The organism is Kitasatospora sp. NPDC038210 (assembly GCF_055600605.1).
In genome coordinates this window covers 142,095-186,250 of sequence record NZ_JBVJYK010000016.1, presented here as the reverse complement: position 1 = coordinate 186,250, position 44,156 = coordinate 142,095, and the positions used below count along the sequence as shown (strand labels likewise).

Annotated in this window: 38 protein-coding genes and 2 pseudogenes; 20 read left to right on the top strand and 20 right to left on the bottom strand. The window is 73.3% G+C overall.

The window, feature by feature from the left end:
• Nucleotides 1-101: 101 nt before the first annotated feature.
• Nucleotides 102-422, bottom strand: coding sequence for a MazG-like family protein (locus tag ACZ7KX_RS29685; RefSeq protein WP_470329148.1), 321 nt, complete (start codon nucleotides 420-422; stop codon nucleotides 102-104).
• A gap of 224 nt (nucleotides 423-646) precedes the next feature.
• Here ACZ7KX_RS29685 and ACZ7KX_RS29680 point away from each other — a divergent pair, with 224 nt between their 5' ends.
• Both ACZ7KX_RS29680 and ACZ7KX_RS29675 read left to right on the top strand, forming a co-directional pair.
• A complete protein-coding gene (locus ACZ7KX_RS29680) occupies nucleotides 647-1,378 on the top strand; it encodes a DUF7873 family protein (protein ID WP_350520460.1) in 732 nt (243 codons plus the stop codon).
• 471 nt (nucleotides 1,379-1,849) lie between these two features.
• On the top strand, nucleotides 1,850-2,038 hold the full coding sequence (locus tag ACZ7KX_RS29675) for a hypothetical protein (protein WP_470329147.1): 189 nt from the start codon (nucleotides 1,850-1,852) through the stop codon (nucleotides 2,036-2,038).
• A gap of 77 nt (nucleotides 2,039-2,115) precedes the next feature.
• Here the strand turns inward: ACZ7KX_RS29675 and ACZ7KX_RS29670 are convergent, their stop codons facing one another.
• The 3 genes from ACZ7KX_RS29670 to ACZ7KX_RS29660 all read right to left on the bottom strand — a co-directional run bounded on the left by ACZ7KX_RS29670 (nucleotide 2,116) and on the right by ACZ7KX_RS29660 (nucleotide 4,382).
• Nucleotides 2,116-2,736, bottom strand: a complete 621-nt coding sequence (locus tag ACZ7KX_RS29670) for an L-threonylcarbamoyladenylate synthase (RefSeq protein WP_470329146.1) — start codon at nucleotides 2,734-2,736, stop codon at nucleotides 2,116-2,118.
• Between the two features lie 135 nt (nucleotides 2,737-2,871).
• Nucleotides 2,872-3,543: a class I SAM-dependent methyltransferase gene (locus tag ACZ7KX_RS29665; RefSeq protein ID WP_470329145.1), complete on the bottom strand. Its 672-nt coding sequence runs from the start codon at nucleotides 3,541-3,543 to the stop codon at nucleotides 2,872-2,874.
• 110 nt (nucleotides 3,544-3,653) lie between these two features.
• Nucleotides 3,654-4,382: a Gfo/Idh/MocA family protein gene (locus tag ACZ7KX_RS29660; RefSeq protein ID WP_470329144.1), complete on the bottom strand. Its 729-nt coding sequence runs from the start codon at nucleotides 4,380-4,382 to the stop codon at nucleotides 3,654-3,656.
• A gap of 93 nt (nucleotides 4,383-4,475) precedes the next feature.
• On the opposite strand from ACZ7KX_RS29660, the gene ACZ7KX_RS29655 reads away from it, so the two are divergent.
• Nucleotides 4,476-5,747 carry an ATP-binding protein gene (locus ACZ7KX_RS29655; protein ID WP_470329143.1) on the top strand — a complete coding sequence of 424 codons (1,272 nt, stop codon included), beginning with the start codon at nucleotides 4,476-4,478 and terminating at the stop codon, nucleotides 5,745-5,747.
• Nucleotides 5,748-5,774: 27 nt separating this feature from the next.
• On the opposite strand, the gene ACZ7KX_RS29650 is transcribed toward ACZ7KX_RS29655, so the two are convergent.
• Nucleotides 5,775-7,733, bottom strand: a complete 1,959-nt coding sequence (locus tag ACZ7KX_RS29650) for a zinc metalloprotease (RefSeq protein ID WP_470329142.1) — start codon at nucleotides 7,731-7,733, stop codon at nucleotides 5,775-5,777.
• A 304-nt stretch (nucleotides 7,734-8,037) separates the two neighbouring features.
• Nucleotides 8,038-8,430 (bottom strand): nuclear transport factor 2 family protein, encoded by a 393-nt coding sequence (locus ACZ7KX_RS29645; protein WP_470328584.1) that lies wholly within the window; start codon nucleotides 8,428-8,430, stop codon nucleotides 8,038-8,040.
• A 118-nt stretch (nucleotides 8,431-8,548) separates the two neighbouring features.
• Between ACZ7KX_RS29645 and ACZ7KX_RS29640 the strand changes: the two genes are divergently transcribed.
• Complete coding sequence (locus ACZ7KX_RS29640) at nucleotides 8,549-9,016, top strand: MarR family winged helix-turn-helix transcriptional regulator (protein WP_470329141.1); 468 nt, start codon at nucleotides 8,549-8,551, stop codon at nucleotides 9,014-9,016.
• Nucleotides 9,017-9,187: 171 nt separating this feature from the next.
• On the opposite strand, the gene ACZ7KX_RS29635 is transcribed toward ACZ7KX_RS29640, so the two are convergent.
• The 6 genes from ACZ7KX_RS29635 to ACZ7KX_RS29610 form a co-directional block, all read right to left on the bottom strand.
• Nucleotides 9,188-9,457, bottom strand: coding sequence for a dsRBD fold-containing protein (locus ACZ7KX_RS29635; protein ID WP_470329140.1), 270 nt, complete (start codon nucleotides 9,455-9,457; stop codon nucleotides 9,188-9,190).
• A 440-nt stretch (nucleotides 9,458-9,897) separates the two neighbouring features.
• On the bottom strand, nucleotides 9,898-10,599 hold the full coding sequence (locus tag ACZ7KX_RS29630; protein ID WP_470329139.1) for a helix-turn-helix domain-containing protein: 702 nt from the start codon (nucleotides 10,597-10,599) through the stop codon (nucleotides 9,898-9,900).
• Between the two features lie 14 nt (nucleotides 10,600-10,613).
• Nucleotides 10,614-11,519, bottom strand: coding sequence for a universal stress protein (locus tag ACZ7KX_RS29625; RefSeq protein ID WP_470329138.1), 906 nt, complete (start codon nucleotides 11,517-11,519; stop codon nucleotides 10,614-10,616).
• Between the two features lie 352 nt (nucleotides 11,520-11,871).
• Nucleotides 11,872-12,447 carry a hypothetical protein gene (locus tag ACZ7KX_RS29620; protein WP_470329137.1) on the bottom strand — a complete coding sequence of 192 codons (576 nt, stop codon included), beginning with the start codon at nucleotides 12,445-12,447 and terminating at the stop codon, nucleotides 11,872-11,874.
• A 360-nt stretch (nucleotides 12,448-12,807) separates the two neighbouring features.
• On the bottom strand, nucleotides 12,808-13,509 hold the full coding sequence (locus ACZ7KX_RS29615; protein WP_470329136.1) for a CBS domain-containing protein: 702 nt from the start codon (nucleotides 13,507-13,509) through the stop codon (nucleotides 12,808-12,810).
• A 72-nt stretch (nucleotides 13,510-13,581) separates the two neighbouring features.
• Nucleotides 13,582-14,073 carry a universal stress protein gene (locus ACZ7KX_RS29610; protein ID WP_470329135.1) on the bottom strand — a complete coding sequence of 164 codons (492 nt, stop codon included), beginning with the start codon at nucleotides 14,071-14,073 and terminating at the stop codon, nucleotides 13,582-13,584.
• Between the two features lie 247 nt (nucleotides 14,074-14,320).
• Between ACZ7KX_RS29610 and ACZ7KX_RS29605 the strand changes: the two genes are divergently transcribed.
• Nucleotides 14,321-15,304 (top strand): CapA family protein, encoded by a 984-nt coding sequence (locus tag ACZ7KX_RS29605; RefSeq protein ID WP_470329134.1) that lies wholly within the window; start codon nucleotides 14,321-14,323, stop codon nucleotides 15,302-15,304.
• Nucleotides 15,305-15,349: 45 nt separating this feature from the next.
• Here ACZ7KX_RS29605 and ACZ7KX_RS29600 read toward each other — a convergent pair whose 3' ends face one another.
• Nucleotides 15,350-18,289: a cation-translocating P-type ATPase gene (locus tag ACZ7KX_RS29600; RefSeq protein ID WP_470329133.1), complete on the bottom strand. Its 2,940-nt coding sequence runs from the start codon at nucleotides 18,287-18,289 to the stop codon at nucleotides 15,350-15,352.
• 408 nt (nucleotides 18,290-18,697) lie between these two features.
• On the opposite strand from ACZ7KX_RS29600, the gene ACZ7KX_RS29595 reads away from it, so the two are divergent.
• On the top strand, nucleotides 18,698-19,414 hold the full coding sequence (locus tag ACZ7KX_RS29595) for an ABC transporter ATP-binding protein (RefSeq protein WP_470329132.1): 717 nt from the start codon (nucleotides 18,698-18,700) through the stop codon (nucleotides 19,412-19,414).
• Nucleotides 19,415-19,417: 3 nt separating this feature from the next.
• The gene (locus tag ACZ7KX_RS29590) at nucleotides 19,418-22,354 is read left to right on the top strand and encodes an FtsX-like permease family protein (protein WP_470329131.1); all 2,937 of its coding nucleotides are present in this window, start codon (nucleotides 19,418-19,420) and stop codon (nucleotides 22,352-22,354) included.
• A gap of 219 nt (nucleotides 22,355-22,573) precedes the next feature.
• Here the strand turns inward: ACZ7KX_RS29590 and ACZ7KX_RS29585 are convergent, their stop codons facing one another.
• Entirely contained in the window at nucleotides 22,574-24,013 is a 1,440-nt protein-coding gene (locus ACZ7KX_RS29585) for an MBL fold metallo-hydrolase RNA specificity domain-containing protein (protein ID WP_470329130.1), read from the bottom strand.
• Between the two features lie 160 nt (nucleotides 24,014-24,173).
• On the opposite strand from ACZ7KX_RS29585, the gene ACZ7KX_RS29580 reads away from it, so the two are divergent.
• The 6 genes and pseudogenes from ACZ7KX_RS29580 (at nucleotide 24,174) to ACZ7KX_RS29555 (ending at nucleotide 28,109) form a co-directional block, all read left to right on the top strand.
• Nucleotides 24,174-24,869: a CBS domain-containing protein gene (locus ACZ7KX_RS29580; RefSeq protein ID WP_470329129.1), complete on the top strand. Its 696-nt coding sequence runs from the start codon at nucleotides 24,174-24,176 to the stop codon at nucleotides 24,867-24,869.
• Between the two features lie 9 nt (nucleotides 24,870-24,878).
• Nucleotides 24,879-25,481 carry a CBS domain-containing protein gene (locus ACZ7KX_RS29575; RefSeq protein ID WP_470329128.1) on the top strand — a complete coding sequence of 201 codons (603 nt, stop codon included), beginning with the start codon at nucleotides 24,879-24,881 and terminating at the stop codon, nucleotides 25,479-25,481.
• A gap of 2 nt (nucleotides 25,482-25,483) precedes the next feature.
• Nucleotides 25,484-26,278 (top strand): universal stress protein, encoded by a 795-nt coding sequence (locus ACZ7KX_RS29570; RefSeq protein WP_470329127.1) that lies wholly within the window; start codon nucleotides 25,484-25,486, stop codon nucleotides 26,276-26,278.
• An 87-nt stretch (nucleotides 26,279-26,365) separates the two neighbouring features.
• Nucleotides 26,366-26,668: pseudogene (locus tag ACZ7KX_RS29565) on the top strand (response regulator); the annotation flags it as partial.
• A 135-nt stretch (nucleotides 26,669-26,803) separates the two neighbouring features.
• Nucleotides 26,804-27,097, top strand: coding sequence for an SHOCT domain-containing protein (locus tag ACZ7KX_RS29560; protein WP_470329126.1), 294 nt, complete (start codon nucleotides 26,804-26,806; stop codon nucleotides 27,095-27,097).
• 31 nt (nucleotides 27,098-27,128) lie between these two features.
• The gene (locus ACZ7KX_RS29555) at nucleotides 27,129-28,109 is read left to right on the top strand and encodes an Acg family FMN-binding oxidoreductase (protein ID WP_470329125.1); all 981 of its coding nucleotides are present in this window, start codon (nucleotides 27,129-27,131) and stop codon (nucleotides 28,107-28,109) included.
• 73 nt (nucleotides 28,110-28,182) lie between these two features.
• Here the strand turns inward: ACZ7KX_RS29555 and ACZ7KX_RS29550 are convergent, their stop codons facing one another.
• Nucleotides 28,183-29,868 carry a sensor histidine kinase gene (locus ACZ7KX_RS29550; RefSeq protein WP_470329124.1) on the bottom strand — a complete coding sequence of 562 codons (1,686 nt, stop codon included), beginning with the start codon at nucleotides 29,866-29,868 and terminating at the stop codon, nucleotides 28,183-28,185.
• Nucleotides 29,869-30,276: 408 nt separating this feature from the next.
• Here ACZ7KX_RS29550 and ACZ7KX_RS29545 point away from each other — a divergent pair, with 408 nt between their 5' ends.
• On the top strand, nucleotides 30,277-30,654 hold the full coding sequence (locus tag ACZ7KX_RS29545; RefSeq protein WP_470329123.1) for an STAS domain-containing protein: 378 nt from the start codon (nucleotides 30,277-30,279) through the stop codon (nucleotides 30,652-30,654).
• A 68-nt stretch (nucleotides 30,655-30,722) separates the two neighbouring features.
• Here ACZ7KX_RS29545 and ACZ7KX_RS29540 read toward each other — a convergent pair whose 3' ends face one another.
• The 3 genes from ACZ7KX_RS29540 to ACZ7KX_RS29530 form a co-directional block, all read right to left on the bottom strand.
• A complete protein-coding gene (locus ACZ7KX_RS29540) occupies nucleotides 30,723-31,259 on the bottom strand; it encodes an ester cyclase (protein WP_470329122.1) in 537 nt (178 codons plus the stop codon).
• A 301-nt stretch (nucleotides 31,260-31,560) separates the two neighbouring features.
• Nucleotides 31,561-31,962, bottom strand: a complete 402-nt coding sequence (locus ACZ7KX_RS29535; protein ID WP_470329121.1) for a CBS domain-containing protein — start codon at nucleotides 31,960-31,962, stop codon at nucleotides 31,561-31,563.
• A 14-nt stretch (nucleotides 31,963-31,976) separates the two neighbouring features.
• Nucleotides 31,977-32,639 carry an OsmC family protein gene (locus ACZ7KX_RS29530; RefSeq protein WP_470329120.1) on the bottom strand — a complete coding sequence of 221 codons (663 nt, stop codon included), beginning with the start codon at nucleotides 32,637-32,639 and terminating at the stop codon, nucleotides 31,977-31,979.
• 357 nt (nucleotides 32,640-32,996) lie between these two features.
• Here ACZ7KX_RS29530 and ACZ7KX_RS29525 point away from each other — a divergent pair, with 357 nt between their 5' ends.
• The 5 genes from ACZ7KX_RS29525 to ACZ7KX_RS29505 are packed head-to-tail and all read left to right on the top strand — an operon-like array spanning nucleotide 32,997 to nucleotide 37,528.
• Entirely contained in the window at nucleotides 32,997-34,142 is a 1,146-nt protein-coding gene (locus tag ACZ7KX_RS29525) for a 4Fe-4S dicluster domain-containing protein (RefSeq protein ID WP_470329119.1), read from the top strand.
• The gene (locus ACZ7KX_RS29520) at nucleotides 34,139-34,948 is read left to right on the top strand and encodes an FAD/NAD(P)-binding protein (protein WP_470329118.1); all 810 of its coding nucleotides are present in this window, start codon (nucleotides 34,139-34,141) and stop codon (nucleotides 34,946-34,948) included. The genes ACZ7KX_RS29525 and ACZ7KX_RS29520 overlap by 4 nt, the downstream gene beginning before the upstream one ends.
• A gap of 5 nt (nucleotides 34,949-34,953) precedes the next feature.
• Entirely contained in the window at nucleotides 34,954-35,733 is a 780-nt protein-coding gene (locus ACZ7KX_RS29515; RefSeq protein ID WP_470329117.1) for an NADH-quinone oxidoreductase subunit B family protein, read from the top strand.
• Complete coding sequence (locus tag ACZ7KX_RS29510) at nucleotides 35,730-37,025, top strand: Ni/Fe hydrogenase subunit alpha (protein ID WP_470329116.1); 1,296 nt, start codon at nucleotides 35,730-35,732, stop codon at nucleotides 37,023-37,025. The genes ACZ7KX_RS29515 and ACZ7KX_RS29510 overlap by 4 nt, the downstream gene beginning before the upstream one ends.
• Complete coding sequence (locus ACZ7KX_RS29505) at nucleotides 37,022-37,528, top strand: hydrogenase maturation protease (RefSeq protein ID WP_470329115.1); 507 nt, start codon at nucleotides 37,022-37,024, stop codon at nucleotides 37,526-37,528. The genes ACZ7KX_RS29510 and ACZ7KX_RS29505 overlap by 4 nt, the downstream gene beginning before the upstream one ends.
• A 146-nt stretch (nucleotides 37,529-37,674) precedes the next feature.
• On the opposite strand, the gene ppsA is transcribed toward ACZ7KX_RS29505, so the two are convergent.
• Nucleotides 37,675-40,038, bottom strand: a complete 2,364-nt coding sequence (ppsA, locus tag ACZ7KX_RS29500) for a phosphoenolpyruvate synthase (RefSeq protein ID WP_470329114.1) — start codon at nucleotides 40,036-40,038, stop codon at nucleotides 37,675-37,677.
• A 213-nt stretch (nucleotides 40,039-40,251) separates the two neighbouring features.
• Nucleotides 40,252-43,812 carry a hydantoinase B/oxoprolinase family protein gene (locus ACZ7KX_RS29495; RefSeq protein ID WP_470329113.1) on the bottom strand — a complete coding sequence of 1,187 codons (3,561 nt, stop codon included), beginning with the start codon at nucleotides 43,810-43,812 and terminating at the stop codon, nucleotides 40,252-40,254.
• 128 nt (nucleotides 43,813-43,940) lie between these two features.
• Between ACZ7KX_RS29495 and ACZ7KX_RS29490 the strand changes: the two are divergent.
• Nucleotides 43,941-44,156, top strand: a pseudogene (locus ACZ7KX_RS29490) (hypothetical protein); the annotation flags it as partial.

Here is a 44,156-nt window from a genome sequence, read left to right as displayed (position 1 = left end):
CACCCCCCAGGTCATGCGATCGACAGGGGGCAACAGTCATGCCGGACCCGGAGGCCAGGAGCCCCGTTTCAGGGCCACGAAGAAGGTAACGGGGGGTTCGGTCAGCCGCCGTCGGTGAGTTGCCGCCCGGAGAGGTACCGGAGGTGCCGGGTGAAGACGGCCTCGGGGTCGGCGCCGGTGCGGGCGATGAGGATCAGGGCGGTCACAGCCGCGTCGCAGGCCTCGGCGTGGACCTGCTCCAGGGTGTGGGAATGGCCCTTGCGGGGGTTCATCCCGAGCACGCCGATGACGGCCTCGGCGACTTCGCCGCTCTCCTCCGCGAGCTTCAGCGCCTGTCCGAGCATCACCTGTTCGGGCGGGCAGTCCGAGAGTGAACTCAGGCTTTCGGCAAGGGACTTGATGATCATCCAGGTGTCCGTCACGGCGTTGGATCCTGCCCCTGTTCGATCGGCTCGTTCAACCCCGGAGGTTCCGGGCGAGCCCGGGGCGAACAGCCCGTTTTCGATTCCGGGGGGAGCGGTGAGGGGCCACTGTCCGCGCCCGGGCAGGAACCGTCCGGGCGGTTGGCGTCCCATCCACAAGAGGTCGGACAGCGATCGAAAAATTAAGTGTCACCGATCAGTTCGAGACTGGTAGCGTCCCCGACGTGGCAAAGCTGAACCAGATCATCGCCGTTGAAAAGGGCGTCAAGTCCAAGTCCTTCCAGGAGCTGACGCAGGCCCACCAGGACCTGCAGAAGCCCGCGCTGCTGGCCGGCATCTCCCGGACCTACCAGCCCAAGGACGAGGAGGGCGAGCAGCTGCCGCCGGAGTCGACCCGGGTGCAGCTGAAGGCCGAGGACATCCTGCGATCCACCGCGCAGACCCTCACCCGGCTGTTCGACGTGACGGCCACCAAGGACTGGGCCAACATCGGGGCCAGTGCGGACGTCGTGGTGGACGGCCAGGTGCTCCTCGCCCGGGTGCCGGTGCCGTACCTTCTCTTCCTGGAGAAGCAGCTCACCGACCTGTTCACCTTCGTGAAGAAGCTCCCGGTGCTGGACGCCTCCGAGTCCTGGAACCTGGACCCGTCCACCGACTCCTGGAAGACGGAACCGGTGCGCACCATCCGGACCAAGAAGGTGCCGCGCAACCACGTCAAGGCCGAGGCCACCGAGAAGCACCCGGCCCAGGTCGAGGTCTACTACGAGGACATCGCGGTCGGCTACTGGACCACGGTCAAGTTCTCCGGTGCGCTGCCGGCCCGCCGGGTGAACGAGCTCGCCGAGCGGGTCGAGAAGCTCCAGCAGGCGGTCAAGTTCGCCCGCGAGGAGGCCAACGCCGTCGAGGTCACCGACCAGCGGGTGGGTGACGCCGTCTTCGGCTACCTGTTCCGGTAGCCCCATGATCGCCCGCCCGGGGAGCCGGGCGGGTGCGCCGGGCACGTCACCTCGTCCGCGGAGTCGGACGGGTGCGTTGCACGACGCGAAAAGCTGACACTGATGTTGAAGCTGACCCAGGGGTCACAGTGGAGGTTCGAATCCTTCCCCCGGCGCCACAAGCCGGGGTAGCCCAAGCGGCAGAGGCAGGCCCCCTGAATCTCAGACTCTCGCTCCAGTCTCAGCATTCGCTGCCGAACACCGGATCGACCGGGTGCGGACGAATATCGACGAATGCGGGTTCAAGTCCCGTCTGTGCCGCTCCGTGGCACGGTAGTTCAAAGGCAGAACGCGTCGGTTTCAATCTGATCCGCGACCCTTAAACGTGCCGGTGTGAACAATTGGGCGGCACACAGGGGCCCGGGAGCAGGCTACGCTCCCGGGTCCTCTAGCTTTCCGTGATCACGACGGCCCGTCACCTATGGTGACGGGGTGAGCGGCCGGGCCCCCGAGGTCGTCGCCGACGCGCCCTCGGCCACCACGACGGCCGAGCCCGGCGAAGGAGTCCTCTTCGACTGCCGCAACTTCCACCGGGTGCAGGACTTCGAAGGCGGCCGCCGGATCACCCTCTCCTTCTTCCTGGGATTCACCATGTCCGGCGAGCTGGTCGCCTGGTCCTGACGCCCACCGCCCCGGGCCCGACGGCCGCCGTCCCCGGCGGTCGGCGGGGACGGCGGAGGGCAGGGTGCCCGTGTCGGTCACTCGAAGCGCGTCGGGTCGCCGGCGCCGATGCGGACGATCTCGGCCGTACCGCCGGAGAAGTCGACGACCGTCGTCGGCTCCGTCCCGCAGTCGCCGGAGTCGACCACGGCGTCCAGCACGTGGTCCAGCCGCTCCTTGATCTCCCAGCCCTGGGTCATCGGCTCGTCCTCGCCGGGGAGGGTCAGGGTGCTGGAGAGGAGCGGCTCGCCGAGTTCGGCGAGCAGGGCCCGGGTGACGACGTGGTCGGGGATCCGGACGCCGACCGTCTTCTTCTTCGGGTGCAGCAGACGGCGCGGCACCTCCTTGGTGGCGGGGAGGATGAAGGTGTAGTTGCCCGGGGTCGCCGCCTTGACGGCGCGGAAGACGTTGTTGTCGATCTGGACGAACTGCCCCAGCTGCGCGAAGTTCTCGCACATCAGGGTGAAGTGGTGACGGTCGTCGAGCCGCCGGATCGTCCGGATCCGTTCGACGCCCTCGTGGTTGCCCATCTGGCAGCCCAGGGCGAAACAGGAGTCGGTCGGGTACGCGATGAGGGCCCCGGAGCGGAGGCTGTCGGCCACGGTGCTGATGGTGCGGGCCTGGGGGGTCTGCGGGTGCACGTCGAAGTACTTCGCCATCCGCCGACCCTACGGGATCCACCCGGCCGCGGTACCGCATCGCGCCACCGGTGCGGTGTCGGGCGGCCGGGCGCACCGACCGTTCGGGGTCGGCCCGGTGGCGGGCGCACCGCACCCGGGGCCCTCCGACCGGGCTCAGATCCGGGCGACCACGGCGTAGCGTTCGTCGTCCACCGGGCCGCCCCACAGGTCCGCGTTCCCGCTGAGCGGCTCGATCCGCAGATCGGCGACCAGCGGACGCAGCACGGACGCCAGGTGCTCCGCGGTCACCCCGCCGTTCCACGGCAGGAGTTCCGTCCCGGCCGCGTACGGGACGCCGGCTTGCCCGGATTCGCGCCACCGGCCCTCGACCAGCACCAGCCGGCCGCCGGGCCGCAGCCGGTGCACCCACTCCCGCAGAGCGGCCTCGGGGTCGGGCAGCGTCCACACCAGATGACGCGACAGCACGACGTCGAAGGCCTCACCGCCGGTCGGCGGCGCAGCCGCCTCACCCACCAGGAAGCGGCCGGACACGCCGGCACCGGACAGCTTCCTCCCGGCCTGCTCGACCATCCGCGGCGCCAGGTCCACGCCGGTCACCCGGTGCCCGGCCTCTGCCAGGAGGAGGGACAGCGAACCGGTTCCACACCCCACGTCGAGGACGTCGAGCGGGCCCGACGGCACCCACGTCCGCAGCAGCCGCGCCCACGCGGAACGCGTGTGCCCGGCCCTCAGCCCGTGATCGGGCTCCTCGTCGAATCCCGCCGCGGCGGCGTCCCAGTACTCGGCGATGGCGGCGCGCGGGTGCCGACCGGCGTGGTCACTCATGACGGGCATCCTCGCACCCGGCACTGACACACCGTCGGGCCCCGGGCCCGGTGCCTCCGCCCACTGCGGCACCGGCCGCCGGCGAACGGCGCCGCCGGTGGTCGGTGTCGTCAGTGGACCTGTTCCGTGGCGCCGCTCGCGGCGGCGCGTTCGATGGCTGCGAGCAGCCGGTGGTGGGCGGCGGCCGTGTGGAAGTCGGGGCGGGGCGGGCGTCCTTCGGCGATCGACCGGGCGATCTCCTCGTAGACGGCCGCGACGTTGGCGACCGGACCGGCGGCGGGGTCGAAGGGGACGGTCCGGTAGCCGGCGGGCACCTCGACCTGCTCGCCCTCGATCCGGATGTCCCAGTCGGTCCAGTGCATGTACGTGCCGGGCCGGGTGGGAGTCGCCGTCAACGTGCCCTCGGAGCCGACGAGTTTGACGAGGAAGCCGTCCGGGCTCCCGCTGCCTCCGTGCACCGCGACGGACGCCGTGGCGCCGTTCTCCCGGACGCCGTGGACCAGCACCTGCGCGGGCACCCCGTTGGGCACCGTCCGCCCCGTTCCCTCGACTTCGACGCGGTCGTGCGGGCGGGGCAGCCTCGCGGAGACCTCGACCAGCCGGCCCGCCATGCGGTCCAGTGCGGCCAGGAAGTGGCCGGCCATGACGGTCAGGAGCGAGGTGCCCGCGGCCGGGTCGGTGGTCCACGCCAGGTCCGGTGCGATGCGCGCGCCGCCCAACGGGGCGCCCGAGGCGATCGGTACGGCCGATTCGAGCCGGCCGATCCTGCCTGCGGCGACCAGGTCGGCCACGTGGCGGGCGTCGGGGGCACAAGTCGCTGTCGCGTACGGTTCGTCCACGCCCCGTTGTCCTGAACGGCGCGTGCCGGGCCCGCCCCGGCGCGCCTAGGTTCACCGCCATCCGCACGACCGGCGACCTCAGGAGCGATCCACGTGAACTGGCTGATCCACGACTACCGCGAGGACGACCTGGCCGCCGTCGTCCATCTGATCGACAGCACCGCCGGGCTCGGGCAGGAGTCCGTGTTCTCGCTCGCCGAGTGCATCGCCGCGCTCACCGCGCGCCAGCCCGCGGTCGTCGCGGTGCACGACGGCGCGCCGATCGGGGCGGCGCTCGCGCAGGTCGCGGCGGCGGGCGAGCGGGCCTGGGTGATGCGCGTGGCGATCGCCCCGGCCTGGCGCGGGCGCGGCCTGGCCAGCGCGCTGCTGCGGGAGCTGGAGCGCAGGCTGGTCGAGGCCCGCGTGCGGCGGATCGCCTACGTGCTGCCGGAGGAGGAACTGATCGGCGAGGGGCTGCGCAACGCCGGGTACGAACGGCGGCCCGCCGCCGCGTACTTCGAGAAGACCGAGCCCGCCGCGGGGCCCGCCGCCGGCACCCTGGACGAACTCGGGGGGCGCGTGCTGAGCGGGGACCTGTGGGACCGGGTGGCCGGGATGACCGCCGAGAAGGAACTGATCGAGCGGCGGGTCGTCCTGCCGCTCGCGCAGCCCGAGCGCGCGGCCCGGCACGGCGTCCGGCCGCCGCGCGCGATCACCCTCTTCGGGCCGCCCGGCACCGGCAAGACGACCTTCGCCCGCGCCATCGCCTCCCGCCTCGGCTGGCCGTTCGTCGAGCTGCTTCCCTCCCGCCTCGCCGACGAGGGCAACCTCGCCGCCGCGCTGCGCAGCGCGTTCGCCCGGATCGGCGAGCTGGAGCGGGTGCTGGTCTTCATCGACGAGGTGGAGGAGATCGCCCCCGTGCGCGGCGGGGCCGGTTCGGCCGGCGCGATGCACGGGGTGACCAACGAACTGCTCAAGCTGATCCCCGGCTTCCGCGAGCGGGACGGTCGGCTGCTGGTCTGCGCGACCAACTCCGTGCGCTCGCTCGACCCGGCGTTCCTGCGCACCGGCCGGTTCGACTACGTCATCCCGATCGGCACCCCGGACCCGGACGCCCGCGCCGCGATCTGGTCGCGTCACGCCCTCGACACCGACCGCCTCGACGTGGACGTCCCCGCCCTGGTGGCCGCGAGCGAGCGCTTCTCTCCCGCCGACATCGAACACGCCGCACGCCTGGCGGCCCAGACCGCCTTCGAGCGCGACGACGCCGTCCCGGGGGCGACCACCGCCGACCACCTCGCCGCGATCGGTGCCAGCCGCCCGACGGTCACGGCCGCCATGATCGAGGACTTCCACACCGACATCGGCACGCACGCCCGCCTGTGACCCCGGCCGGGGCCGGAAGGAGCCGGGTCAGTCCTGCGGCTCGGGGCCGTCGGGGTCGCCGGGGCCGCCCGGTTCGGACGGCGGCCGGCCGGCCGGAGCGGGCATGGGCGCGGGCATGGACGTCGATGTGAACGGCCCGGCGGACCGGGGCGGCGCCTGGCCGGGCGGGGCGATCGGCCCGTCCGGGATCCTCACCTCGGCCACCTCGTCCAGCGGGGCGACGGTCAGGGCGACGCCCTCGTCGTGGACGAGCGCGCCGAGCTCGTCCGCCGCCAGCCGGTAGGCCACCTCGTCGCCGACGGTGTGCTGGTAGCCGAGGACGTCAGTCAACTGCCGTGCCCGCTCGGCACGTTCGTCCCCGAGGTGCTGCCACAGGTCCGGCGGCAGCAGGACCTTGGACTTGGCGAACCGCTGCCCGATGTCCACGAAGTTCCGGATGCAGGCGTCGCGCTTGTCGTAGAGGTCCTGGGGGTAGCGGTACTCGCGGCCGCTGAACTCGATCCACGTCCGGTCGTCCGCCGCGCCGAACGACGTCGACACCGTCGCCGCCACGTCCAACTGGTACGTCTCGTCGTCCGGCCGGTTGGTCAGGCGCAGGCGCGACCCGGCGGCGATGGGTTCGATCGCGTAGGACACCACGACCTTGCGCGCGGCCGTCCGCAGGTCGAGCCGGGGGTTCGCCACCTCCACCACCTCGGTGAAGGTGTGCTGCCCGGACGCTCCCGTGAGCGGCACACCGTCCACGGTCCAGGTCACCGTCACGGGAACGCCGCCGGGCGGGTAGGTCGCTTCGAGGACGGCCTGCTGCCGCCGCGCCAGCTCGCGGTACTCCCAGGTGCCCTCGACGCACAGCTTCTGGCCCGGCCCCCAGGTGGTCGCGCCCGTGCTGCGCAACTCCTCGCCCACGGTGTCCGTGCGGTCGGTGAACCCGATCGACACCGGGCCGACCCTCCCCGGGCGCAGCCGGACCGTCACCGTGTGGTCCTCGGGGGACCGGCCGACCACCTCCATCCCGAAACCCGGTCCGTTGTAGACGCTGCCCCAGGCGCCGAAGGCGACCGGCAGTCGGAGCAGCCCCAGGTAGGTCGTAGCGAAGGTGCCCGGGTGGCGCGTGTCGCCACTGCTGCCGCGGCCCTGGGCGACGATCAGGGCGGGCGACCCCTGGCCCCGGTCCCAGTCGGCGTCCTCCCGGTACTCGATGACGTAGTTCGTCCCGTCGGCCGCCAGCACCTCCACCGCCTGTGGCGCCGTCCGGGGGACCCTGCCGAGCCAGTGCCTGCTGCGCAGGGTGAACTCGGCGGGGCCGGAGGCCGCGGGCAGGTTGTAGGTGTCCGCCTGGATCCAGCCGCGGCCCAGCGCCGTGGTCGCGTTCAGGCTCGGGCCGAGCGCCGAGTACTCGGGTCGGCCGTCGCGCGGGGCGGCCGGGAAGTAGGGGCCGCCGATGTTGCCGTAGGCCATCGCACTCATGATGCAGTACGGGTGCGCGTAGCCCCCGTAGTCCTCCCCGGGGTCCTTGAACGCCGGGTCGCCGAACGAGTGGGACAGGCCCAGGGCGTGGCCCAACTCGTGTGCCAGGAAGTCGAACCGGTCGCCCGCACTGATCACGATCCCGTGGTGCTTGCGGTGCCGCGAGGTGGCCCCGGTCGACCCGCCGTCGGCGGGATGGCCTTTCGGCAGGCCCAGCACCACGACGACCACGTCGAAGGACGAGAAGTCGATGTTCCGGTCGTCCTCCATGGCCCGGATCACCGTGTCGACCGTCCTCGTCCGGTTGGACAGGTCGGGCGCCGGGTCCTCGAAGACGGCCCAGTCGAAGACCTGTCCGTCGAGCAGCATGTCGTTGTCGGTCTGCTTGAGCCAGTACGCCGCCTGCCCGTGCGTCGGGCTGAAGAGGTAGGAGACGTACCAAGGGGCGTCACCCGGCACGTTGATCGGCTGTCCGGCCGGGAACGCGGCGAGCAGGACGGCGGTTCGGACGACGGGCACGATCGCTCTCCCTCATGCGCGGGACGGCCGCGGCCGACGCCGGCGCTCTCGGTCCTCGCGGCTGCAGGGCTTCGCGGTTGCACGGCTTCGTGGCTTCGTGGCCTCGCGGCCCTCACGAACGAGCGCAACTGTCGCACGGGCGGGGGCCACGGCTTCGCACCGGACCGTCCGGCGTGTTGCAGGGTGGAGGGCCCGGCCGGGGGAGTCCGTCCGGGCCGTCCGGGTGTCGGCCGTCCTGCAGGGCTCTCCCCGCCGTCGACCGGGCCGGGCACCGGGCGTGGTGCCCGGCCGTTGTCGGGGTGGTTCAGCGGGCGCTGCCGAGGTTTCGGTCGCCGTCGGTGCCCTGGAGCATGAGGGTGGTCTCCTCTATGCGGCGGAAGCGGCCGTCGGGGGCGAACTCGCCGAAGAGGTAGACCTCCATGCGGACGGTGGTTCCGTCGGTCTTGACGACGGTCATGGTGTGGCGGTCGGCGTAGCGGTTTCCGGCGGTGAGTTCGTCGTGGACCTCGACGGAGCCGTCGGCGACGACGGTGCGCAGGTGGGCGATGTGGTCGAGGAACTCGGCGCGGTCGGCCCACTCGCCGTCGGTGCGCTGGCGGTAGTCGGGGGCGAAGTGCCGGTCGGCGGCTTCGTCGAGGTCGAGGCCGGGGGTGAGGAGCAGGTCGGTGAGGGCGGCGCGGACGTCGGTGTGGGTCACGGGGATTCCTTGGGTTGGGTGCGGGGGTGTCCCGCTGTGGGTCGAGCAAAGATGCGTGCCTGAAGCACGCTTATGACCGTAGCGGAAAAGCGTGCTCGGTGCACGCTAATCTGGTGGGGTGAAGCACTCGCCCTCGCACTCGACCGGACACGACATCGCCGACGCCCTCGGGCTGCTCCTGCGGCGCAGCACCCGCGCCCGCCTCCACACCCAGCTGACCGAGGGGCTGGGGGAGGCGATCGACGACCTCACCTACCCCGTCCTCAGCGGTCTGGCCCGCACCGGCCCGTGCAGCGCCGCCGACCTCGGCCGCGAGATCGGGCTCGACCGCACCACCGTCACCCGCCGCGCCGACCGCCTGGAACAGGCCGGCCTGCTCCGGCGCCGGCCCGACCCGGCCGACGGCCGCGTCACCCTGCTCGACCTCACCGACGACGGCCGCGCCGTCATCGAGGCGACGAGGCAGCGGCTCGCCGCCGGCATCGAGGACGCCCTCGCCGGCTGGCCGCAGGACGACGCCCGGACCTTCGCCCGCCTGCTGCGCCGCTTCGTCGACGAGGGGCCCTTCGCCGGGGACCACGACTGACCGGCCGTTCCGGTTCCCCCGGTCTTCCGCCCACCGTGGAACGGCTTTCTTCGCCACGCCGAATCGCCGGGCCCGTCGCAATGCGCAGACCTGAGGTTTCGCTCTCGGGGGACAGCCGGAGGCGACCTCCTGGGCCGCGGGAACGATCACTCTGCTGATTGGATGTCGCCGCTACTCCTGCTCGTTGGCAGCTGCGTCCGTCATGCCGGCGCGGAGCAGTTGGCGCGCGAGTTCGGCAAGGGCGCGACCAGCGGCGTACTCGTCGCCGATCTCCGGGACGGGTGGGTCTTGGGGGTTGCGCCGGGCGGTGGTGCGGGCTTCCAGGGTGTTGTCCCCGGTGTCGAGGACGGCGTGGACCTTGGTGGTGTCGTCCTCCTCGAAGAGGTCGAGGCGGAGGGTCCACTGCTTGGTGCGCATTCGTGCCGGGGTCTTGGTGGTCATGTCCGGGCCTCCGGATCGGGTGGGCCCGGGGCAGCGGGCCCCGGGCTTGCGGGTGACGGAGATCAGCTTCGGGTGATGTCGATCGTGCGGGCGGGCTTCTTGGCCTCGCCGACGGGTGCGCGTACGGTCAGGACCCATGGTCGGGGGGAACTCCTGAGCAGTTCGCCGGCCATGACGGCCACCAAGGGGCGGCGTTGTGGTGGTTCCAGCGTCGCGCGGTGGCCGCGGTGGGCGGGAGGACGGCCGGACCCCACTGGCTGGGCCGACCGGCCCTGCGTGGCGCGGTCGCCGTGGTTCCCCGCGGGGTGCCGTGCCAGGTCGGCTCGGCAGGTCGTCCACGGGACGGCGGCCGGGCAGCGGGGCCGGTCGGATCGCAGTGGCCGGGCGGTGTCTCCAACCGGGCGAAGCCTCCGTCGGCCACGGCACGTGCGGTTCCGCGGTCATCGGGTGCGCCCCTCCCCGATGACCGGCGGCCCGTTCGGGCGGATGATCCGGCCGGAGATGCCGGTGGGCCGGATGCGCATCCAGGTGTCCCGGGTGCCGCCTGCCCAGGGGCGGGGGTCGGCGTGCCGCCGGAGCCGGCGCACGGCGTCCTCGTCGGAGACCGTCGAGGCGGTGCCGTTGACCAGGACGCTCCATCCGGTGGCGAACAGCTCGTCCAACTGGTCCACCTCGAAGGCGACTTCGCTGTCGGCGGTCCCGGCGAGGGTGCCCTCCGATCCGGTGCGGTAGAGGATGGTGGAGTCCAGTACCCGGTAGTTGACGGGCAACGCCACCAGGCCGTGCGGTGCGGTGAGGATCACCCGGCCGATGCCGCAGGCGGTGAGTTTGGCCCAGCACCCTGCCGGGTCCAACGTCTCCAGCACAACGTGGGCGTTGGCGCGGGCCCGGCCGGACAGGACGCCGCGCCCGCCACCGAGCAGGTCGGTGACCGTGGTGTCGAGAGCGTCCGCAAGCCGGGTGAGCGTGCCCACGCCGACCACGACGGGATGTGTTTCCAGGTGCTCCAGGAACCCCGGATCCAGGCTGGCACGCTCCGCCACCAGTTCGCGGGTGAGGCCGAGTTGGGTACGGCGTCGGGCGGCTCGTCGGCCGAGGTCGCCGGGGTCCGCCGTGTCGGTGCGTTCGTTCGTGGTCTTCATGACGACCTCCGGGGTCAGGCCGTGGCGCGGTCCGGCACGATCACCAGCGGCACGGTGCAGCGGTGCACCAGGGCGCGGCCGGTGGAGCCGAACAGCAGGCCGCGGAAGCCGCCGAGGCCCCGGCTGCCGATCACCAAGCAGTGGGAGCGGGTCGCGACGGCGGCCAGCATGGGGGCGGGGGATCCGGTGAGCACCTCGTGCCGCACCCGGATGTCCGGGTACTTCTCGTGCCACCCGGCCAGCGCCTCGGACAGGTTCACCAGGGATTCCTCGATCAGATCGGGCAGGCCCGCCCCGGCCGGGCGCCGGACCTCCACCGCCAGTACGTCGGTCCTGGCCATCGAGGCTTCCTCGAAGGCCAGGCCGACCGCCTCGTGGGAGGCCCGGGAGCCGTCCACCCCGACCACGACCGGCCCGGGGCCGGAGACGCCTCCGGCGGGACCGGAGATGCCTTCGGCGGGACCGGAGATGCCCTCGGCGGGTTCGGGGACGAGCGTGAGAGGGCAGTTCAGGTGGCCGGCCAGCGAGGCGCCCCGGGAGCCGATCGGCAGCGCGGAGCGTACCTCGCTCAACCGGCGGACACCGAGCACGAGTTGCGAGGCCTCGTCGGCCGCCTCACGCAGGACCCGCACGGGCCGGCCCTCGGCCAGCTCGGACGTGATATCCAGCCCGGGGTGCCGCTGGTCGGCCAGCAGCCGTGCGGCGCCCAGCACCGCCTCCCCGGCGGCCCGCAGGCCGGTCTCCCAGGGGTGGCCCGCTTCACCGGCGGTTCGTCCGGTCGGCCACTCCTGCGCGTGCAGCAGCCGCAACGGCAGGTGGCGCCCCGCCGCCTCGTCCGACGCCCAGCGCACGGCCCACCGGCTCGCCTCGGAGCGATCGACTCCCACGATCACGGGGCGGCGCGTCTCGAAGCCGTCCATCACAGACTCCTTCGTGGCCCCGGCCGGTCCCGTCACCGGCCCTGTGCGGAGCCTCGGTCACCCTCATCGTCGGCCGCCGCCGACCGACCGGGGCAGGGCCGGTCGGGCCAGAGCCGCGAGCCGTTGGGCCCCGACGGCCCGAGCGGTTCCCGGCCGTCTTCCGCGGCGGGGTGATCATGGTCAGCGACTGCGGCCGGGTCCCTGCTGCCCGGGCGCCGTCCCAGGGAGGCGGACGCAGGCCCGCCCGGCCTGCGCGGGGTGAGTGGACGCGAGGACCCTCGAAGCCAGGTCGTCCGGCGTACCGGGCGACCTGACGGTTCTCCTGCGGTGCGGTGAGCTCGGCCGTCACTGCTCAGGAAGGTGCGAAGGGGTCCAGGTAGGCGTGGAGGTTGGAGCGGAAGCGCAGCCACCTCGATCCGTCCGTGGAAACCGGCGGACGCAGCGGGACGTCCACCTCCACGTCCACGGTTCGGACCTGTAGCTGCTGCTCCAGCTCGTACTCCAGCCGAGCGGGCCGGGGGTGCAGCATCTGGCGCTTGGACCTGACCGCCTGGAATTCCTCGACGAGCGCCTGGAGGTGGTCGTCGGAGGGGCTTCGTCCTGTCTCCACCGCATGGCGCGCGTCCATCAGACGTCCGTACAGCCGCCCGTAGTCGGCATTGAGTCGGGCCGCGTCCACCGCACCGCGGGAGTAGTTCCGGGCCCGTGGGTAGGCTGCGGCCAATGCCGTCAGCAGGGACACGACCGCGACGAGCACCACGGCCCAGGTCGCCCTGTTCGACGAGATCAGTGTCCAGGCGGCGCCGCTCGTCACGGCGCTCAGGGCGACCGCCGAGACCTGGAAGAAATCGGCCTTGGCCTGGAGCTTCGCGCTGTAGTTCCCGAGGTGCTCCGCCCAGTACTCCGCGTCGTGGAGGCAGATGTCCAATCGCTCCTCACACACGGGAATCCCGATCTGCGGTGCTACGTAGACGATTTGCGCAGACATGTTCATCAGCCCGTCTCGTTCGGGTCCCTCTGCTCTCACCACCCAGCCTTCCGTGGACGCAGTGGTGGCAGGAGGGCCGAACGGTCCTCGGCCGTGCGGCAACGGTCGCGCTGTGAGGCGCCCTGCTTGCGGAGCGACGCTGGAGGTGTTGCGAACGTCGAGCGTGCCCGTTCGGCCGGTAGGGAGTGGGGGCCGGCTCATGACGGGCGTGGGGACCGCATCGCGGAGGTGCTCCGGATGAAGGCGAACGGGGTTCTGGACCGGGTCGCGGATCCCCGGGAGGCGCTGGACTTCCCCGCCTCAGTGAGGGGGATCCGGGTGCGGGCCGGTGGCTCGCCGCTCGGCGTCGGTGTGCGTGTCGTCGACCTCGAAGGCGAGCGACTGGCGGACGGCGACCACCCCGTCCAGTGAACGGCACATGCCCTCGATGACGGGGATGAGACTCTTGCGTGCCACCCTGCCCGTCAACGTCACGACGCCGTCGTCGACGGTGGCCTCCACCGCCTCGGCCGGCACCCACAGGGTGCTGAGGAGGACGTCGTCGGCGATCTCCTCGCGGATCGAGTCGTCGTCCCGGAGGAAGGGGCGGAGGAGATCGCTGCGGCTGACGATCCCGGTCAGCCTTCCGTCCCGGTCGATCACGGGTAGCCGTTTGAGCTTCTTGCGGTGCATCACCCGGGCGGCTTCCACGAGGGTCCACTCGGCGTGTGCGGTGACGACGGGGCTGGTCATCATCCCTTCGGCGGTCTCCGCCTCGGCGCGATGGCGCTCGTGCGGACGGATCCAACGGGACACCGGGCGGTCCTCGCCCAGCAGAGCCGCTTCCCTGCGGATCAGGTCGGCTTCGGAGACGATCCCGACCGGGTGGCGACGGTCGTCGACGACCGGTACGGCGGTGATGTCGTTGCGGTGGAGGAGGCCGACGATCTCCTTGAACGTGGTCCCGGGACGGGCGGTGACGACCGCGCGCGTCATGACGTCCCCGACGGTTCGGTACTGCACTGCCTGCTCTCCTTCCGGCGCTCTGCCGGTTCCTGCTCCCCTTCCGGCGCTCTGCCGGTTCGCGGGCGCCGTTCACCCGGTTGCGGGCCCGGTGCTGTGCGGCACCACCACGACGGGCAGGTGGGCGTGGTGGACGATCTCGGTGCTGGTCGAACCGAGTGAGAGCCGGCCCCAGAGGCCGGCGCCGCGGGATCCCACCACCAGCAGGGCGGCGTCCTGGCTCGCGTCCAGCAGGACCTGGGCGGGTCGGCCGCGGTCACAACGCACCTCGATCTCCACGTACGGCTCGCCGACCTGCTGTCGAAGTTCCTCGACCGCGTCCGTCACGTCACGGGCGACGGCGTTCTCCAGGTTCGGTGACGGTTCACCGCTCGAAGCCCAGCCCGTCATGGCACGCGTCCCGGGCTCGGCGTGTTTGCCGCCGAAGGCACAGACGACCCGCACACCGACCCCGCGCAGCTGCGCCTCGCGAAGTGCGAAGAGCACGGCCCTGCGGGCGGGCTCGGAGCCGTCCGTGCCGACGACGATCGGTCCGGCGGGGCCTGGTGCGGCAGTGGTGTTCACGGAGACCTCCAGGGCGTGCGACCCCGAGTACGACCTGACGGCGGACTGCCCGGCCCGGCCCCGCAGGTTCGGGGAGGCCCGGTGCGGGTCGGTTCGCTGATCTTCATGATCCTCCGGGAAGCGCGCGGCGGCACGTCCGTCCGCGTCCCGAGTGCCCGGGAGGCGGTTGCTCCGCGACGGGGACGGGCCGAGTCTGGAGGAGCGGGGTACGGTCCGCGGGCGCACGAACGGAGGTGGCCCCCGGAGGATGACGCTCACGGTGGCTCTGGCCGGCGACACGATGCTCGGGCGTGCCGTCGCCGAGGAGATCCGGCGTTCGCCGACGCCGGGGACGCTGCTCTCCACCGAGGTGCGGGAGGCACTGGCGGCCGTCGATCTGGTCGTGCTCAACCTGGAGTGCTGCGTCTCGGACCGCGGTGAGCGGTGGCCGGACGCGGACAAGCCGTTCTTCTTCCGAGCCCCGCCCCAGGCTGCCGCCGTCCTCGCGGAGCTGGGGGTGGACTGCGTGACGCTGGCCAACAACCACGCGCTGGACTACGGCGCCGACGCGCTCGCCGACACCGGCACCCTGCTGGAACGCGCCGGTGTCCGGGCGGTCGGCGCCGGGCGGGACGGGGCGGCAGCGCGGGAGTTCGCCGTGCTGGAGGCCCGTGGAGTACGGCTGGCGGTGGTCGGGGTCACCGACCACCCGGCGGACTACGCGGCCGGGGTGCGCCGCCCCGGGGTGGCGTGGGCCGACCTGTGGACGGGAGTGCCCGACTGGCTGACCGCGCTGGTCGCCCGGGCCGCCCGGGCGGCCGACGCGGTGCTCGTCACCCCGCACTGGGGCCCCAACATGACCTCACGGCCGCCACCGCACGTACGCGAGGCGGCCCCGCGGCTGCTGGCGGCCGGGGCGACCCTGGTCGCCGGGCACTCCGCCCACGTGTTCCACGGCGTCGCCGACCGCGTCCTGTACGACATGGGCGGCTTCGTCGACGACTACGCGGTCGACCCGGTGCTGCGCAACGATCTCGGGTTGCTCTTCCTGGTGACGCTGGACGGCCCTGACCGCGCGCACCTGGCGCCGGTCCGACTGGAAGCCCTGCCGCTGGCCCTCGGGTTCTGCCGCACCCGCCCCGCCCGGGGAGCCGAGTGGGAGTGGATCCGCCGACGGTTCACCACCGCCTGCGCCGAGTTCGGCACCGAGGTGGGCGAGCGGGACGGCCGGCTGACGGTCGACTGGACCTGAGGACCGGGAACAGGTCCGCAGGTTACCGAGGCCGCTCCCGATCGGTCACGGCGCCCGGTGCCCGTGCTGCGCGGAGATCCGGTGGGCGTGCGCGACGATCTCGGCGGCCGCGTGCTCCCCGACGCCCAGGGCGTGGGTGAGCCGGTGGGCGCTCCAGCCGTGCCGGGCGAGCAGGACGGGCACCGGGTGGTGCGGGGTCTCCTCGGCCGCGGCCGAGGAGACCCGCGCGGGCGGGACAGCGGGCGTCGGCGCGGCCGTGCGGCGCCTGACGACCGCGCGGCGCAGTTCGTCCGCTCCCCAGACCAGGAACGGGAACGGTGCCACGGTGAACAACTGGGCGGGGGACAGGGATGCCGTGCCGAACACCCTGTGCAGTGCGGGCAGGTAGACGACCGCAGTGGCGAACGCGAGCGAGAAGCCGATGCCTCCGAGCAGCTGCGGATTGCTGAACACACCGATGGCGCGCAGCGGCGCCCGGTCGGTCCGGGCGGCGAAGGCGGTGCCGATCTGGCAGGCGACGATGCCCAGCCAGGCGACGGTCGTGGCCTGTTGGTACGGCAGGTGGAGGGCGGTGCCCGGACCGGTCGGATCTCCGGGGTGCCAGCCCTCGACGCCGAGGGTGAGGAAGAAGCCGCCCATGACCAGCGCGGCGGAGATCAGGCCGAGGAAGCCCCAGGCCCGGGCGAGCATGGCCGGCCGGATCACCTTCTCGGAGCGGGGCCGGGGCGGCCGGTCCATGAGGCCCGGTTCGGCGCGCTCGCGGCCGAGGGCGAGGGCCGGGAGGGTGTCGGTGCCGAGGTCGATGGCGAGGATCTGCATCACCGTCAGGGGGAGTGGCACGGCGCCGCCGGCGAGCGCGAAGACCAGGAAGGGGACGACCTCGGGAACGGCGTGGGTGAAGATGTAGACGATGAACTTGCGGATGTTGTCGTAGGTGCGTCGCCCTTCCTCGACGGCCGCGATGATCGTGGCGAAGTTGTCGTCGGTGAGCACCATCGTGGCGGCTTCCCGGGCGACCTCGGTGCCGGAGCGACCCATGGCGACGCCGATGTCCGCGCAGCGCAGGGCGGGCGCGTCGTTGACGCCGTCGCCGGTCATGGCGACGGTGTGGCCCTCGGCCCGCAGCGCGTCGGCGATCCGCAGCTTGGCCTCGGGTGAGGTGCGGGCGAAGATCACCTCCTCGCCGCGGGCCAGGAGGGCGTCCAGGCGGTCCTCGCCCATCGCGTCGAGCTCGGTGCCGGTGACGATGCGCATGCCGCGGTGGCCGATGCCGACCTGCTCGGCGATGGCGGCCGCCGTCAGTCCGTTGTCGCCGGTGACGACGTGCACGGTGACGCCGGCCCGGTGGGCCTGCCGGATGGCCTCCGCCACCTCGGGTCTGGGCGGGTCGGCCATGGCGACCAGGCCGAGGAGACAGAGGTCCCGCTCGGCCTCCTCGCGGCGGTCCGGGGGCGATTGCCCGGGCGGGAGCGGCCGGCGCGCCACGGCGAGGACGCGCAGCCCGCACGCCGCCAGGCGGCCCACGACGCGCACCACGTCGGTCCGGTCAGCCGGGGTGAGGGGTCGTGCGGTGCCGTGCTCCAGCAGGTGGGTGGCGTGGGTGAGCACCTCCTCCGGGGCCCCCTTGGTGTGCAGGACGGCCGTGCCGTCGCGGGCGTCGACGGTGGTCATGAGCTTGACGCGCGGGTCGAAGCGGAACACCGCCCGACGCTCTCCGTCCCTGCGGGCGGGCGTGCGGCCGGAACCGAGGCGGGCCGCCAGGTCGAGGAGCGCGAGCTCGGTCGGGTCACCGTGGCCCGCCGCGGGGTCGGCGGTGGTGCAGGTGGCAGCGGCGTCGGCGAGCGACCGGGCCTCTTCACCGGTTTCGGCGGCCCCGTCTGCTCCGCTCTCGCCCCCTCCGGCACCCGGAGTCCACACCTCGGTGACCCGCATCCGGTTCTCGGTCAGCGTGCCGGTCTTGTCGGTACAGATCACGGTCGTCGAGCCGAGGGTCTCCACGGCGGACAGCCGCTTCACCACCGCGCCGCGCCCGGCGAGGTCACGCACCCCGGAGGCGAGCGCGAGGGTGATCGTCGGCAGCAGGCCCTCGGGCACGTTGGCGACCAGCAGACCGATGGCGAAGGCCACCGCGGCGGTCAGCGAGAGCCCCGCCGCCAGACCCATCGGCAGGAACGCCAGCCCCACGCCGACCGCGATCACGGCGATCAGCCGGGCCACCCGCTTGACCTGGTACTCCAGCGGACTCTCCTCGCGCCGGGTGCGCTGGCTGAGCGCGGCGATCCGGCCGAGCTCGGTGCGCATACCCGTCGCCGTCACCACCGCCCGGGCTTGGCCTCCGGTGCACGCGGAGCCGGAGAACAGCAGGTCGCGGGCGTCCAGCAGCGGGCCGGAGCAGTCGATGAACTCGGTGGAGCGGAACACCGGCACGGACTCGCCGGTCAGCGCGGAGAGGTCGACTTCCACCCCGCCCGCCAGCAGCCGGGCGTCCGCCGGGACCCGGTCGCCCTCCTCCACCAGCAGGACGTCGCCGGGCACGAGCTCGGTCGCCTCCACCGTCCGGCGGCGGCCGCCCCGGACCACCGCCGCCTCCTCGGGCAGGAAGCCCGCCAGCGCCTCCACCGCGCGTTCGGCCTGCCGCTCCTGCCCGAAGGCGAGCAGGGCGTTCAGCACGATCACCGCCACGATCGCGCCCGCCAGGTTGAGAGCCCCGCTCACGGCCGCCAGTACCGCTGCGAACGCCAGCAGCAGCGCCAGGGGGTGGGTGAACTGGCGGGCCAGCTCGCGCGGCCAGCGACGGCCCTCCCGGCGTTCGAGCGTGTTGGGCCCGTAGACGGTCTGCCGCCGGGCCGCCTCGCGTTCGGTGATCCCGTTCGTGGACGTCCTCAGGTCCCGGAAGAGCAGGCCGAGGGGCTCACGCGGGTCGGGGACCTCACCGTCGGCAACCGGTGGCGCCGACTGCAGGGCCGCCCGGGCGTCGGCGGTCACGGTCGGCTCCGGTCGTCCGTCGGGCCGGGCCCGGAGGCGTCGGTTCCGAGGACAGGTGCCAGGTGTTCACCGGCGGTCGTCATCACATCCTCCACCGGGTCGTGCGGACTGCCCCGGACACCACCGTAGGGACGGGACCCGGGCCGGAAGCAGGGCCGATCGGCCCCCTCGGCCGGGGCCGGTCCGCACGCCGCAAGCCCCCGGCCGGACCGCCGGACGGTGTCCCACGGCCCCTGCCCGAACGATGCCGTCGCGACGAGAGTGGGCAGCGAGCCCGTTCTCCGAGGAGGTGGCCGAGATGATCCGCGTCAATGTCCTCACCCGGCCCGCCCGCCCGCAGCAGCCCCCGCCGCCGGACCTGCGCACCCCGTCCGGCCGCCCGCTGCCGTACTGACACCTGGAAACGCCGTGAACGCCCACCGGCCGCTGCTGACCGCGACCGACGTCCGCAAGGTCTACCGGACCGGAACCGTCGAAGTGACGGCCCTGCGCGATCTCGACCTCACCGTCGAGCACGGGGAGTTGGTCGGCGTGATGGGTCCGTCGGGCTCCGGGAAGACGACCCTGCTCAACTGCCTCTCCGGCCTGGACGACATCGACGCCGGCCGGGTCGAGGTGGACGGCCGGGACCTGTTCGCGATGTCCGACGCCGAACGCACCGAACACCGGGCCCGCGCCATGGGCTTCGTCTTCCAGGCCTTCAACCTCATTCCCGTCTTCACCGCCGCCGAGAACGTCGAACTCCCCCTGCTGCTCACCGGAACCCCGCCGCACGAGGCACGCGCCCGTGCGATCGGCATGCTGGAACGGGTCGGCCTCACGGACCGCGTGACGCACCGCCCGAGCGAGCTGTCCGGCGGCGAGCAGCAGCGGGTGACCATCGCCCGGGCGCTGGTCGCCCGCCCGGCCGTGGTCTGGGCCGACGAACCCACCGGGAACCTGGACAGCACGATGGCCGCCCAGGTGATGGACCTGCTGACGGCGCTGAACCGCGACGAGGGGCAGACCATCGTGCTGGTCACCCACGACGAGGCGATCGGCCGCCGGCTCCCGCGGCTGGTCCGGATGCGCGACGGCCGACTGGTCTCCGACCACCGGCAGGCCGCCCTGCAGGACGCGGGCTGAGCGATGTACCCGAACCTCCTGGTCCCGGTGGTCGGGTCGGTGCTCGCAGCCCTGCTGGTCCTGCTCGTGGTCGCCGTACGGCAGCCGGTGGCCCGGCGGCTCGCGCTGCGCCAGGTCGCCCGCCGTCGCACCGAGGCGGCCCTGGTCGTGACCGGTTCCGTGCTGGGCACGGCCATCATCGTGGCGTCCCTCGTCGTCGGCGACACGCTGAACTTCTCGGTCCGGCAGCAGGCCTACCAGACGCTCGGCCCGGTCGACGAACGGGTCGTCACCACCGACGCCGCCACCGGACGGGCCGTGGCGGACCGGCTGCGGCCGCTCGCGGCCGACCCGGCGGTCGACGGAGTCCTCACCGCCCAGGTCGCCCAGGCGTCCGCCGTGAACCGCAGCGGCCCCCGGCCGGTGGCCGAACCCCGGGTGCTCGCGTGGCAGACGGACCTCGACGCGGCCGGCCGCTTCGGCGCGGCAGGAGGGGACCCCGGGCTGCACGGCCCGGCACCGAACCCCGGCCAGGTGGTGCTCAACGAACCGCTCGCCCGGTCGCTCCGGACGGGCAGCGGGCAGATGATCACGCTCTACCTGTACGGTCGGCCGGTCGACTACCGGGTGGAGCGGGTGGTGCCGCAGCAGGGCCTGGCCGGAGCCGGCCTGGGCGGCCGCGTGAACCGCGACGTCTTCCTGCCGCCGGGTGCCCTGGACGCCGCGAGCGCCGCCGCGGGCACGCAGCCCCTGTCGGTGACGATGGTCTCCAACCGGGGCGGTGTGGAGGGCGGGGAGAAACTCACCGACCCCGTCACCGCGAAGATCCGCACCGCCCTCGGCCCCGACGCGAGCCGGGCCCTGGTCGACGCCCCCAAGCACACCGTGCTCCAGGAGGCGAAGCGGACCGGCGACGTCCTCGGGGCACTGTTCCTCATGATCGGCAGCTTCAGCATCATCGCGGGCGCGCTGCTCCTGGTGAACATCTTCGTGATGCTCGCCGAGGAACGGAAGCCGCAGCTGGGCATGTTGCGGGCGGTCGGCCTCAAACGCTCCCGCCTGGTCGGCTCCTTCACCCTGGAGGGCGCGGTGTACGCCCTCGCCGCCACGGTGCCCGGGGTGGCGATCGGCGTCGGCGTGGGCTGGGGAGTCGCCCTGGTCGCCGCCCGGATCTTCCGCGGCTGGTCGGCGGACGGCGGCGGGCTCTCCATCGTCTTCGCCGTCACGCCCACGAGCCTGCTGAACGGGGCCGCGATAGGACTGGTGATCGCTCTCACCGCGATAGCCGCCACCAGCACCCGGATCAGCCGCTTCAACGTCATCGCGGCCATCCGTGAACAGCCCGCCGGGACCGGGCGCGGGCCCCGCCGCCGACTCCTGGTGGTCTCCACCGTGCTGGCCGCGCTGTGCGCCGTGGCCGCCGTTCCGGCGATCGCCCGCAGCCAGGCGGAGCAGACCTACCTGCTGCCGGCCCTGGCCGTCGCCCTCGCCGTCCCCGCCGCCCGGCGAGCATGGCCGCGCCGCGCCGTCGTCAGCGCCGCCGCCGGCCTCGTCCTGGTCTGGTCCCTGACGGCCAGCGTGGTGCGTCCGCGCGTGTTCGACACCCCGTCGATGGCCGTGTACGTGATCCTCGGCAGCCTCGCCGCCTTCTCCGCGGTGATCCTCGTCAGTGAGAACCAGCAGGTCCTGTTCCGGCCGCTGCGCCGGATCATGGCACGCCCCACCCAGCAGGGCCTCGCCCTGCGGCTGGCCGTCGCCTATCCGCTCTCCAAGCGCTTCCGCACCGGCTCCACCCTGGTGATGTACACCCTCATCGCACTGGTCCTGGTGCTGCTCACCGAGATCTCCGGCCTGGTCAACGCCAGCGTCGGCCAGGCGACCCGGGACGCGACCGCCGGCTACACCCTGCGGCTCGACTACAACCCGCAGGCGGTCGGCGGCGACCCGCTCACCGCGCTGCGGCCCGGGCAGCCGGCCTCCCGGGTGACTGCCGTGACCCCGCTCCTCACCGCACGCGGGCAGGCGACCGACCCCGGTCACCGCACGACACGCCCGTTGGACACGGCGGTCGTCGGCGTCCCGGACGGTGCGATCAGGAACATCGCCTTCCGGGACCGCCTGCCCGGCCTCGCCGACGATCCGGCCGTCTGGCAGGCGCTCGCCACCGACCCCCAGTACGTCGTCGTGGACGGCTTCTTCGGCTCCACCGGAGGCCCCCAGGGCAAGTTCTTCGCTCCCGGCGACACCCTCACCCTCACCGATCCGGGAAGCGGGCGTTCCGAACAGAAGGTGATAGCCGGCGTGCTGAAGAGCGGCCTCGCGTTCTACCCGGCCGACGGGAACAGCGCCACCAGCTACCCGCTGATCTCCGGTGATCAGGGCGTGGCCCGGCAGTTCGGCGCCGATGCGAGGACGGCCGCCGCCCTGGTCCGCACGGCCCCCGGGGTCTCCCCGGACGACCTGGCCGGGCAACTCCAGGGCGAGCACCTCTCGGCCGGCCTGGTGGCCAGCCCGATCGCCTCCGACGTGCACCGCCTGTTCGCCGCCGACACCGCCTTCTTCCAGCTGATGCAGGGCTTCCTCGCCCTCGGCCTGCTGATCGGGATCACCGGTCTCGGCGTCGTCATGGTCCGGGCGGTCCGCGAACGCCGCCGTACCATCGGCGTGCTGCGCGCGCTGGGTTGTCAGGCCCGGACCGTCGAGCACTCCTTCCTCTGGGAGGGCGGCTTCGTGGCACTGGAGGGAGTCCTGCTCGGCAGTGTCCTGGGCGTGCTCACCACCTGGCTGATGTACCAGAAGAGTTCCGCCTTCACCGGGCTCGAAGGCGGCTTCCCGATCGAGTGGGGCCCCGTCCTCGGCCTGGCCGGTGCCACCCTGCTGGCGTCCCTGCTGGCCGCACTCGGCCCGGCCCGGCACGCTGCCCGGATCCGGCCGGCCCTGGCGGTCCGCCTGTCGGACTGAACGGGCAGGCTGCGGGCCTCCGTTGCCCGCCGGGGGCCGTCGTCGAGGGCCCCGTGCAGGTAGCAGCCCGCGACTTCGACGCCCGGTGGCGGTCTTGCCGGCGCTCCGCCCGCTTCCGGCCGGGATGGTCGCCGACGCGCCGTGGCACCGGCTCCCGCTGCGGCGGCACTGACGAACCCGCTCCTGCCACTCGGGAAGTGCAACGCCGCCCGTCGGGACCTATCGGATCAGTACCCGCTCGCCCGATCGGGGCACCACGGCCGTGAAGCCGAGTTCGCGGTCCATCCGGTCGCGCAGCGCCTCAGAGCCTTCGGGCTCGCCGTGGACGAGGTAGACGGCGCTGGGCGGCGGGGCGTTGCGGAGCCAGTCGATGATCTCCGTGGCGTCGGCGTGTGCGGAGAAAGCGGGGACGTTGACGACCTCGGCACGCACCGGGACGTAGGTGCCGTACATCTTCAGCGTGCGGGCGCCGTCGACCAGGTCGCGGGCGCGGGTGCCCGCGGCGGCGTAGCCGACCACGATCACGGTGTTGCGGGCGTCGGGCAGCAGGCGGGCGAGGTGGTGGACGACGCGGCCGCCGGTGGCCATGCCGGAGGCGGAGACGATGACGGCGGGGCCGTGGGCGTGGTCCAGGGCGAGCGACTCCTGGAGCGAGTGGATCAGGGTGAACGGTTCCGGGTCCAGCGCGGTGGGGCCTTCGGCGAGGACGTCGGGGCGCAGCTGGTCGGAGCCCGCTGCGAAGGCCTCCCGGTAGATCTGCAGGGTCGCCAGCGCCATGGGACTGTCCACGTACACGGGCACGTTGGCGGGCAGTCGGCCGGCCCGCCGCAGTTCGCCGAGCTGGTGCAGCACGACCTCGGTGCGGTCGACGGCGAAGGACGGGATGACGACGGTGCCGCCGCGGGCGAGAGTCCGTTCCAGTGCGCGGGCGAACCACTCGCGGGCGGCCGTCTCCTCGTGGTGCCGGTGACCGTAGGTGGACTCCATCAGGAGCACGTCGGCGCCGGTGAAGGGTTCGGGCGGGCGCAGCAGGGGGTGGACGGGACGGCCGAGGTCGCCGCTGGCGGCGATGGTGTGGCCGTCTTCGAGTACCAGGTGGGCCCAGGCGGAGCCGAGGATGTGTCCGGCGCGGTGCAGCCGCAGGACGATGCCGGCGGTGATTTCGACGTCGGTGTCCAGCGGGACGGGGTCGAACATCCGCAGCGCGTTCTCGACGTCCTCGTCGTCGTAGAGCGGTTGTGCCGGGCGGTGCTTGGACCAGCCGTGTTCGTTCGCGTGATCCGCCTCCTCGCGCAGCAGGTGGGCACTGTCACGAAGGATGAGTTCGGCGATCCGGGCGGTGTCCGGGGTGGTGAGCACCGGTCCGCGGAAGCCGTCACGGACGAGGCGTGGCAGGTAGCCGCAGTGGTCCAGGTGGGCGTGGGTGAGGACGACGGCCCGTACGTCCGCGGGGTCGAGCGGAAGCGGGCGGCGGTTGCGGCGGCGCAGCTCGGCCAGGCCCTGGAAGAGGCCGCAGTCGATCATCAACCGGGCGTGGTCGGTCTCGATCAAGAACTTGCTGCCGGTGACGGTGCCCACGCCGCCGAGGAAGGTCAGTAGTCCGGGCCTCGGAGGCGGACCGGATCCGCCGGTGTCGGTCGTCGTGGTGTCCGTCCTCATGGCCGCCTCCCATGGAGCGTGAGGTCACTCCCATCGTCCCGCCGCCCGGCTGCGCCGTCCTGGGCCGGAACGGCCCGTCGGCAGGGACCGTCCGGCCCTGTCCGCCGGCCTCGGGGGGGCGGACAGTGAAGGCGGGACCACCCGAGGAGGAGTGAGGACGATGCAGCACCGCAGCGTCAATGACGTGATGACCCACGAGGTCGTCACCGCCCGGCCCGACACACCGGTCAAGGAGGTCGCGGCGCTGTTCCACCGCAACGACATCACCGCGATCCCCGTCGTCGACGACCAGGGACGACCGCTGGGCATGGTCTCCGAAGCCGACCTGATCCGCAAGGAGGCCGTCCTGCCGGACCCGGAGGGACGCTACCCCGGCCGCTGGCTGGACGCGAAGGACCGTGCCCGCGCCGAGGCCGAGACGGCCGGCGGGCTGATGACCAGCCCCGCCGTCACCGCCCGCCCCGGCTGGTCCGTGCCCGAAGCCGCGCGGGCCATGGACAAGCACCGGGTCAAGCGGCTGCCCGTGGTCGACGAGGTCGGCCGACTGGTCGGCATCGTCAGCCGCCGGGACCTGCTGCAGGTCTTCCTGCGGCACGACGCGGCCATTCGCGACGAGATCAACCACGACGTGCTCGGCCAGACCCTCTGGGTGGCGCCCGGCGACATCCGGGTCGCGGTGCAAGACGGCGTGGTCACCCTGGAGGGGCGGCTGCCGCGCCGCAGCCTGATCGCCGTCACCGAACGGCTCTGCCGCGCCGTGGACGGTGTGGTGGCCGTCCACGCCACCCTGGACTGGACCGAGGACGACACCGAGCAGCCCCTGGAACACCCCCGCGCATACCGCGCGGCGTCGTAGGAGGCCACGATGACCCTCACACCGAGTACCGTCGCCGACGTGATGACCCACGCCGTGGTCGCGGTCGGCCGCGACGCGGACTTCCGCGAGATCGCCGACACCCTGCAGCGCTGGCGGGTCAGCGCACTCCCGGTGCTGACCGGGGACGGCCGGGTCGTCGGAGTGGTCTCCGAGGCCGACCTGCTCACCGCCCGGGACCGTGACGGCGAGCGCGCCGAGGCTCTGACGGCCGGGCGGATGATGTCCGTCCCGGCGGTCACCGTGCACCCCGGCAGCCCGCTGAACGAGGCCGCCCGGGCGATGGCCCGCGGCCACCTGAAACGGCTCCCGGTCGTGGACGAGGAGGACTACCTGGTCGGCATCGTCAGCCGCGGCGATCTGCTGAAGGTGTACCTCGGCGACGACCGCGAACTCGCCGACCGGGTCCGCTTCGAACTCGTTGCCACTCTCGGCCCCGGCGCGGCAGTGGACACCGACGTCCGCTCCGAGAGGGGACGGATCACGCTGACCGGAGGCCTTCCCGACACCGTCTCCGCCGGAATCCTGGAACGCCTGGTGAGTTCCGTGCCCGGCGTCGTCGGCGTCGAACTACGGCTCGCCACGCCGGCCTGATCGTGGCGGTACTCGCCGCTGTCGACGGTTCGCCGGAGAGCCTTGCCGCCGCCCGCTGGGCCGCCGACGAGGCGGTCCGGCGCGGCACTCGGCTGCGGTTGGTGTACGCCTGGCCCCGGCCGCAGCACGCGGTGCCGGGGCTGCCCGGTGTGAGCGAGGTGCGTGGCCGGGCGCTCGGCATGCTCGCCGACGCCGCCGAGTGGGTGCGGGCGAACCACCCCCAGCTGGGGGTCGACACCGAGTTGCTGCACGAGCACGCGCCCGCCGGGGTCACGGCCGCAGCGGAATCGGCCGAGCTGGTGGCACTCGGTTCCGCCGCGCGTCACGGCCCGCTCGGGTCGGTGGGGCTCGCCGTCGCGGCCCACGCGCCCTGTCCCGTCGTCCTGGTCCGGGCGAACCCGGGTACGGCCGGGTCTCGGGAGGTGGTCGTGGGCGTCGACGCCCACGACCCGGCGGGGGCTGTCCTCGCCTTTGCCCGAAAGGCTGCCATGACGGCGGGCGTCCCGCTCCGGGTCGTCCACGCGTGGACTCCGCCCGCGGCTTGGAGGGCCCGCTCGGCCACTGACCGGGCTCTGCTCGCGGAGGCGGAGGAGGGCGCCCTGGTCGAGCTGCTGGTGCGCGACCCGGAGCCGATCGCCGTCCCGGACGTCAGGCGCGCCTGGCCCGCTGACGCACTGACGGACGCCGCCCGATCCGCGGGCCTGCTCGTGCTCGGCCGCACCGGGAACCACCTGGGACCGGTCACCCGGGCGGTGGTCCACCGCGCCCGCTGTCCGGTCGCCGTCGTACCGCGCTGACGACCCGGGCGGCAGGAAGCTGCGCCGGGCGGTCCGAACGCGGAGTATCGATTGTGCCGATGTCCGCGCACCCCCACGGAGCAGGCCATGGACACGCCCGGGCCCGTACGCGTCTTCCTGCTGGACGACCACGAGGTGGTCCGGCGCGGGGTGCGTGACCTCCTGGAGGCCGAGCCGGACCTGGAGGTCGTCGGGGAGGCCGGCAGCTGCGCGCAGGCCCTCGCCCGGGTGCCGGCGCTGCGCCCGGACGTCGCCGTGCTGGACGTGCGGCTCCCGGACGGTGACGGCGTGAGCGTCTGCCGGGAGCTCCGGGACGGGCTGCCCGGCCTCGCCTGCCTGATGCTGACCTCCTTCGACGACGACGACGCCCTGCTCGACGCCGCCCACGCCGACCCCGAGCAGCACCACCAGCGCCCGCACTGACCAGGTGGGCCCGGAGGTAGAGCCGAACGGCCCAAGCGGCTTGCCCCTGCCCGGACGCACGGTGGAGGTGACGAACCTCCCGCCACGGCCGAGGAGACGGCGATGATGTACTGGAACGACGGTGGTATGAACGGTTGGGGAATCGGCCTGATGACCGTGACCATGCTGCTCTTCTGGGCGCTCGTGATCCTCGGTGTGATGGCCCTGGTCCGACACCTGGGGCGGACGACCCCGGGCAACCCGGTGGCGCCGGTTCCGCCGACCGCGCCGTCACCGCAGCGGCAGACCCCGGAGCAACTGCTCGCCGAACGCCTCGCCCGCGGCGAGATCGACCCCGACGAGTACCGCACCCGTTTGGACGTCCTGCGCGGTGGCGATCCGTCCGCCTGCGGCTGACCCGGGCCGACGACCCACCCTGGAGGCGGTCATGCCCACCCTCGCCCTCGACGCCCGCGCGCTGGAGAAGCTGGTCTCCGCCGCGGTGGCGGCACCCTCGATCCACAACAGCCAGCCCTGGCGCTTCCGGCTCCAGCCGGACACCTCGACGCTGGAGGTCCGGGCCGACCGCAGCCGGGCCGTCCCGACCGTCGACCCGCAGGGCCGGGCGCTGCACATCTCCGTCGGCGCGGCCGTCCTCAACCTGAGGGTCGCCGCCCGCCACCTCGGCTGGGCGCCCGAGGTGAGGCTGCTGCCCGACCCCGCCGAACCGGACCTCCTGGCGGCCGTCGAACTCGATGCTTCGGCCCCCGTGCCCGCCCCGGGTACGGAGAAGCTGTACGAGGCGATCTGGCACCGGCACTCGATCCGCACCCCGTTCACCGGCGAGCCGGTTCCCCCGGCCGTCCTGGAGGAACTGGCCACCGCCGCCCGGTCCGAGGACGCCCTGCTCCACCTGCCCGACCACGCGGAGACCGAACGGCTGCTGCACCTCACGGCCGAGGCCGAGCGCCGCAACACCACCGACGAAGCCCAGCGCACCGAGAGCCGCAACTGGACCCGCACCGGCGAGGTACCGCCGTACGGCATCCCGGCCACTGCGCTCGGCCCCCAGGACGCGGCCGGCCACCTGCCGATGCGCGACTTCTCCGCCATCCACGCCGCCGAACACCACTCTCCGACACTGTTCGAACGCGAGCCGTGCATCGCCGTCCTCGCCACCGAGCACGACGGCCCACGGGACTGGCTGCAGGCCGGCCTCGCCCTGGAACACGTCCTGCTCGCCGCCACCGTCCACGGGGTCCGCGCCTCCCTGCTCGACCAGGCCATGGAGTGGCCCTACCTGCGCCGGGAGGCCCGCGACCCGCACCGCGGCCCCGGCCACGTCCAGATCCTGATCCGCCTCGGCTACGGCCCCGAGGGCACGCCCACGCCTCGTCTGACGGCCGGTGACGTATGGGACCCGACCTGACCGGTCAGGGGACGGGGAGACAGGATTCGCCCCGGCAGAACCAGCTGTCCCCGGCGACGGCGTCGAAGGACGCCTAATCGTCGGGCAGTGGTACCTGCCAGACCAGCTCGGTGCCGCCCTCGGGGCGAGCCCGCGCGGTGAAGGTGCCGCCCAGGGCGGTGGCGCGGTCGGCGAGGTTGGTCAGGCCGCTGCGGCGGCCGCGCTCGGGCAGGCCGACGCCGTCGTCGGTCACGGTGACGGTCAGGTCCGTCCCGGCGGTGACCGAGGCCTCGACGGCGCCGGCGTTCGCGTGACGCGCCACGTTGGACAGCGCCTCCTCCAGGACCGCCACCGCGGCGTCCGCGATCTCGGCGGGGACGGCTACGTCGAGCAGGCCGGTCATCCGCAGGGCCGGGGTGAATCCCAGGACGAGGGCCGCGCGGTCGACCACGTCGACGAGCCGGGTGCGCAGGCCCGTCGCCGCCGGGCCCCTCTCGCGGACCCGGAGGCCGAAGATGGTGCTGCGGATCGTCTTCGCGGTCTCGTCCAGGTCGTCGATCGCCCGCAGCACCCGGTCGGTCGCCTCGGGGTGGTCGATGAAGCGGGTCGCGCCCTGCAGGGTCATCCCGGTGGCGAAGAGCCGCTGGACGGCCAGGTCGTGCAGGTCGCGCGCGATCCGGTCGCGTTCCCGCAGCAGAGCGACCTGTTCGGAGTCCCGGCGCCGCTGGGCGAGCTCCATGGCCACCGCCGCCTGTCCCGCGAAGCCCAGCAGGGGCCCGGACTCGCCCTCGTCGAACAGCGGTGCGCCGGCCGCCCTGGCCAGCAGCAGCACCCCGCGGATGCCGCGCTCGGCGGTGCCGACGGGGACGGCGACGGCCGGGCCCAGGCCCTCCCAGCGCGGCGGCCCGGCGGTGATCCTCGGGTCGTGCCGGACGTCGGGGCTCACCACGAGCCCGCCGGTGTGGAAGGCCGCGCCCATGAAAGAGCCCTCGACCGGGAGCACCAGACCGCGGTGTTCCTGCGCGCCGAGGCCGACGGCGATCCGTACTTCCAGCTCGCCGGTGTCCGGCAGTGGTACGGCGACGACGGAGAGGTCCGCGCCGGCGATGTCGGCCGCCCGGGCGAGCAGCAGGTCCAGCACCTCCTGCTCCGCGCTGCCCGAGAGCAGGCTGCTGGTCACCTCGGCACTGGCCTCCAGCCAGCGCTGCCGCTGCCGGGCCCGGGCGTACAGCCGGGCGTTGTCGATGGCCACGCCGGCGGCGACGGCGAGGGTGGCGAGCACCGCCTCGTCCTCGGCGTCGAAGTCGCCGCCGCCGCGCTTCTCGGTGAGGTAGAGGTTGCCGAACACCTTGTCGCGGATCCGGATCGGCACCCCCAGGAAGGTCCGCATGGGTGGGTGGTCGGCCGGGAAGCCGTAGGAGGCGGGGTGGTCGGAGAGCCGGGAGAGCCGCAGCGGCTCGGGGTGGCGGATCAGCTCGCCGAGGATGCCGTGCCCGGACGGCAGGGCGCCGATGATCTTGACCTGTTCGTCGGTGACCCCGACCGGGATGAACTGCGAGAGGCGCTGGTCCTCGCCGATCACCCCGAGCGCGCCGTACTCGGCGTCCACCAGGGTGACGGCCGCCTCCACGATGTGCTGCAGCACCTGGGTCAGCTCCAGGTCGCGCCCGACCGCGAGCACCGCCTCCAGCAGGCTGTGGACGCGGTCGCGGGTGCCGCGGGCGGCGTCCAGCCGGGCCTGGAGTTCGTCCAGGAGCTCGTCCAGCCGCAACTTCGGCACGGGGGCGCCCGGCTCCGTTGCGCTGGACTGTGAAGCGCTGTCCAAGGGAACCTCCACGGCTCGCCCCTCGATGCCCACGGACCAGCGTAGGCGCGCCCGCCGCAGATCGTCGGGCGCGGGGGTCCCGTGGCGGCCGTCGCGAATCGCCGGGAAGGTGCCGGCGCCGCTTTCGGCCCGGTCGGCTTCCGTCTCCTCGGCTGCGCCACCTGCAGCACCCCGTGGACCGAGGCGTTCACCTCCTCGGACCGACGGCGGCGGTGGCAGGACGTCACCGCGGGCCCCGATCGAGCCGTACGGCCCATTGCCGCGGTCTGTCCGGCCCATGACCCGCCGCGGGGCCGGGCCTACGGTGAATACGGGGGATTCCGGTCCGGTTCACCCCTTCGAACGACATCTCGGGTGGTCGTCATGCAAGCCGACCTACTCCACACCAGGACCGGGCTGTGCGACGGCACCGCCGTGGTGTCGCTGGAAGGCGAACTCGACGTCACCACCGCGCAGCCGGTCATCCACGCCGTGGCCTGGGCCCTGCGGGAGCGCCCGGAGCAGTTGGACCTGGACGTCACGAAGCTCGACTTCTGCGATGCCGCCGGACTTCGAGCCCTTCTCCGGGCCCGCAGGATGGCGAACGTCCAGCACGTCGAGTTCCGCCTCGCGGGGGCCGGGCCGCAGCTTCGGCACCTTCTCGTTCTTCTCCGGGCCACCAGCCTCCTCCTGCCCTCGCCGCCGCTCACGGCGCCGCACGCGTCGGCCGGGGGTGCAGCGCGGGAGCCACCGCGCCGGTAGGCCGGTCCCGTCCGGGCGGGGCGTTCGCGCCCACCGGTGCTCGTCGGTGTCCCGCCCGACGCACGACCTCAGCGGTGGCCGTCGCGACCGCTCGCCTGCCTACGCTCCTGCCACCACGCCGCGACTCCGGTCTTCGCGTTGAAGGCGGTGGTCACGGCGCGCTCGGCCATCGAGCCCCGGTGCGGCAGCAGCCCGAGCTGGCGGGCCCACTGGGCGCCGTCGAAGGCTATCCGGTCGTGTCGGATCCGACCGTCTTCGATCTCCATGAAGTCGATGCCCTGGATGTCGAACTCGCGTCCGTTCGGCCTGAACCCCTGGAACGGCGCGCCGTCGAACGTGCCGCGGATCCGCCACTCCACGGCCGCGTGCCGTCCGTCCCCCATGACCGCCTCCGCGGAGAACGACAGGTCCGGCAATGCCCCTCGGAGTTCCTCGAAGAACCCGCGGACCGCGACACGACCGCGTTGCTCCCCGAAGGGAAGGACCTCGAAGACGGCGTCCTCGTGAACCAGCTCGCTGTACCGGTCCAGATCGCCTGCTCCGAGGGCGTCCGCCGCGCTGCGGGCGACATCCGCGGGTGCGAGTGGTGACGTGGGCGCGCTCATGGGGCCCTCCTGGCAAAGAATGGTCCGCCGACGGACTGCGGGCATCTCTTCCCAGCCTCGCCTGGCACCCATGACCGTGCCATTCGGTCGGTCCGCCGGCGTCCCACCCCCGCGGTCCGGCACGACCGCCCGGCCCGTCCGACATGAGCATTGTGCTGCCCGTCCTCGTCGCGGCCGGATGCCCGGCGTGCTCGCCGACGCCGCCGGGCGGGCGCACGATCCGACGGTATGCCGTGGAGGTCGGTACCGGGGCGGCACCGGCCCGTGACCGCCTGCCGAGGGTTCGAGGGGGTGAGGTCGGTCAGGTCTCCCGCAGCGCGCTGCGGGAGACCGGGATCAGCACGTCGAGGAGCCGCTGGACGACGTCGCGGAGCAGGTCGTCGACGGTGAGCATGCCGACCGGGCGGCCGCCGTCGATCACGGGCAGGCGGCGGACGCCGGTGTTGCGGAAGGTGCGGTAGGCCGTGTCGAGGTCGTCGTCGACGTCCAGGGTGACGACGCGGACGGTCATGAGGTCGGTGACGGGCCGCTCCGGGCTTCCGTCGTGGGCCATGCCACGGACGGTCAGGTCGCGGTCGGTGAGGATGCCGAGCAGCCGGTCGCCCTCCGTGACCAGGACGCAGCCGACCGCCCCCTCTTCCATCCGTCGGGCCGCTCCCACGGCCGTCGCGGTGGGGCCGACCGTCACCGGAGGTGACGTCATCAGGTCCGAGGCCTTCACGGCGCGGTGGCCTTCCGGGTGCTGCTCACCGAGACCGTGACGTCCGGCGGCCGGTCGAGCGTGTTCTTCACCGTGCAGTGGCGGACGACCGCCAGTAGGCCGGGCGCTCGTCCGGGTGGCAGACCCGGTGCGGTGACCTCGATGGACACGGAGGCGATCCGGGCCGGGCGGTCCTGGGACATGGTGTAGTCGCCGGTGACGTGCAGGCCGTCGCGGCTCAGCCCGTGCCGGTCGAGGTAACCGCCGGCGTAGTGGGCGGCGCAGGAGGCCAGGGCGGCGGCACACAGCTCGACCGGGGTCGGTGCGGAGTCGGTGCCGCCCGCGTCGAGCGGCTGGTCGACGGCCAGCACGTGGGACCGGATGCCGATGGCATAGAGGTCCCCGGCGACCGGGTCCACGTCGATCCGTCCGGGCCGAAGCGCCCGGGGCCGTTCGACGGCGGCGGCGTGGCGGAGCAGTGTTCCGGCCAGGCGCCTGGCCTCGGCCGGGGTGAGCGAGATCCGCAGCCGGTCGGTGTCGTGCGGCTCGCGGGCCGTGTCGAGGACGACGTGACCGGTGTCCGGCGGGGCCGCCGGGGTGTGGCGGGACACGGAGACGGTCCGTCCGGCGGCGGTGTGCAGCAACTGCTGGGTGGCGGTGCGGGATTCGTCGGTCAGCACGGTCGGTGCCTCCGCTCGTCAGGGCCCGGAACGGGGAGCGGGCCTCCATGTCCAGCAGACCGCCGCCGGGAACGGGTCGGCAGGGTCGTTTGGCCCGCCACCCGGCCCCAGCCGCCGGGTTCCGGTCCTGAGGACTCCGGCCGCGGCGTCGTCCGTCCGGCGCAGTGCCTCGACCGCCCGTCGTCGGCCGTCGCCGAGCAGGCGGAGCAGGGCCGGTCGGGCCCGTTCGCAGGCCGGGGGGCCTTGGTCCGTGGACCAGGACCGACCGGCCCATGCGGAAAACCGGCGGGCGGCCGACAGTGGAATGACGGGGACCGCCACCCGGGCGGCGTCGGGAAGCAGGCCGAGGAGGGCGCAATGGGGACGACGGCACCGCTCGTGGAACTGGACGAAGCAGGCCTCGCCGCACTGGTCGCGGCCCTGCGGCAGCGGGGACACACCGTGATCGGGCCCACGGTCCGGGACGGCGCGATCGTGCTCGCCGAACTGGCCTCGGCACAGGAGCTGCCGTACGGCTGGGGGATCGAGGCCGAGGCCGGCACCTACCGGCTGCACCGGCGCGAGGACCGGGCGGCGTTCGCCCACTCCGCCGGGCCGCAGTCCTGGAAGACCTTCCTGCACCCGCCGCGGGCCAGGCTCTGGCAGGCCGACCGGGCCGGGGACGGCACCGTCACCGTCCGGGAGGGGGAGGACGGCCCGTCGCCGCGCTACGCCTTCCTCGGCGTGCGCCCCTGCGACCTGCGCGCGATCGCGGTGCAGGACCGGGTGCTGACGGGCGGCGCGTACGCGGATCCGGTCTACGGTCGGCGGCGCGCCGGCGTGTTCATCGTGGTGGCCGAGTGCACCGAGCCCAGCGGGGTCTGCTTCTGCGCCTCGATGGGCACCGGCCCGGGCGTGCCCGGGGGCGCGTCCTACGACCTGGCGCTGACCGAGACCGTCGAACCGGACGGGCCGCACTACCTGGTCCGCGTCGGCAGCCCCGACGGCGAGGAGGTCCTCGCCGCGATCCCCAGCCGTCCCACCGACGGCGAGCACGCCCGCACGGCCGTCGCCGAGGCCGCCGGTCGGATGGGCCGGAGCATGGACCCGACCGACCTGCGCGCACTGATGGCCGGCACGATGAACGCCGAGCGCTGGAACCAGGTCGCAGACCGTTGCCTGACCTGCGGCAACTGCACCATGGTCTGCCCCACCTGCTTCTGTACCACCACCGAGGAGGTCACCGACCTCACCGGTGACCACGCCGAGCGGTGGCGACGCTGGGACTCCTGCTTCGACCTCGACTTCTCCTACCTGCACGGCACCGGTCCGGTCCGCACCTCCGCCCGCAGCCGATACCGCCAGTGGCTCACCCACAAGCTCGGCACCTGGCACGACCAGTTCGGCTCCTCGGGCTGCGTCGGCTGCGGGCGCTGCATCGCCTGGTGCCCGGTCGGCATCGACATCACCGAGGAGGTCACCGCCCTGCGGGCCGAGGCGACGACCACCGGGGGTGCGTCATGACGCACCCGACCACGCCCGTGCCGTACCGGGTGCTGGGCCGCCGCCGTGAGACCGCCGACACCGTCACCCTCGACCTGGCACCGGCGGCCGCGCCGCTGCGGCCGTTCCGCCCCGGGCAGTACGCGATGCTGTACGCCTTCGGGACGGGCGAGATCCCGCTCTCCACCAGTCGGATCGACGGCGCGGTGCTGAGCCACACCGTCCGTGCGGTCGGCAAGGTCAGCGAGGCACTGTGCCGGGCCGAGCGCGGCGACTGGATCGGCTCCCGCGGACCGTACGGCACGGCGTGGCAGACCCCGCCCGCCGGCAGCGACGTGCTGATCGTCTCCGGCGGCGTCGGACTCGCCCCGCTGCGCCCGCTGATCGAGGAGGTCCTCGCGAGGGCCGAGGCGTACGGGACGGTCTCGGTGCTCGCCGGGTACCGCGATCCCGGTGAGCAGCTGTTCCTCGACGACCTGCCGCGCTGGCGCTCCCGCGCGCACGTGGAGGTCACCGTGGATCGCCCCGAGCCCGGCTGGTGCGGGGCGACCGGCCTGGTCACCGCCCTGCTGGCCGACGCCGTCTTCCGGCCCGACCACTGTTCGGCGTACCTCTGCGGCCCCGAGGTGATGATGCGTGCCACCGCCCGCGAGCTGTCGCGCCGAGGCGTCCCCGCGGACCGGATCCGGGTCTCGCTGGAACGCAACATGCGCTGCGCCACCGGCTGGTGCGGGCACTGCCAGCTCGGCCCCGTACTCGTCTGCCGGGACGGTCCGGTCCTCGGCTGGGACCTGGTCGACGGCCTGCTGGACACGCCGGAGAGGTGAGCGCCATGGGCACCCCGCGCCTGGCGGTGTGGAAGTTCTCCTCCTGCGACGGCTGCCAGCTGACCCTGCTCGACTGCGAGGACGAACTCCTGGAGCTTGCCGGGACGATCGAGATCGGTTACTTCCTGGAGGCCTCCAGCCGTGAGCTGCCACCGCCGTACGACCTCTCCCTGGTCGAGGGCTCCATCGCGACGGCCGCGGACCTGGACCGCATCCGGCGGGTCCGCGAGCAGTCCCGCCACCTGGTGACCATCGGCGCCTGTGCCACCGCCGGCGGAGTCCAGGCCCTGCGCAACCTGGCGGGCCTGCCCGAGTACCAGGCCGTCGTCTACGCCCGGCCCGAGTACGTCGACAGCCTCGACGACTCCACCCCGGTCTCCGCCCACGTGCCGGTCGACCTCGAACTGCGCGGCTGCCCGATCGACAAGCGGCAACTGTTGGAGGTGATCACGGCGTACCTGGCCGACCGCAAGCCCGACATCCCCACCCACAGTGTCTGCTTCGAGTGCAAGATGCGCGGCACCACCTGTGTCACCGTCGCCCACGGCACCCCCTGCCTCGGCCCGGTCACCCAGGCCGGCTGCGGTGCGATCTGCCCGGCGTACGGGCGCGGCTGCTACGGCTGCTTCGGGCCCATGGAGACGCCCAACACCCGCGCGCTGCTGCCGCTGCTGCGCCGCGACGGCGTGGCGGAGGCGGACGCCGCCCGGCTCTACCGTACGTTCAACGCCGAGGCTCCCGGCTTCGCGGAGGCGGCCCGACAGGCGACGGAGGACACCGGATGACCCATCGCACCCGACGCTTGCTGACCGTCGGTGCGCTGGCCCGCGTCGAGGGGGAGGGCGCGCTGCACGTCTCCGTCCGAGGGGAGGAGGTGGAGAGCGTCCGGCTGGCGATCTACGAGCCCCCGCGCTACTTCGAGGCGCTGCTGCGCGGTCGCCGGTACACCGAGCCGCCCGACCTCACCTCCCGGATCTGCGGGATCTGCCCGGTGGCGTACCAGATGAGCGCCTGCCAGGCGGTGGAGGACGCCTGCGGGGTCCGGGTGGACGGCCAACTCGCTCAGCTGAGGCGGCTGTTGTACTGCGGGGAGTGGATCGAGAGCCACACGCTGCACATCTACCTGCTGCACGCCCCCGACTTCCTGCGCCTGCCGGACGCGCTGGCGCTGGCCCGTACCGACGCGGTCCTGCTGCAGCGCGGGTTGCGGCTGAAGAAAGCCGGGAACGAGATCGTCGAAACGCTCGGCGGGCGGGCGATCCACCCGGTCAACGTCCGGCTCGGCGGCTTCCACCGGCTCCCGACCCGGGCCGAACTCGACCACCTGGCAGCGGTGTTGCGCCGGGCGCGGACCGACGCCGAGGACACCCTCGGCTGGGTGTCCGGGTTCGAGTTCCCGGCGCTGACCGTCCGGCACGAACTCCTCGCCCTCACCGAGCCCGACGGCTACGCCATCGACTCCGGCACGCCCACCGGAGCCCTGGCCGGCCTGTTCGGCGTGGCGGAGTTCGAACAACGCGTCCGCGAGCACCAGGTGCCGCACTCCACCGCCCTGCACGCCACACTCGACGGCCGGCCGCACCTCACCGGGCCGATCGCCCGCTGGAACCTCGGCAGCGGACGCCTGCCCACCGCCGTCCGGGCCCTCGCGGCCGAGGCCGGACTCGGCCCGCACTGCGACAACCCCTTCCGCGGCATCGTGATCCGCGCCGTCGAAGTCCTGTGGGCCGTCACCGAGGCACAACGGATCATCGAGCAGTACGAGCCGCCGCCCGGCCCGGCCGTACCCGTCCCGCCGAAGACCGGCACCGGGTACGGCGCCACCGAAGCGCCGCGCGGGCTGCTCTACCACCGGTACGACATCGACGCGGACGGACTCGTCCGGCAGGCCGTCATCGTCCCGCCCACCGCACAGAACCAGACCGCGATCGAAGCCGACCTGCGAGCCTTCATCGAACCCCGGTTGCACCTGGACGACGCCGAGTTGACCCGGCAGTGCGAGCGGGTGATCCGCAGCTACGACCCGTGCATCTCCTGCGCGGCGCACTTCCTCGCCCTCACCGTGGAGCGGAGTTGACGGACTCGGGCAGGGGACGGGTCGTCGTCATCGGCGTCGGCAACGAGTACCGCCGTGACGACGGTGTCGCCGTGGCCGTCGTCGCGGAACTCGCGACCGCAGGCCCGGCCGTCGATCGGCTGGCCCTGTGCGACGGCGAGCCCACCAGGCTGATGGAGCTGTGGGACGGTGCCGACCTCGCCGTCGTCGTCGACGCGGTGCGCCTGGACCCCGGTGAGCCGGGCCTGATCCACCTCATCGCCGTCGACGCCGGTCGCCCGCCCGCCGATTCCCCGGCGGACGAGGCGGCGGCCGGTACGCACGGCCTGGGTTTGGGCCACGGTGTCGCGCTGGCGGCCGCCCTGGGGAAGCTGCCGCGCGAGCTGCTGATCGTCGCGGTCGAGGGCCGGGACTTCTCGATCGGCGAGGGCCTGAGCCGGGCCGTCGCCGATGCGGTGCCGCACCTCGTCGCCGAGGTCCAGAGGGCTGTGGAGGCGTACCGGGGGCATCGGGCCCGGCCGTGAGGGCCGCACCCACACCAGCGGGCCCGGACCGGTGACGCCGACCGGCCCGGGGTGGTCCACCACCCAGCCCTTGGTCTCCGTCGGACGCGGTTCCGTCGTGGTCATCGCCCTCTCCTGCCGTTCGACCCACGGCGTGCTCGTCCGGGTCAGGCCTGCTGCTCCGCGGCCGCCACCGCGTGCTTCACCGCGGCGAAGCTGTCCGGGGTGACGGAGATCGAGTCGATCCCGGCCTGCACCAGGAAGCGGGTGAAGCCGGGGTCGTTGCTGGGGCGTTGGCCGCAGAGGCCGGCGTGGCGGCCGGCCGCGTGGGCGGTGGCGATCAGGGACTCGATGCTGCGGGTGACGGCCGGGTCGCGCTCGTCGAAGAGGTGGGCGAGCAGGCCGGAGTCGCGGTCGACGCCGAGGGTGAGCTGGGTGAGGTCGTTGCTGCCGATCGAGAAGCCGTCGAAGCGCTCGGCGAACTGCTCGGCGAGCAGGATGTTGGCAGGGATCTCGGCCATGACGTACACCCGCAGGCCGTTCGCGCCCCGGGCGAGGCCGTTGTCGGCCATCACCGAGAGGACCTGGTCGGCCTCCCGCGGGGTGCGGCAGAACGGGATCATCACCACGATGTTGGTCAGCCCGAGTTCGTCCCGGGCCCGGCGCAGCGCCTGGCATTCCAGGGCGAAACCCTCGCGGTAGCCGGGGTCGTAGTAGCGGCTCGCGCCGCGCCAGCCGATCATCGGGTTGGCCTCGACCGGCTCGAAGGGCGCGCCGCCGACGAGCCGGGCGTACTCGTTCGTCTTGAAGTCGCTGGTGCGCACCACCACCGGGTCCGGCCAGCGGGAGGCGGCGATCCGGGCGACGCCATGGGCGAGGCGGTCCACGAAGTAGTCGGTCCGGTCCGGGTAGCCGTACGTCAGTTCGTCGACCAGGCGGCGGTCCTCGGGCGAGAGCCGTCCGGGGTGGACCAGCGCCATGGGGTGGACGCGGACCTGGTGGGCGACCACGAACTCGGTTCGGGCCAGACCCACACCGTCCGCCGGCAGCCGCCACCAGCGGAACGCGGCTCCGGGGTCGGCCAGGTTGAGCATCACCTTCGTCCGAGTGCCCGGGAGCGAGCCGAGGTCGGTCTCGGTCGCCTCGTACGCGACGCGGCCCGCGTAGACGTGGCCCTCCGCACCCTCGGCACAGGAGACGGTGACCTCCTGCCCCTCGGCGAGCACCGTGGTCGCCGAGCCGGTGCCGACGAGTGCGGGCACACCGAGCTCGCGGCTGACGATCGCCGCGTGCGAGGTCCGGCCGCCGTGGTCGGTGACGATCGCGGCGGCCCGCTTCATGAGCGGCTCCCAGTCGGGGTCGGTGATCTCCGTGACCAGGACGGCGCCCTGCGGGAAGCGCTCCAGCCCGACCGGTTCGGCCAGCGCGCACACCGGCCCGGCGCCGATCGCCTCGCCGACGGCGATGCCGTCCACCAGCCGCTCGCCGGTGCCGGTCAGCCGGAAGCGGCGCAGCACCTCGCCGTGGCGGCGGGACTGCACGGTTTCCGGACGGGCCTGGACGAGGAACAGCCGGCCGGTGATGCCGTCCTTCGCCCACTCCAGGTCCATCGGGCAGCCGTAGTGCTCCTCGACGGCCACCGCCCACTCGGCGAGCGTGCGGATGTCGCCCTCGCCGAGCACGGGCCGGGAACGCTCCCGGGCGTCGGTGTCGATGGTCGTGGTCGAGCCGTCCCCGGCGTACACGGCCTTGCGGCGCTTGGCGCCGAGCTGCACCTGGACGACGGGGTCGAGGTGGTGGTCCTTGAGCACGGGCTTGAACACCGTGTACTCGTCCGGGTCCACCTGGCCGCTGACCACCGTCTCGCCCAGCCCCCAGGCCGCACTGATCACCACCACACCGGGGAAGCCGGTCTCCGTGTCCAGGGTGAACACCACGCCCGCGCCCGCCAGGTCGGAGCGCACCATCAGCTGCACCCCGACCGACAGCGCGAGGGAGAGGTGGTCGAAGCCCATCCGCTCCCGGTAGTCGATCGCCCGGTCGGTGAACAGCGAGGCGTAGCAGCGCCGGCAGGAATCCAACAGAGCGGCAGGCCCCCGGACGTTGAGGAAGGTCTCCTGCTGACCGGCGAAGCTCGCCTCCGGCAGGTCCTCGGCGGTCGCGCTGCTGCGCACCGCGACGTCCGGGTCCGTCCGACCGGCCTCGCGTGCGAGCTGCCCGTAGGCCTCCACGACCTCGCGTTCCAGGGCCGGCGGAAGTGGGGTGGCGAGGACGGCGGACCGGATGGCGGCGCCGACCTCGGGCAGCGGGGCGCCCCCGTGCAGCCGGTCGACCTGACCGGCGATCCGCTCGCGCAAACCTCCCGCGTCGAGCAGCTCCCGGTAGGCGTCCGCCGTGGTGGCGAAGCCGTCGGGCACCCGGACCCCAGCCGGGCCCAGGCCGTTGATCAGCTCGCCGAGCGAGGCGTTCTTGCCACCGACCAGGCCGACGTCTTCCCGGCCGAGGTCGCGGAAGCGGATGACACGGCGCATGGCTGCCTCCAGGCGCGCTGGCTGGGCGTCCCGACGGCGCTGCGGCCGCGGGCTCCGTACGTTCCCACAGTGCTCCTGCGGCAACGGGCGGGGAAGGCGCAGTGGGTCCCGGGTGACGGGACCGGTCGGCGGCGACGGCAGGGCCGGTCGGCCCGGTTCGCATGCCGGGCAGTGGTGGAAGGCCGGCCCGATGACGCGAACCGGCGTGTGGTGTCAGGTGCCGTAGCCGCCGCCACCCGGCGTGCGGATCTCCAGGGTGTCCCCGGCCGCGACCTCGGCGCTGCCGCAGCCCGGCAGGTCCTCGACGGTGCCGTCGGCGCGCAGGACGCGGTTGGCGCCGAGGGCGCCGGGCGAGCCGCCGGCGAGGCCGTACGGGGGGACGCGGCGGTGGCCGGTGAGCAGGCTGACGGTCATCGGCTCGCGGAAGCGCAGACGCCGAAAGGCGCCGTCGCCACCGTGGTGACGCCCGGAGCCGCCGCTGCCGGGGCGGACGGCGAACTCCTCGACGAGGACCGGGAGGCGCCATTCCAGGACCTCGGGGTCGGTGAGGCGGGAGTTGGTCATGTGGGTCTGGACGGCGGCCGCCCCGGCGAATCCCGGGCCGGCGCCGGAACCGGACGCGATGGTCTCGTAGTACTGGTGCTCCGCGTTGCCGAAGCTGAGGTTGTTCATCGTGCCGGAACCCTCCGCCTGCACCCCGAGCGCGGCGTAGAGGGCGCCGACGATGGCCTGGGAGGTCTCCACGTTCCCCGCGGCGACGGCGGCGGGGTACTCGGGGGCGAGCATGGAGCCGGACGGCACGACGATCCGCAGCGGGCGCAGGCAGCCGTCGTTGAGCGGGATGTCGTCGGCGACGAGCGTGCGGAAGACGTACAGGACGGCGGCGGTGACCACGGCGGAGGGCGCGTTGAGGTTGGTGTCGAGCTGGGGGGACGTGCCGGTGAAGTCGATGACGGCGCTGCGGTCCCGGCGGTCGACCCGCACCGAGACGGCGATCACCGCACCGGAGTCGGTCTCGTAGCGGTACGTGCCGTCGGCCAGGCCGTCGACGGCGCGGCGCACCGCCTGTTCGGCATTGTCCTGGACGTGCCGCATGTAGGCCTGGACGACGTCGAGTCCGAAGTGGTCGACCATCGCTTCGACCTCGTCGACGCCCTTGCGGTTGGCGGCGATCTGGGCGCGCAGGTCGGCGAGGTTGGTGTCCGGGTCGCGGGACGGGTACGGCGCCTCGGTGAGCAGCCGGACGGTCTCCTCCTCGCGCAACCGCCCGCCCACCACCAGCGGCCAGTTGTCGAAGAGCACGCCCTCCTGGTGGATCTCCCGGCTGTCGGCGGGCATCGAGCCGGGGGCGGTGCCGCCGATCTCGGCGTGGTGGCCGCGGGAGGCGACGAAGAACAGCACGTCCTGCCCGTCCTGGTCGAAGACCGGGGTCACCACGGTGATGTCGGGCAGGTGGGTGCCGCCGTGGTACGGGTCGTTGACGGCGTAGGTGTCGCCGGGGCGCATCCCCCGGCCGCGGCGGCGGATCACCTCCTTGACCGTGGTGCCCATCGAGCCGAGGTGGACGGGGATGTGCGGGGCGTTGGCGACGAGGTTGCCGTCCGGGTCGAAGAGCGCGCAGGAGAAGTCCAGCCGCTCCTTGATGTTGACCGACTGTGCGGTGGACTCCAGCCGGGCGCCCATCTGCTGGGCGATCGCCATGAAGAGGTTGTTGAAGACCTCCAGCAGGACCGGGTCGGCGGCGGTCGGGACGGCCTCCTCGGCGGTGGCCCCGAGCTGCTCGACCAACAGGTGCCCGGCCGGTGTGACGACGGCCCTCCAGCCGGCGTCCACCACCGTGGTGGCGTTGGCCTCGGCGATCACGGCCGGGCCGGTGACGGTTTCGTCGGGGTGCATCGATCGCCGCTCCAGCAACGGGACCTGCCGCCACCCGCCACCGGTGTACAGGCGGACGGCGACGGGATCGGCGCGAGCGCCGGTGGGGGAGAGGGCGTCGAGCCGGGGCTGCTCGGTCAGGCCGGTGCCCTCCACGGCGAGGGCTTCGACCACGAGCGGGCGGTCCATCAGGAACGAGTAGGTGGCCCGGTGCCGTTCCTCGAACTCGGCCCGCATGCGGGCCGGTTCGCCCAGGGGGACACCGATGGTGGTGTCGGTGCCCTGGTAGCGCAGCCGGGCCCGGCGGGTCCGCCGGATCCGTCCGGGCGGGACGCCCTGGTCGAGCAGATCGCGGGTGGCCGTCTCGGCGAGATCGTCGGCGAGAGCCCGTACCGCACCCATCTCCTCCTCGGCCAGCGGCCGTTCGACGGCCTGCTCGCGCAGGACGACAGTGTCGGCCAGGCCGATGCCGAGGGCCGACAGCACCCCGGCCATGGGCGGCACCAGCACGGTGCGGATGCCCAGCGCCTCGGCCACCGGGCAGGCGACCTGGCCGCCCGCGCCACCGAAGGTGGTCAGGGCGTAGCGGGTGACGTCGTGGCCCTGCTGGACGGAGATCCGCTTGATCGCGTTGGCGATGTTGCCCACCGCGATCCGCAGGAAGCCCTCTGCCGCCTCCTCGGCCGAAAGACCGCCGATCTCGTCGGACAGTTCGGTGAACCGGCGCCGGGTCAGAGCGGAGTCGAGCGGCTGGTCGCCGTCCGGCCCGAAGACGTGCGGGAAGTGCTCGGCCTGGATGCGGCCGAGCAGCAGGTTGGCATCGGTGACGGTCAGTGGTCCGCCGTTGCGGTAGCAGGCCGGGCCCGGGTCGGCACCGGCCGAGTCCGGTCCGACCCGAAGGCGTTCGCCGTCGAAGCGCAGGACCGAGCCGCCGCCCGCCGCGACGGTGTGGATGGCCAGCATCGGCGCTCGCAGCCGCACCCCGGCGACCTGGGTGGTCACGACCCGTTCGTACTCGCCCGCGTAGTGCGACACGTCGGTGGAGGTACCGCCCATGTCGAAGCCGATCACCCGGTCGTGGCCCGCGAGTTCCGACATCCGCACCATGCCGACGATGCCGCCGGCCGGGCCGGAGAGGATCGCGTCCTTGCCCCGGAAGTGGCCGGCCTCTGCGAGGCCGCCGTTGGACTGCATGAACATCAGCCGGACACCGGCCAGTTCCTCCGCGACCTGCCGGACGTAGCGGCGCAGGCCCGGGTCGAGATAGGCGTCGACCACGGCGGTGTCCCCGCGCGGAACGACCTTCATCAGCGGGCTCGCCTCGCTGGACAGCGACACCTGGTCGAAGCCGAGCCGCTCGGCGAGCCGGCCGATCTCCCGTTCGTGGGCGGGGTGCAGGTAGCTGTGCAGGCAGACCACCGCGACCGAGCGCAGGCCCTCGTCCAGGCACCCGCGCAGGTCCTCGGCGAGGCGGTCGAGGTCGGGCGGGCGCAGGACCTCGCCGTCGGCGGTGACCCGTTCGTCCACCTCGACCACCCGGGCGTAGAGCGGCTCGGGCAGGACGATCTCGCGGGCGAAGATCTGCGGACGGTTCTGGTAGCCGATCCGCAACGCGTCCGCGAAGCCGCGGGTGATGCACAGGACGGTCGGCTCCCCGGTGCGCTCCAGCAGGGCGTTGGTGGCCACCGTGGTGCCCATCCGGACGGAGTCGACGTGCACGTCGAGATCGGCGTCGGGCGGCAGCAGGGCCCGGATCCCGGCGACGGCCGGGTCCCGGTGGCGGACCGGGTCGTGCGAGAGCAGCTTGTGGGTCAGCAGTCGGCCGTCCGGAGTCAGTGCGACCACGTCGGTGAAGGTCCCGCCCCGGTCCACCCAGAACTGCCAGCCCCTGGCTGCCATGACCGGCTCCCTCCGCCGTGCCGTGTGGCGTTCCACGCGCGAGTGGCCCCGCGCACGAGTATCCGACCGGGCGAACCACCCGGGCAAACGGAACATACTGGGCGGAAAGGTCGACCCTGGAGGCAGCGATGACGGCCACGACGGTGGGGGTGCTGCGCGAGACCGTACCCGGGGAGCGCCGGGTGGCACTGGTGCCCGACCTGGTGACGGCCGTCAATCGGCTCGGCGTGGCCGTCCTGGTCGAGTCCGGCGCCGGACTCGACCACCAAAGAGCACCCCACGCAACACCCCGCGCCTCCAGGGGCCCAGTGGGCCCAGGTGCCCGACCACGCTCTTCCCCCGGC

Excerpts from the sequence above, each read along its gene's own strand:
- ACZ7KX_RS29630 (WP_470329139.1), bottom strand. The coding sequence starts at position 10,599 with ATGAAGACCACGAACGAACGCACCGACACGGCGGACCCCGGCGACCTC.
- ACZ7KX_RS29580 (WP_470329129.1), top strand. The coding sequence starts at position 24,174 with ATGCAGCACCGCAGCGTCAATGACGTGATGACCCACGAGGTCGTCACC.
- ACZ7KX_RS29560 (WP_470329126.1), top strand. The coding sequence starts at position 26,804 with ATGATGTACTGGAACGACGGTGGTATGAACGGTTGGGGAATCGGCCTG.
- ACZ7KX_RS29605 (WP_470329134.1), top strand. The coding sequence starts at position 14,321 with ATGACGCTCACGGTGGCTCTGGCCGGCGACACGATGCTCGGGCGTGCC.
- ACZ7KX_RS29510 (WP_470329116.1), top strand. The coding sequence starts at position 35,730 with ATGACCCATCGCACCCGACGCTTGCTGACCGTCGGTGCGCTGGCCCGC.
- ACZ7KX_RS29495 (WP_470329113.1), bottom strand. The coding sequence starts at position 43,812 with ATGGCAGCCAGGGGCTGGCAGTTCTGGGTGGACCGGGGCGGGACCTTC.
- ACZ7KX_RS29590 (WP_470329131.1), top strand. The coding sequence starts at position 19,418 with ATGTACCCGAACCTCCTGGTCCCGGTGGTCGGGTCGGTGCTCGCAGCC.
- ACZ7KX_RS29540 (WP_470329122.1), bottom strand. The coding sequence starts at position 31,259 with ATGAGCGCGCCCACGTCACCACTCGCACCCGCGGATGTCGCCCGCAGC.
- ACZ7KX_RS29525 (WP_470329119.1), top strand. The coding sequence starts at position 32,997 with ATGGGGACGACGGCACCGCTCGTGGAACTGGACGAAGCAGGCCTCGCC.
- ACZ7KX_RS29625 (WP_470329138.1), bottom strand. The coding sequence starts at position 11,519 with ATGGACGGCTTCGAGACGCGCCGCCCCGTGATCGTGGGAGTCGATCGC.
- ACZ7KX_RS29665 (WP_470329145.1), bottom strand. The coding sequence starts at position 3,543 with ATGAGTGACCACGCCGGTCGGCACCCGCGCGCCGCCATCGCCGAGTAC.
- ACZ7KX_RS29555 (WP_470329125.1), top strand. The coding sequence starts at position 27,129 with ATGCCCACCCTCGCCCTCGACGCCCGCGCGCTGGAGAAGCTGGTCTCC.
- ACZ7KX_RS29535 (WP_470329121.1), bottom strand. The coding sequence starts at position 31,962 with ATGACGTCACCTCCGGTGACGGTCGGCCCCACCGCGACGGCCGTGGGA.
- ACZ7KX_RS29520 (WP_470329118.1), top strand. The coding sequence starts at position 34,139 with ATGACGCACCCGACCACGCCCGTGCCGTACCGGGTGCTGGGCCGCCGC.
- ACZ7KX_RS29585 (WP_470329130.1), bottom strand. The coding sequence starts at position 24,013 with ATGAGGACGGACACCACGACGACCGACACCGGCGGATCCGGTCCGCCT.
- ACZ7KX_RS29545 (WP_470329123.1), top strand. The coding sequence starts at position 30,277 with ATGCAAGCCGACCTACTCCACACCAGGACCGGGCTGTGCGACGGCACC.
- ACZ7KX_RS29670 (WP_470329146.1), bottom strand. The coding sequence starts at position 2,736 with ATGGCGAAGTACTTCGACGTGCACCCGCAGACCCCCCAGGCCCGCACC.
- ACZ7KX_RS29515 (WP_470329117.1), top strand. The coding sequence starts at position 34,954 with ATGGGCACCCCGCGCCTGGCGGTGTGGAAGTTCTCCTCCTGCGACGGC.
- ACZ7KX_RS29575 (WP_470329128.1), top strand. The coding sequence starts at position 24,879 with ATGACCCTCACACCGAGTACCGTCGCCGACGTGATGACCCACGCCGTG.
- ACZ7KX_RS29635 (WP_470329140.1), bottom strand. The coding sequence starts at position 9,457 with ATGACCACCAAGACCCCGGCACGAATGCGCACCAAGCAGTGGACCCTC.
- ppsA (WP_470329114.1), bottom strand. The coding sequence starts at position 40,038 with ATGCGCCGTGTCATCCGCTTCCGCGACCTCGGCCGGGAAGACGTCGGC.